We start from the raw sequence: 57,671 nt of genomic DNA on the forward strand, positions 1-57,671 counted from the left end.
CCTACATAGGCAGTGGTGGACCCTTCAATCAGACGCTGGAAGCTGCCCTGCGGCGTTCGTTTCTGCTCCCGCACATTCATCCGGTTCAGAAGCTGCATCGTCTGACTGCCACTTGCGACATCCAGATAGTTGTTCTGCACCGTAAGCCCCGCAGGCTCAACCTCTGAGACAGAGGTCTGAATACCAGAGGATAACGAGGTGGAGGCCGAGATATCCTGTATAACATTTGTCGCTGACTGATCACGGGTAAACGTAAAACCTGCGATCGGTGTCAGATCCCACACCCGGTTGTTGGATAATTTTAATACGTCCAGGCTGGAAAGCTGCCGTAAAGGTTCCAGATCATAGATCTGATTGGACTCTGCATTCAGCTCCGTCAGCCCAGTCAGTCCCTCAAGCCCCTTGAGGTGCTGTACTTGGTTACCAGAGATATCAAGTGTCCGAAGACGTGTCATGTGCTCCAGTGGTGTCAGATCCGTGATTTGGTTGCCTGCCACATTCAGATTCCGCAGTGTATTAGGCAATTCAGCCAGTACGTCCAGCGTCTGAATCTGGTTGTTTGCTACATTGAGTTGTTGGAGCCGTGTTTTACCCATGAGCGGTGTCAGATCGTTAATCGTATTGTTCGAGATCTCAAGCCACTTCAGTGCATCCGCATCTGAGAGGGCCGCAAGACTGGCAATCTGGTTACCGCTGGCGTGGAACGTATGTAATCGGTTGAACCCACGTACAACCTCTATGGAAGAAATGGAATTGTTGCTGATGTACAGCCGTCCCAAGTCTTTTAATTCAGTAAGTTCGTCTATGGATGTAATGTAATTGTTGCGAACATCGATCTCGCGAAGCTGGGTTAGGTGCTCCAGCGGTGTGAGATCCTCAATCTCATTCCCATATAATCGGAGGTGTGTCAGGTTGGTTGCATATTCGAGACCGGTCAGGCTGTGAATACCTGCATTGCTTAGATCTACCACCTCAAGCTGCTCCAGATCCGTTGAAGTTAATGGTACATCCAGAGGTTTGTTCAGGATTAGCTTCAGTCCGTCCTCCAAAGCGGGATCTTCAATGATTCCCTCGCCCAAGTCTTTGTTGGTGTAAGCCATGGCTTGCCCCGATGCCCCGAGACTCAGGATGAATACTAGAAATAGTAGCGTCATTCTTCTCATTGCATGCATTCCCTCCGATTCCGATGATATTAAAATATAAAATACTCCGAACAGTAGTAATCGTAGGGTTGTTCTGTCAATCGGAGTGCTATGTGTAAATCAATCTGTTTAATTTTTGCAGGTTCGGCTAAAAGCACATCTATAGTTATTAACCCGTCAACCGGAAAAAGGAACAAGAAATTTCGTAAGGGGTATTCCTATACTTCTATTCTATATGAAACAAACCCTGATCTGCACTCTTCAGAGACATGTTTATCAAAAAAAATAAAACATCTCCCGCCGACCCTATTCAATCCACCCTTGAAACGGGTAAAGATGAAGTAAAGATGCCATTTTGGAGGGGAAGATGTGAGTATGCGCCAAGCCATGATCATTAGTAATCCATCGTCAGGTAAGGAAGAGGCCGAGCAGTATGTGTCCCAAGTCAGAGAAATTCTGGAGTCACAGCAGTATGAGGTGGTTGTTAATGAGACGGCCGGGGAAGGTGATGCCACCAACTACTGCCTTAGCGCCTGCAAAGACGGCTGTGATCTGGTCATCTCCATCGGAGGCGACGGTACACTACATGAGACGATTAACGGCATGATGGATCAGGATCATCGTCCCCGATTAGGCGTTATACCGCTAGGTACGGTGAATGATTTTGCACGTGCGCTGAATATTTCGCTTGACCCGGAAGAAGCCATTCGGCAGTTACGTTCGAATCAGACCCATATCGTGGATTTGGGGAAAATCAATGATCGCCTGTTTGCCAACGTTGTGGCTGCAGGTTCTTTGGCAGAATCTCTGTTCTCCGTATCCTCGGAAGAGAAGTCGAAGTTGGGTTCATTCGCATATCTCAAAGAAGGCTTGAAAGACCTGGTGAATACACCAGCCAATCATCTAACCATCGAATATGACGGACAGATCTGGGAGGGGGAATCGCCACTTTTTTTGGCGGCGCTGACCAACTCCGTCGGAGGATTTGAGAAGTTGTCCCCGGATGCTGAGGTGGACGATGGTCTGATACATTGTTTTGTTATTCGCAACATCAGTGTGTTCAACAGCCTCACACTAGGTACTTCCCTGTTTTTTGGCAATCTGAAAGACCATAAGGACGTGGACTATTTTACAGCGAAAGAAGTTTATGTTCGCTCAGACGAAGCCATTCGCACCAATGTAGATGGGGAAGAAGGTCCTGCCCTGCCGATTCATATCCGTGTCCTGCCAAGGCACATTGAGGTTATCATACCGGAAGAAGTATAGTATATTCTTTTGGATCTATAGGCTGGAATGAAGAACCTATCATTTCTCCATATGAAAGTAGGATAAATCTATTGAAACCGATTGCAGATATATGTCACAATCAAAGGTAAGATACACGATAATATTCGAATATGGAGGGAAAACATCTTGAGAACCATTAAATTGGGCAGCAGTGCACTAGAAGTACCTGTAGTCGCGGTGGGCTGCATGCGGATTAATTCACTAGACGGTAAGGAAGCCGAACATTTTGTTCGTTCTGCAATGGAGGTTGGCGCAAATTTCTTTGACCATGCCGACATTTATGGTACAGGAACATGTGAGGAGATCTTCGCCGAAGCGGTACAGATGAATCCCCAAGTTCGTGAAAATATGATTCTTCAATCCAAATGCGGTATTCGCAAAGGCATGTTTGATTTCTCCAAAGAACACATCCTGAACTCAGTCGATGGCATCCTGCAACGTCTGAAAACGGAATATCTTGACGTTCTGCTGTTGCACCGTCCTGATGCATTGGTTGAGCCGGAGGAAGTGGCTGAAGCCTTTGATCAACTGGAGCGCGAAGGTAAAGTGCGTCACTTCGGGGTATCGAACCAGAATCCGAACCAGATCGAATTATTGAAAAAATACGTGAAACAGCCACTGGTAGCCAACCAGTTGCAGATGAGTATTACCAATACGACGATGATTGACAGTGGCATCAACGTGAACATGGAGAACGATGCCGCGGTTAATCGTGACGGTAGCATTCTTGATTACTGTCGTCTGCATGATATCACCATTCAGCCGTGGTCCCCGTTCCAGTACGGATTCTTTGAAGGTGTATTCCTGGGTAGTGACAAGTTCCCGGAATTGAATGCAAAGATTGACGAGATTGCTGCGAAGTATGACGTGAGCAATACAACGATTGCAATCGCATGGTTGCTTCGTCACCCTGCGCAGATGCAACCTGTGACAGGCACGATGAATATCGAACGTCTGCAAGACTGTGTAAAAGCAGGAGATGTTCATCTTACGCGTCCAGAGTGGTATGAAATTTACCGTGCGGCAGGCAATATACTGCCTTAAATCCAAGTTATAGTGAGCATGATGACTGCTGAGTCAGTTGAGAACACGAGCCCGTAGATGGCTCGTGTTTTTTGTCTATTTTCAGGTTTGATGTCAGGCGCGTTTCCGATATAAAATAAGGATAGAGATTTGTGGCTTAATTAAAGGATTAAAATGTAATTAATACAAATTAGTTGAAATTATTATATTGACCGATACTTTTTAATTACATATAATTACTTTTGCATACCGATAATCCCGTTTATGTTTTTTATTTTGGAGGGTGGTGTTCGTTTGGAGTCGACAACCACGATACGCGATCACTTGGAAAGTTATCTGAAGCGTGAACAGATGTCCATTAGTCATTTTTCGGAAACGTCAGGGATTAATTCGGGTACGCTCAGCAATATTTTGAATAAAAATCGGCCTATTGCCATGCAGCAGTTGGATCGCATCACTTCCGCCATGAGACTGGAAGAAGGTTACTTCTATGAGTTATACATAGACGAGTGTTTTGTACACGCGACCCCGGACTGGCGAAGACTGGGACCCTTCCTTCATCGCTGTGCCGAGTTGGACAAGTTGGACTGTATTGAAGAGGTTATTCGTCTGATGATGGATAATCTATCCTATATTCCTTTGTTATTTGATGTGGCTGAAGAATTCTACCAAGCAGGTAAATTCAAACCGGCCATTCTTCTATATGAAAACATTGCTGAAAGCGAGAAAATGCAACATTCCGAGCGGCTGGCACTCTGTCAGTATCGACTGTTCCGGTTGGGACTGACCAATGATCAGCAGCGGAATCTGATTATCGCAGCCCGGTTCGAATATTATGTGGATCGGCTGGATGAGCGCTATCAATTGGATGCGCTTAACGAACTAATTAATGCATTTGCATCACTTCACAGATGGAGCAAAGTTCAGGAACTATCTGAAAAGTTGAAGGTGAAAGCAGCCATCCATTATGAGATGAATGGCCGAAGGAAACAAGAAGAGACCAAACGACCTATCGTTTTTTATATTATGTATGCGTATTTAGCCTGCGGAAGTGCCCACTTCCACTTGAATAACTATGAAATGGCATTGAAGTATGTTGCATTATACTCCGATTACAGTTGGGTGAAAGAGCCTGAACCTGAAGAAAAAGTGGTTATTCATCAGTTTCAGGAATGGGCTGAGGGTAATCGTTATATATATCAATTAATGGCTGGGCAGTTTGAAGTATTACCTGACTACCTCGCGTATATCTCAACGAAGGAAAATGAGATATTTCCAGCGCTTTGTGATATTGTAACGGCTGCTAACCGTTATGATATGAACATAGATCATGTACTCAATCAATATGAGCCATACTTCACTTATCATGAACAGAGAAATCGGATAGGGAAAGTAAGCAAGCAGGTAACCGATGATCGCTACGTTCGTCTTTTAGCTGGATTAGGCACGTATTGTCTTAAAAAAGACAGGTTTGCGGAGGGATTAGATTTTGTACTGAACAGCTTGAGATTTTCTATTGAAATTAGCGATGGACGAGGTATGCTTAGAGGTGTCGGACTGTTTGAGCAATACAGGGAATATGCGTCTGACACAGCTATACAGCAGTACAAAATCTTGATTGGTGAGGTGCAGAAACTCAATGAAGAGAAAGCTGGCTTTGCTGATAGTTACATGTAGTATAGTGGTGAGCATTGTAGCTCCTGTTACTGGACCTGTCCCGACTGTGGAGAATCCAGACCCTTCAATTTACCGAACAAATGATCACGGTTTAGGGACATAAGCCTGAACCAATGGACGCTTCTGAATTCATTTCAGGAGCGTTCTTTTTTTTGTGTATCAAAGTGGAAGAATAAGTATGTCGTATCTCACATGCGCTTATGATTGGCATAATACACTAAAATATGACAAAAAGGAGGGATACTATGGATCGCCTGGATTTGATATCACGGATCGAAGATGCCAGACAGTTGTTATATCGCATGCATATGGAATACGGCAGTCTGCTTCATCCGGAAGTGATCCAGCAATCCGTAGTCCTGGACGGTCTTATTAATCAATACAACAGAGCCAAGGTAGGAAAGGCAATGAGTTAAGTTCGCCTATTTACATTTGCGTTTTTGTATACTATAGTTAGTTACATGAGTAACTAACCGACTAACTGACTAATGAATACGTATGAAAGTTGGAAGCACATGAAATCGACTTTGGATGAATCTCAGCCTATTTTTCATCAGATTGCCACGATGATTATGGACGATATTGTGGAGGGCAGATTGAAGGTGGAAGAACAGGTTCCCTCAACCAATGAACTGTCACGCTTCTACAATATCAATCCGGCTACAGCCCGCAAAGGACTGCAGGAACTCGTGGACAAGGGGATTATATACAAACAGCGAGGTGTTGGAATGTTTGTTGCAAAGGGAGCAAGAGAAGCATTGCTCGTTGAACGGAAGCAAGATTTTTATGAAGAATACATCAAGCCTTTACTTGAAGAAGCCAGACGGATTCACATGAATGAAGACATGATCATTGATCTGATTCGCGGCAAGAAGGATAAGGAGAGTGAGTTATGATTCATATGGAGCAGGTCAACTACAGCTACCAGAAGACGCCCGTTCTGAACCAGGTTACGCTACATGAGAGTGAGCCAATCATTAGTGCAATCTGGGGAAGAAATGGAGCGGGTAAAACAACCATGATGAGTTTACTGGCAGGGCATAACCGCCCCGACAGTGGAACCGTTCAGATCATGGGTCAAGACCCCTATAATAATCTGGCTGCCCAAGAGCATCTGTGCTACATCCAGGAGAATCATCCCCTGGGGAAAAACTGGACGGTTAGTGACATGGTTCAAATGGGGCAATATTTTCATCCGCAGTGGAATCAGGATTTGGCGGAGCGTTTAATGGATGTGTTCGAACTACCGGCGAAGAAAAAGATCATTAAATTTTCGAAAGGCATGAAGACTGCCACCCAGATTATATTGGGTCTTGCCAGTAATGCAAAGATAACCATTCTGGATGAACCCACCAATGGGCTCGATGCTGAGAAGCGTAAATTCTTCTATAATGCGTTACTGGAAAGTTATGAAGATAACCCGCGTCTGATTCTGATATCCAGCCATCATATTGAGGAGATTCAGCCTTTATGTGAGTCCCTTATCGTTTTGCAAGCCGGAGAGGTGTTGTTAAATCAACCGATGGAAGAGATGCGCGAAAAAGGAGTTCTTCTAACAGGGAGAATTGATGATATCAACCAAGTCACAGCAGATGTTAAAGTTATCGAATCTTCCCAGATGGGATCGACTGTAAAAGTGATGATTGATGAGCCCTACTCGAAAATGTGGAAGGATATCGCTCATTCGCAGGGTCTTTCCATTGAGAAAGCGACATTACAAGATTATTTGGTTAACAGGACCCGTAATCAAGAGGGGGTTAAACCATGAACGCAGTAAAAGGTACGAATCGACTGATTCGCGATGATATGCGTTTGTATCTGGGTATATTTTCATCCATCGCTCTAATGCTCACCGTTGTATATCTGGCCATTGGCTTCATATTTGATGTCTCGTATGCCACGCAACTGTTTGGTCCCATGTACGGAGGGATATGTACGTTTGCAATCGGGGGAATTATTACACTGTTTCCTGTTGCGATTGGTATGGGTAGTACACGAATTCAATTCATGAAATCCTTCTATATGAACTCGGTATGGATGGTTGCAGGCACCATGGTCATTCTGCATGTGGCGTATTTCCTCATACACCTGCTTCAGGAAAAAGGAATTGTTGACGTAACCCTTTATCAACCAGGCATGTTGTATTCAAGCGAATATCATTTCTTATCCTACCTGTGGATCGATCTGATGTGCGGTTTTCTCGTACTGGGAATCTCTGTCTTCCCAACGGTTTGTTGGATGCGATTGGGGATGCGCGACTTTTTCATTATGTTCTTTGGGGTTGGCTTGGTCATTACGCTGATCATTACATTGGGCAATCTTGGTGAGTTTATGTTGTGGATTGCTAGGATTGATCGCATGACATTGTTCACCGTTCTGGGGTGTATTGGTGGTGCGCTACTTCTATCTACGTACCCGATGATGAAGAATGCGCCGCTTACCATGAAATCCAAAAAAGACTGACAGGAAACAGTTATAAAGGAATCTATATAAGTTGAACTAATCATTTACACGATAACGGAGAGGACAGAAAAAACCTGAAAAAGCGAAGCGTGCGCCTTTATCACCGGATTTTCCCATGAGAAAGGGGATCGAAAAAATCTGGGGATAACAGCGATTGGAAGGTTGTTCTGTCATCGTAGTGTCAGTGTAAATAATCTTTAGTTCAACTTATATAGGCAAGGAATCTAAGCGAAACTTCCTGTAATCTGAAAAACACGAGTGCGAACACGCCTCGTGTTTTTTGTATCATCCTAAATCACTGAATATACCTATTCGGCAATCTTTGTACGCAATTCAAAATGAAGGTGTATCCCTTAAGCCTGAGCTTGCGGTTTGAATCCTTCGTCCTTGAGGTACTCGCCGGCTTCACTACGCGTTTCAAAAGCCATATCCAGATTAACACCGGAATACACATACCACATGTCATCTTCGTATTTTAAAGTCAGCGTATGTCCATCTTCATCAACCCATGTTCCGCCACCCGTAGAGGTTGTAGACAAGGCAGGAGCAACAGCTTTTACTTGTTCTGGCTCTTCGAATTCAACTGCGTTGGGATTGTGAGACATCGCTTGGATCGTTTCATCTAACAATGTGCGCAGATCTGCTTCGGAGTAATCACGAATATTGACGAATCCTTTAGCATCGGTCTCATAGTCAGGCAGCAGCCCTGCATAGATATAACCGTTACCGTTAGGGTGAATATGGAGAGCAACAATTTTTTTATCATACGCACTATCCTCGTAGTGGAAATTAACACGACCGAGAGAAACATCTTTGCGTTGCAGTTGGGGATACGATTGTAGCACTTCAAGCTTTTGTTCCACGTTAAGCATAATTGCCTCCTAGTTAGTGTTCAATAGGGGTGATTATAACATAGGTAATCACTTATGACGATTCGGAACTATTCATCAAAATGCTTCGTCCTAGTTCTTTCAGGTGTTCCATAACTTGCAGATAGGGATATGGCCCATAGCTTACACGTGCTACACCCAGTGCGGCAAGCTGTTTTGGTGAAGGCTCAGGAGACGTAACCATAATGTTAATTGGCAGCGATGAACGCTCACACAATTCCTGAATCAGTTGGTGATCCTGCAAACCGGGTACAAACAGACCACTGGCTCCTGCATCTGCATATTGGCTCGAACGTATAAGTGCTTCCTCTAGGAGGGAGTGGTTATGGTGTTCAGGTGCATGTTGCAGAAAAATATCTGTGCGGGCGTTAATGAACAACGGGATGCCTGCCTGCTCCGCAGCTTCCCGGGCGGCGGACAGTCTCGTGCACTGCTCCTCCACAGAGTACAATCCCAAGCCAGTGGGAAGTTGGTCTTCAATGTTGACTCCTACAGCACCATGATCGATGACTTGCAGGATATTTTGCTTCACTTCTGACACCAACCTCCCATACCCTCCCTCTATATCGATCGTTACAGGTAGATCCACGCTCGCTGTAATCCGTGCCAGATTGGCAAGTACCAGATGGAATGGCATGGCTTCCCCATCTTGCTCACCATGGGCCGCAGCAACGGACCAGCTTCCGGTTGCGATGGCCGTTGCTCCAGCGGATTGAATGGCTTGCGCACTTCCGGCATCCCACACATTAACGAGAACAAGTGGTTTTCCTTTCACATGGTATTGTTGGAACAACGCTGCTTTTTCTTCTAAGGTACTCATATTATGTTGACTCTCCTTTGTTATATCATGCATTCCTTTGGACATTTGATGCGTACTTCATTACTTTATTCTGTTTTTCAGCTACCCTGTTTTTGTTTCTCGTGAGTCAAAAGCCAGTTTTTGCGAGTTAATCCCCCGCCATATCCACCCAGTTCGCCACTGGCATTAATTACACGGTGACATGGAATCACAATCGCAAGCTGATTGGCCCCATTCGCCTGTGCCACAGCTCGGCAAGCAGTCGGTTTTCCCAGTGCATTTGCAATCTCCTGATATGACCTCGTTTCACCAGCCGGAATGGCCAGCAACTCGTCCCACACACGCTTTTGGAATGGTGTTCCTAAACAGAACAACGGTGTGTCGAATGCTGTCCGAATACCTTGAAAGTACTCGTTTAGTTCACGCTCAATGGACTGGATGGGAGCTGTAGTGCCGGGTACAATCGCTGATTTGGTTCGTTTGCGCAGACGCTCAACTTCGCGTTCCAGACCTCTGCGGTCCACAAATTCCAGTAAATATAGCGACTCCTCATCTGCAATGGCCATCATCGGGCCGAGGCGGGTGTCAATCCAGGACGCTTTTAGGATATGTCCTTCATCGACTTGTGTAGGGGCAGCACCCATGATCCGTGAAAAGGCATCGCGGAAGCCGCTGCTTGATTCATATCCGGTAGATAATTGGCTATCAATCACGGTGCGGCCGGAGCGAATATTTTTCAGGGCAAGTCCCATGCGGCGAGCGCGAGCATATTCGACAAAGGTCATGCCGAACCGCTTCTTGAACTGTCGGCGAGCAGTAGATTCGTCGATGGAGAGGGCCTTGAAATCCTGTCCTTTCCAGCGTTTCTCCGGATTTTTCTCCACAGCTTCCACTAATATGCGAACGACATCGGATACTTGGTTAGGGTGAGAAAGTGGACGACAGCGCTGGCAAGGGCGATAAGAGGCCAGAAGTGCTTGCTGTGCCGTCTCATAGAATTCGCAGTTTTCGAATTTTGGCTTTCGCGCAGGGCATGTGGGACGACAGAACACACCTGTGGTTCGGACTCCAACATAGAATAAACCCTCGTATTCCGAATCCTTGGCCACAAGCGCCTCGTAATATTGTTCCTTCAGATCAGCAGAAATCATGGGGGCACGTCCTTACTCATTAGAATCTTTATCTATACCTATTATAGAAAAACGTTGCAACAAGCATCGCCGAAAATCAGGCATGAATATTGGATAGATTAAATCGGATATCACATTGAAATTCGGTTGTTCAGAATTTGTTTAGAGTGAACTGGTAGTATAGACCTATCAGTGTAGGGTTACTTAGGCAAAGATACCTATATAGTGAAAAATATAATTATTGATCATTCATTGTTATAGGAAAAATACATAGGTAAACATGAAATTAAAGATTAGCGGAATGAAAGTCTGGAGGTCGACTAGAATGAGATATTCTACGTACAAAAGTATTTATGAATCCGTTTATACCAAAACTTCCGAGTCTCGCACCATGTATGTTAAAGATCAATTCATACGGCGTGTGAAGACGCCAACCTGGCTAATGAAAATCGTCACTATAACTCTAATTATAATCATAGGGTGTAGTGCTGTATTCACTGCATTTGCCGGGGATGAGCAATTGTTGTCGGGGGACCAGATCGTTGTATCTCAGGGAGATACACTGTGGGGCATTTCATTGGTACATAAACCTCAGCAGATGGACACTCGTGTGTATGTAGAAGCTATCAAGAAAGTGAACAAAATTGAGCATAACGCCATTCAGGTTGGACAAGTGTTGGTCTTGCCTGGGTTTGATCGATAAAATAATACGTGTATGAAGTCATGAACAGAGCTCTTTCTTTATTCATTGAGATGCAGTCACATACTGAATTTATTAATCATTTACATATAATGGAGCTTCATGAGGGACGATATGGTGTAGTGATTAATAAGTGGTGTGCTATATAAGTTGAACTAAAGAATATTTACACTGACACTACGATGACAGAATAACCTTCCAATCGCTGTTATCCCCTGATTTTTTGATTCCCTTTTCTTAAAGGGAAAATCCGGGGATAAAGGCGAAGCGTATGCTTCCGATGCAGCTTTCTTCCAGAAAGCTTTTAGCTTCGCTTTTTCAGGTTTTTTCTGTCCTCTCCGTTATCGTGTAAATGATTAGTTCAACTGATATAGATATATGTGCTGTAAATGGATGAAGGGAGAACTAGATGATGAAAATAAATATAAAGAAATCTGCACTTTGCATGTCTGTGCTCTGTATTTCGCTATTAGTTAGTGCCTGTGGCGCCAAGAATAATAATGAATCGGTTCAGGAGCACGCCTATCCGCAATCGAAGCAACCCGTAGAGGAAGCTGGAGAAAACTCTGTTCCGAATGCGGATGCGAAGAATAACAATGACAAAGGCATTGCCAGTGGTGATGAGGGTAATCCTACGGCTCAATCGGAATCCACTGAACCGTCTGAGCAGATTGATATCGTCATTGACCAGTCGGAGAAACCGAGTGAGGGTAACAGTTTTGATTTTGGAATTAAACAGGTTCCGAAGGGGTATACATTAACGGAGATGCGATGGACGTCTAACACGGTGACGATTGTGAATTCACTACAGGAAGCCATTGAACATGGTGGAAATGGAGAAGATGGCTTTTACTTTAGCGGCAATGGACAATTCTCCGGCTTTATCTATTCGGATGAGATGAAGGGCGAGCGGGGCAAAGCGACATTTGTCTTCACGAATGATGAGGGGAACGAAATCATGTCCGAAAAAGAAATTACGTTGAAGTAGCAGGCACATCATGAAGGCTCAGTCTGGAGCCTGTTGAACAGGAAAAGCAGCCACTTGGGCTGCTTTTTTTGACATACATGATCTAAAGATCGCTAATCTATCTGTTCTGTTGCTACATAAAGTCAAAGAAATAACGGACCACGTGGAACATAACCGGCGAGGTATAGGTCAGGCTGTCGACCCGGCTCAGGTAGCTTTTTTTGAGCGAATCGAACTTGTTGTCATCTCCAATTAACAGATCGCGCTTCAGTACAGACACCGTCAGACTGCCGAAGAATCCGGCCAGACTGATCAACACCCCGATGAACAGCGAGAATTTCCAATCAAATGGCGTCAGGTAGGGATGGATGAAATAAGACGTTGCTGTCGTCACAATGAACGCACACGCGAACCCTTCCCAGGTGACAAAAGGATTGGCGGTAGGCACCACTTTTCGTTTGCCCAGATAAAGAGAGACCAGATAATGCACCACATCATTAAGCTGTGTTAACACGACCAAGAACAGCACCAGCTTGGAGCCGTACTCCGGTGTGGCGAAAGGGAAATAGGCCAGGTGGCTCAGTCCAAACACCATCAGCATTAGTCCCCATTGTGTGGAGCTGACACTGCGCAGGAACCCGACCGTACCTTTGTTAATTAGGCGTGGCAAGGGCAGCACCAGGAACACATATAGTGGAATAAACACGATAAACATGCCATACCATCCAATGTAGATCCAGTAGAACTGAACCGGAATCGCCAGATACGCCCACAGGAACAGCCTGCGGTCGGCTTTGCGTGTACTGCGAATCATGGAGAAGTATTCTTTGAGTGAGAAGAATGCAAGCACCATGAGGGAGATCAGGGACACGATGGGGTTAAAAAGGGTAGCGAGGCAGAATATCACAAACATACCCCACCAGGTTTTGATTTTTTGGCCGATGCCTGAATAGTCTTTGCTTGGCTGAAGCTTCGCAATAATTTTGTACACGATATGTATCACAAGTAAAGCTGTGAAGATTAACGTTAGTGTAAAGAGTGAACTGCTCACGTACCGATCACCTGCTTATTCAAAGTAAGATTCCATTATAGGGTACCTATGTTATTATGAAGGAATAGTGCCAACTTGATAAGGGGAAATTTTGTTATGACAGATGAACGCTCCATCTATATCCTGCTTACGAATACAGGAACGCTGTTTACCAAGGTTATTCAGAGTTATACCCGAGCGCCATATAATCACGCATCGATCTCATTTGACCGGGAGTTAACCGAGCTATACAGCTTCGGCCGCAAGCATCCGAGCAATCCGCTGAATGGCGGGTTTGTGAAGGAAGATATACAGACAGGTACATACAGCAAGTATCCCAATACCACATGTGTCATATACAAGCTTCAGGTGACCGATCGTGAAGTGGAAAAGATGAAACGTGTGCTGCACATCTTCATCCGCAGCCGTCAGAAATATATGTACAATCTGCTCGGCGTGATTGGCATTACGCTCAAGGAACCGGTGGAGTTCAGCAACTCCTACTTTTGCTCCCAATTTGTAGCCGAGATTCTACAGCGTTCGGGAATCAAATTGTGGAATAAGCTGCCGGCGCTGGTGACACCGGATGATTTTCGCCAGAGTGAACGATTGCAACTGGTTTATGAAGGAAAGCTACGCGAGTATACGCTGGGGAATGCAGAGCAAGAGTAGGGTAGTGCGTATGCTGATGCTTGCCAAGCAAATCCAATCATGAAATAGCCTGCTGCCACGGATGACGAGGCAACAGGCTGTTTGTGTACTTCATATAGATGATGCAGAGGATCGGTCAAAATCAACCTCTTCCAGGAATTCAATCACTTCACCATTGGGGCTGTGGACAAGCGCATTTCTAACCCGAAGTGCAGGTTCGCCAAGCGATATCCAATCCGGTTCAACGTAGGCCTTGGCTCCATGGGCGAGCGCTCGCTCATAGATATCTTCTACATCATGCACGTAAAAGGCGAAATGTAACAGTGCGCCGTGCCGGACATCTTCAGGCGAGGTGGCAGGTTCACCCTCGGCGGGAATGACGGCTTTTGGGTCAAATACCTCAATACAGGTGCGCTGATCCGGAGAGATCAGCATACATGCCTCGGTAATGTGGAAGGAAGGCAAACTCCAGGAGTGACCGACCTTGAATCCCAATACTTTTGTATAAAACGCCAGAGTATCTTTATAATTTCGGGCCTGAATTGCCACATGTGCAAGTCCAATAACACTCACATTACATCGCTCCTTCTTCAGATTGTAGTTTAAATTATAGGGCTGATATCGCATTGGAACCATACAATATCAAAGGATATAATGAGATGAAATCTAACTATTTTTAGCTAATTTATCAGGATAACCTTATTAAATAAGGTCATGACTCGGAGGTCTTACAAATGGAACACATGATAGATGAGATCGATCAGCAGATTATGCGTTTGCTGCAACATCATGCACGTATCCCCGTTGCACAGATAAGCAAAGAAATTAACATGTCCCAACCTTCGGTTAAGGAAAGAATCCTGAAACTGGAGGAAAGAGGTGTGATAACGGGATATTCAACCATCTATAATCTGGCCCGGTTAAACCGTGGAACCACGACGTTTATTTTGCTCAAAACAGAGCATTGCGACGAGTTGGTCCAGTTCTGTGAACAGGCCATCGAAGTCACGGACGTTTATCGGATTAGCGGTGAGTATAACTATCTGATCAAGGTACAGACGGCGTCCATTGAAGAACTTGCCGAATTTCAGGATTCACTGGTGAAGCTGGGACCATCTAAATCCCATATCAGCATGAAAAATATTATGGAAAACCGTGTTCTCCTTTACTAAGGAACACAGGACGTCTTATTTGGCCTCTTGGCCCTCTTTTGAAAATGTAAGGAACATTAGACACGTTATTTCCCGCAATCCCTTGATAAAAACGCTGCAAACGGCTATTTATTCAGATATAACGTGTCTCAGGTTCCTTACATTTCTGAGGACGCTTCTAACCGCTCAATAAGACGTCTCAGATTCTTTAGCGCTCGGTTTCACCCTTTGCTCCAATAGTGAGTGAGAGGAAGGATTTGAATCCCGTTCGCTTGGGTTTCAGCTTTGAAAACGTACTCTAGGGTGATGATAAGGATAGTCTGTCCTTCGTGTTGTGCAAATGCACAATGAATTTCGTCCTTTCATCAATATTTATTCTCGCCTCCAGCAACTATAATGAAAGCGTGTTCAACAAGTGCATGGGGGGCAATTGACAATGGAACCATTAACAATTAGCTGGATTGGCGCGCTGGCAGGACTGGCTATTGCCATCATTTTAATTTTGAGGAAGCTGAATCCGGTCTATTCTTTATTTCTGGGTGCAATTGTAGGCGCTTTAATTGGCGGCGCTAACCTGGAAGAGACCGTAAATATACTGGTAGATGGCACACAAAGTGTCATGGGAACCGTACTCCGTGTACTGGCAGCCGGGGTGCTTGCGGGTGTGATGATGGAATCGGGAGCAGCAGAGACGATAGCGCAGGCGATTGTACGGAAATTTGGCGGCAGCAAAGCCATTCTCGCCTTGGCGCTGGCTACGATGATCATTACCGCAGTTGGTGTATTTATCCCCGTAGCCGTGCTGATTGTTGCACCGATTGCATTGTCTGTAGGTAATAAAATGGGTATATCCAAATTGGCATTGCTGCTGGCCTTATCCGGTGGAGGCAAGGCGGGAAACATTATCTCCCCGAATCCCAATACCATTGCAGCAGCGCGAGGATTCGATCTGGATCTGAGCAACGTTATGCTGGCAGGCGTAATTCCAGCCATCTGCGGTTTGATTGTAACTGTTCTTGTAGCTTCAATGCTCAAGAACAAAGGGGTTATGGTTTCTGATCAGGAAGCCGAACAGGGCAATGTAGATACATCGAAGTATCCACCACTTGGCAAAGCCATTGTTGCCCCTTTGGTTGCGATCATCCTATTGATGATTAATCCCATCGGTTCTATTGCGGGCATTGAAGCATTGTCTACTTTTAAAGTGGATGCGATGTACATTCTGCCGATTGCAGGCATCATCGGTATGCTGGCGATGGGGCAAGGCAGAAATATTGTGAAGTATACAACCGCGGGATTAAACAAAATGACCGCAACTGTGCTCATTCTGGTAGGTGCAGGCGGAATAGCAGGGCTCATCTCTGCTTCAGATCTGTCAGGTCAGGTGGTGGGTCTGATTGAAGCCTCTGGAATATCCGGTACCTTCCTCGCACCAATCGCGGGTATTTTGATGGCGGCAGCGACGGCCTCGACGTCAACAGGTGTTATTCTAGCAACGGGCTCCTTCGGTGATGCCATCCTGAACATGGGTACGGCACCGCTTGCAGCGGCAGTTATGGTGCACACGGGTGCGACTGTCATTGATTCCCTGCCACAGGGCAATTACTTCCACGTGTCGGCTGATAGCATGAAGATGACGATTCGTCAGCGGATGGGCGTGATTCCATATGAGGCAATTGTGGGTGGCACGATGGCTATCGTAGCGACGTTACTGTACGGATTTATCCTTTAATCTAACGGATGGAGTGAGAGAGATGAGAGAAACTGTAGGGACTAGAGAGAAGACATTTGTTCTGGCACCGGATTCGTTTAAAGAAAGCATGACAGCGAAAGAAGTATGTATCGCGATGGAAAAAGGATTGCGTAAAATATATCCGACCGCAGGATATATTCATGTACCCATGGCGGATGGTGGGGAAGGCACGGTGCAGTCCCTTGTGGATGCTTCCGGCGGTTCCCTTCACCAGCAAGAGGTAAGCGGACCATTGGGTCAGACAGTGACTGCCCAGTATGGCATTTTGGGTGACGGATCAACGGCGGCCATCGAGATGGCATCGGCCAGTGGCATACATCTCGTAACCAAAGAAACCCGAGATCCGCTACAGACGACAACCTATGGAACGGGAGAGTTGATTCGAGCTTGTCTGGACCTTGGCATACGCAAAATCATCATCGGCATTGGTGGCAGTGCAACTAACGATGGTGGTGCCGGCATGGCTGAAGCGCTTGGCGCGAAATTTCTGGATGAACAGGGTCAGCCGCTTGCGCGGGGTGGCGGGGCTTTGGATCAACTGACTCAGATTGATGTATCCGGTCTGGATGTGCGTTTGCAGGAAGTGGAGTTCATTGTCGCCTGTGATGTGACCAATCCGCTCTGTGGAGAGCATGGCGCATCAAGGGTGTTTGGGCCACAAAAAGGGGCTACCCCAGAGATGGTTGAGCAACTGGATGCGAACCTGTCCCATTATGCAGATGTGGTGAAACAGCAGTTGCACAAAGATATCCGTGATATGCCAGGTGCCGGAGCGGCTGGCGGGCTGGGTGCGGGACTCTTGATTTTTACACAGGCAGTGTTGCGTAAAGGCATTGAAATTGTCATTGAATACACTGAGTTGCGTGAAAAATTAATTGCTGCGGATGTCGTATTTACGGGCGAAGGCGGTATCGACTTTCAAACGAAATTTGGCAAGACCCCCTATGGCGTTGCTCGGGCAGCCAAGGAAGCGGGTAAACCTGTAATTGCCATTGCAGGTTGTGTGGGCGAAGGAATCGACACCCTGTACGGGGAAGGCATTGATGCCATATTTGGTATTGTGCCCGGGGCAGCAGATCTGGAGCGGTTATTGCAAGAAGGCCCTGAGAATGTGGAGCGTACAACTGAGAATATTGCCAGGGTGCTGAAACTGGGTCTACTATCTTAGATCAGTGACGATCGGGATCGTACGGGGAGTTACGTGATCGTATTGGAATGCAATGTAAAAAAGACGGGATACGGATATGCCTGAAATCAGGTGATCTGTGTCTCGTCTTTTGCTATTCTCGAAGCTGTTCTGACGCTATTGGTAGAACGCGAGTAGTCCATGTGTAAGTTCAATGAGTTCCAGCAAATTACGGGGATCTTTGCCCGTAAGGGTCTGTATGCGTTTGAGCCGATATTGAAGGGTATTGCGGTGAATATTGAGATGGTCTGCTGTCGTGGTCATACTGCCGTTATGTTGGATAAAACTGCGGAGTGTATCCAGCAGGTCAACTGTATCCTCAAGTTTGCTGATGATATTGGCATGAGGTGTTAGATCAGCCGCGCTGAATCGTACCAGAAAGGGTACATCCTCATACCGAATGATCGGCGAGTCTGGTTGAAGTGCCACCATAATGTTCATCACGGACCGGGCCTGTTCGTAACTGGTGGCGATATTCGCTTCTTTTTGGCTGACGGCGATGAATGCTGTGGGTGTGATCTGTCTCAAACGCTGGATTATCCGATCAACGTCTGCTTCATTCTGGATCAGAATAATCTGATCATCACCATCACCTTCAATAGAGAATGAAGGGACTTGGAGCAATATGCGGTTAACCTCCGTCTCAGCGGCCAAGGAGTTTTTGGGGAGACGGACATATAGAAGAATGGTTGGCAATTGCAGATCAATACGGTATTGCAGGGCTTCCTTTTTGACCTTTTGTGAGTATGAACCCGGCTGATTGAGCAGTCGTTCGATAAAGGCTTTTTTACGTGAAGCTTCATGAGCCATACTTTCCATTTGATTACGCTGTTCGATTAAGAGAGATACGGTAGTACGCACGATGTTGCAGAAAGGCCGAACTTCATCCGGATGACCGGATATGCCAATGACTCCGACATGCTGCTGATTGATTAGAATCGGTTCGTTGGTGCCCATCTTCTCAAGTATGCCATCCTGCCAAACCTCGATCATGCTTCCTGTTGTTAATGCGCGGACAGCGCCCTGATGAACTGTGCCCACACGTTCCTTCTGACCACTTCCAATAATAATGCCATGCTCATTCATGATGTTGATGTTGTATGGAATGTCTTGCATCATTTTATCTACGATATCCTGTGCCTGTTTTTCCGAAAGCTGCAACAACGAAGCTCCTCCCCTTCCATCTCATCGTGCTAAATGCGCATCTTCTCTGATGATGATTCCGCCCGATACCATATTGTGCATCTGTACGAAATTATAGAGGAATGGTAAGGCTTACACAAACACGACAGTTCGAATTGAAGGTGTTCATGTATCCATAGTGGTACCTTGTGTACTGTTCAAATAGTTCAGATGTGCTTTGCCCCAACCACACATGCCGTCCAATAACGCACCAATGGTCTGGCCGTGTTCGGACAAGCTGTATTCCACCTTCGGTGGAACATCCCCATAGAGCGTACGCACAATAATTCGATCCTGCTCCAGCTCGCGTAGTTGTTTCGTTAACGTGCCTTGGGCTACATCAGGAATCATGCGTCGTAGTTCACCAAATCGTTTCGTACCTTCCTTTAATAAAATAAACAAGATAAGGGGTTTCCACTTCCCATTAATGGTCTCCAGCGTTGTTAATACTCCCTGTAACCTGGGTTCTTGTAAATCCATAGTAATCACCTCGTTTTATACGACAATATGTATCTCCATCATATCGGATTTTCACGATCTCTGCTTGATTGACTCTGTGAAAAGAGGGGGGAACCGTCGTAATCTTGTACCAATAGTACGAATATTCATACTAGGTACGATGTAAATGCGTACTATTCAACGTCCTTCATTTCATGAATAATGAACACAACGTGAGCGCACATGCACATACATAACCGGAGATGAGAGGATGATCATAGATGAATCAATTTACATTGGCGAATAAACGGGTCGTTATTATCGGGGGAAGCTCGGGCATCGGACTGGCTACGGCAATTCAGGCAGCTGCCGCAGGTGCGAATGTGATAATTGCGGGGAGATCGGCGTCCAGATTGGAGGAAGCAAGGGAACAGATTACGAAGGCTGTGGGCAAGGGCGTTGCTGGAGAAACGGTGGTGGAAGTTCATGTATTGGACAATCAGGATGAACGGCAGCTCGAAGCATTTTTTGCCCGAATCGGCAGGTTCGATCATCTCTTCACGCCAGGAGCAGCCTACACTAGAGGCCCACTGACTTCGGATCGAGAGACGGCAGAGAGCTGTTTCAAAGGAAAATTCTGGCCTCAATACTTTGCGGCTAAATACGCTGCACCGTCTCTTTCGACTTCCGGCTCGATCACGTTAATGTCTGGTGGATTCAGCCAGCGACCACTGGATGGGGGTGCTTCCTACGCTGCATGTAACGGCGCAATTGAGAGTCTGGGTAAGGCACTTGCAGTGGAATTGACACCGGTTCGTGTGAATGTTGTATCCCCTGGAACCATCTGGCGGGAGGGTCAAGAAGGGACGCCGCGTGGTGATCATTTTAAAGATTATGAGAAGCTGTCTCTGCTCAAGCGGGTTGGCTACAATGAGGAAATTGCACATACCGTTACGTATCTGATGACCAATACGTTTATGACCGGCAGCACATTGTATGTGGATGGCGGGTACACCTTGATTTAAGAGTCAGAGTTATGTAGGTCCAAAAGAATACTTTTTTAAAAATAAAATGATGAAATATGACGAAAAAAGTTGAGATCTATCCTGTTTTTTTTACTACAGGGTGGATCTTTTTCCTTTTATTTACTCTTTTTGTTTAGATTCTGTTTATTGCATTGCAATACAATAGGCCTTACGTATCAGAGGGATTGAATTTATATGTAAAAAACATGAGACAGGGAGGATCAAGTAAATGAATTACAGAAAAATAATTAGTTTGATGCTCATCTTGGTGCTGGTAGCTCCATGGTTGGCACCAGCAGGGAAGGTTAGTGCAGGTGGCTCAAGCCCTGTGCCAGGCAAAAATGGATTAATTACAGTCAAGCTTACTGATGATAATAACATAGAGGTGCGTTGGGGCGCTGGTTTCTCTGACACCACTGAAACTCGTAACCTAAAATATCAGGTCTTTGTTTCTAATACTTCTAATCTGAACAACATGACAGAGATCAGGGACAATCTAGAGTATGGAGATGAGGATTGGGTGTTGGGTTCAACATCTAATGACGATACGTTCTCCAAAATATTTCAAGGTTTAGATACCAGCGAAACGCTCTATTATAATGTGATGGTTGTAGATCAAGATGATATGGAAGCCTCCTATCAGATGAAATCATTCAATCCGAATACACAGCTGAGTCCGTTGGAGCAATTCAACGATGTTAAAGAGAGAAAAGTTTTGGATAATTACACCGATTTTATACCAGAAGTAATGGAGCTGTTTAGTAACAAAGACTTCTTAGCTGATCCCGATTTTGAATCGTTGTCTGAGGATGAGCAATATGAGATTGCAGAGTACATGTTAAAGGAGTCAAGCCCACCAGCATCTAGTAGATATGAGAGTAAGGAACAAGTCCAATATGTAGTGCAATTAGCCTTGCAAGCTCGGAATCTTCCTCGAGAAATTGGTGGACTTGACTCCAGAGAAGTCCTTGATGCATTTTTTAATAAACAAGCAGAGCGACTACAGCTACAATTTCATAACCAGGAAGAAGATAATGAGTACTATGAACGTATCCACTATTATCTTGATTCCTCTGAAATTGAAAGACGTATGGCAGCTTTCAGATATGAGGGTAAACTCACCAGAAATCTTGATATTTCACAAATACTCGATTATACAAAATCTGCATTGGAAGACACCCCTTTTATTAACAAGGTAACAACAGTAGAAGAGATGGTGAACAAGTTAATAAATATGTTAGAAATTCAAGAAGATATTGAATCGTATAATTCCAAAGAAGAAAACCAAGAAAAACCACTTGGAAAATTCCCTTTGGATGTTAGCAAATTGAATGATCTTACTTCCGAAGAACAAGAAGAATTAGCAGAACATATGCTTAGTGAAAGACCGGTTAATGGGTATGCAAGTTTTGAAGAAATCCAGACTGCATATAATAAATTTTTCCCTGATGATAACGAAAGCGATCCATTGACTGTCTTAAATACTGCAAAAACTAATGGTAATATAGCGGCTATGCGTTTAGCTATGGAAGATCCTGATCTGGGTATTACTTTACCCAATGGATACGGTGCCTTGTCTTTGCAGGTTAGAGATTTCCTTGCAGGATTCCTGATTGAATATGTAAATAAAGATTACAAAAATAAAGAACAGGTCCAATATATGATTGAACTTGGTGTATTGGCACAATCTGTTTGGGAGCAGAGGGAACTCAGTGTTCTTAGGAATAAGCTGGATCTGCTCGCTCAGCAATTAGTAAATGGACCTAATCACTTTAATGACCAACAGACATATGTGTTACGCAGCCTTGGACAACAACATTTGGAACGTAGCAAAGTAGATAAAGGTGTACTGGCATTCAATTACTTGCATCAAGTAGCCTTTGAAAGGTTAGAAGGAGAGTCTAAGGGGGATATTGTTAATCCTGATATTGTGCTGGACCTCTTATCTATGCCTATCGATTCATTTGAGCAAGCTACCTCTATACCGCGAATGGATCAATGGCTTGATAAAGCAATGAAAGATCAGATTAAAGGTGAAGCATTCTTCAGCAAATACAAATTTAATCTTAGAGGCGCTCTTGATTTATCCAAAAGAGCAGAACTCAGTCCTGAAGGCCAGAAGGAATTGGCTGAATGGGTCCTAAATGAACAAGAAAGCTATGAGGATGTTGGGAATCTACAAAATGGATTTAACCGATTCTTTACCGCTCCTAATGTGAAGGGGAATGACATCAATAACACCCTAACGGGCTTGGACAACACGATGGAGATTTCCTTCGACGATAAGTTGCACTGGATTGATGTTGCCTTCATTCAAAAAATGGACCTTAGCGGCAACAAAACGGTATGGGTTCGTTACAAAGCAATCAGCGATGAACTGCCAGGCCGCGCTGTGAAGTTTGTCTTTACACAGAATGGTGATAGCAGCACAGATAATGGCAATACGCCAACACCTAACCCGGGTGGAAACACAGGCGGTGGATCGTCCACGACTACACCAGTAACGTCTACACCTGCACCAACAACGAAACAAGAGCAGATCGTGGTTGACGTTAATGGAGCTAACGGCACCAACCTGACCAAAACACCGATTACCCGTACAACTGAAACCAGCGGCATGATTAAAGATCTGGTGAAGATGACCGAAGCGATTGCCAAGGAATCGGTGGAAAAAGCGAAGCAATTGAACATGAATACCGCACGCATTGTCATCCCAGATACCAAAGATTCCGTGTCCGAGACACGTATTGAACTGCCTAGGGCAGCGGTAAAAGAATTGAATGATGGTTCGCTGAAACTTGAAATCTCCACTGAAAATGTAGTGATTTCCGTTCCGACGAATTCCATCGCTGGATTCGATCAAGACTTGTACTTCCGCGTTGTACCTTTGAAAAAGGAATCCGAGCGTAAGGAAGTCGAAGAGCGTGCGAAGAAAGAGCAATTGATTCAACAGATTGCTCCAAACACGAATGTGCGTGTACTGGCTCGCCCAGTAGAGATCGAAACGAATATGCAGAGCCGCGAAGTGACGTTGACTTTGCCACTGCGTGATAGTCTGCCAACCGATCCGGCTGCTCGTCAGCAAGCATTGGACAACCTGGCGATCTATATCGAACACAGTGACGGCACAAAAGAATTGATTCAAGGCAAATTGGTGAAACTCGCGGATAACAGCGAAGGCATCGAATTTACCGTAACCAGATTCAGTACGTTCACCCTCGTTGTTGTGGATGGACTGAAAGCTTCGCAAGGTACACACCAACCGTATATCCAAGGTTTTGGTGCAGATTTCCGTCCAGATGCATTCGTAACACGTGCACAGATGGCAGCTATGCTGGCTCGCAATCTTCCAACTGAAGCGGCAGCAGGTTCCGCGAATAGCGTGAGTTACAAGGATGTATCTGCGACACACTGGGCAACAAGTGAGATTCAAAAAGCACAATCCGCTGGCGTCATGAACGGCATGAGCAACACTCAATTTGCACCGGAAGGTTCGATCACCCGTGCGCAGATGGCAACGATTGCGTATCGGTGGATGCAGCAACAAGCGAGTGCAACAACCGTGAATGGTCCAGCAGTTTCCTTCACAGATGTATCCGCAGACCTGTGGGCAGCAGATGCGATTGCATACGTGCAATCCGCTGGCCTGATGGTTGGTTACAACGATGGTACATTCAAACCGAATGCCGAGTTGACACGTGCTGAAGCGGTGAAAGTGTTGAACGTATTGTTCAACCGGACACCACTCACTGGCGCAGCTACGCCAACGTTCAGTGATGTACCAGCAACACACTGGGCATATGCAGATATTGAAGCTGCAGCGCAGTAATAATATCAAAGTAGATAAAGAAGGCCATCCTTGGGGGTGGCCTTTTGCAGTTTAACGAACTTGAATACAATCCAATGAATGTATTAGACAGAAACTTTGCTGTAACGAGTCCTAAAGATTAACATACTCACTCACTTTCGTTTTTGCATTCCTCGTAAAATTCTACATGCTGAGAAGAAATGCATGGGTCTATAGATTAAAATAATTACAGAAAAATGCAAGAAAAGATGAATTTCATAGGGGGATTGTTGAAAAATCACGAAAAAAATACGGAATTTTAATGTTTTTTCGCGATTTTACGCCAATTGTTCAGAATCCGTTCAGACCAAAGTACTAGAATGAAAAGTATAAATGATTCGAGCTGGGAGGCTCAAGGAGGAAATAATGAAAACATATGCGAGGAAAATAATCAGTGCGGTACTGGTGTTGCTGATGTTAATCCAAGTTGTCGCTGTAGTACCTGTTCAAGCGAATCCGATGACACCTTTGGAGAAGTTAAATTATGCAATCAGCGAGGGATCTGTTAGCGAAATACAGGAGGTACTGGAAGGGAACCTGATTGTGACTTTGCCACTTGGTTACTCTGGGTTGTCTATACAAGAGAAAGAAGCGATAGCGAGATTGGTGGCTACTTTGCCAAAAGGGGAAGCGTATTCTAGTGAGGAACAATTAGAATATACTTTTAACTTGGCATATCAAGGCATGATTTTAATCAGTAATACGGACTTGTTTGCTATACAATTGCAAATGGATCTGGTCTACAGTCTGTTGAGCCAGTCTAAAAACTACTTCACCAATGACACCACAGAAATGATGTATAAATCGGGTGTGAAGTATGAAGAAATGAGCGGTGTTGATCGACAAATAATTTCTCATTTTATCCAAATGACCTTAATTGCATTTCATGGTAGTGAGGGATCAACTGAGTTAGACAACGCATTTTTCCAAGTAATATTTGGGATAACCGGGTATCCTGAAATCAATAAAGCAAAAGTCGAGGAATTGATGTTAGAGACGTTGAACTTTAACCAGTTCTTTAAAGGGTCCATTGATGAGTTTATTGATGATAACCCTGAATCTGGTGCAGTAGCCTATCCATTGGATTTTGATAAATTGAAATCTATTCAGGAAGACTCGGAACAAATGACAGAACTGGCTAATTGGATGATTGAAAAGATGCCGCAAGGTGGCTTTGCTTCAATAGAAGATATCCAAAAAAGTTTCGATCAGTTCTTTAATTCGGCAGCACCGTTAGTAACCGTAGATGATGATGTCAATGTCATTGTTGGTGCGGATGATACTATGGAATACACTCAGAATAATGGCGAGAATTGGTTTGATTACAGCACCACTAACCCACCCGAATTCAAAGGGAATAAAACGGTATGGGTTCGTGTTAAAGCAAACGAAAGTAATGCCGCAAGTCTCTATGAGATTTTAATCTTTACAGAGAATAAAGAAACAGACCCGCTTGAATCATTGAATCTAGCTAAGAGTAATGAAGATGTAGAAGGTGTCCTTAGCGAAATTCAAGATTCCGCGTTAGGACTCGAACTGCCTGTAGATTTCAGTGATTGGAGCAACGATGAGAAAGAATCTGTAGCTGTATTTGTCACTTTAATGAATGGGGCAAAAGGATATGTGAGTAAAGGACAAGTGCAATATGTACTTGATATGGCTGTAGAACCACGAAACCTCTTTAATAAACCTGCACTGACTGATGTTGAGGAGAATATCAATGCTTATTTTTCCAAATTATTAAATTTACCTGAAGTTTTTAGCATAAACCTCGACCCAAGTATTCAATCACTATATAAAGTAGGGAAAACGTATGAAAATTTGTCTGTTGTAGATAAACAAATTTTTGCATACCGCATGAAATTTTACTCAATGCGTGATGAAATTCCTTCATATCAGAACAGAGATCAACTTTCTACGTCGTTATCTACTTACAATGCAATCAATGATGTAACTAATCAAACCAAGATGTATAATGCTTTGGTACGTCTACGTTTAGTACAGAAGGAATCAACACAGTATAACAATCTCCCTAGTACTATCAAATATATGGTAGAGTTTCCGCTTAACATGGACAAAGTGGATAGCATAGATTATGCGACATATAGAAAACTTGCCCAATGGATGATTGATAAGCGTCCAGTTGGTGGTTATGAAAACTATAAAAACATCCAAAAAACTTTTGATCAGTTCTTTAATCCAGCAGATCCTTTGAGAGTTATCAACGAAGCGAGAGCTACGAAGAATACTGATGCTATACTCGGGGCAATTACTCAACCGGAATGGTTGGATCTTCCGGCTGGCTTTGACATTCTCCAACCTGAGGAGAAGAAAGCCATAGCTAATGTGGTAATGACCTTTTTACCGATTGACTATGCCTACGATCTTAAGAAACAAGTGCAATATGCTGTAGAAATTGGGTATAAAGGCATCCAGACGATCAAACAAACAGACAAGATTCTTTTCCAACAGCATTTGAATGAGTTCTATTCCCTTTTTGTTGAGTCAACAGAGTACTTTGAATATCCAGGGATGGAAATGTTTAAAGAGTTAGGTCAAAAATATTTAAATGCATCCAATGTGGATAAAGAGTTGCTTGCTTATACTGCAAAACGTCTGTTTCAGGGTTCGGATCTTTCAATTGAACAGGTATACGGTGCTTCATTAATGTTAGTCATGAATTATTCCTACATTAATGATGCTATAGACGTTAGCGAGATGAAGAAAGCCATGCTGATGCTATACAGCTTCCAGCAATCTACTGAGATGATGGAGCCTTTCGAACCATTCCTACTTAAGTTGAATGCTATGAAGGATCTAGTAGAAGATGATACTCGAATGGGAAAACTGGCTCAATGGATGCTTGATCGCAAGTCTGCTAACGGATATAGCAGTATTAGCGAAGTGCAGACAGCATTCGATCGTTTCTTCGACCAAATCATTATTATTACGCCTACACCTACACCATCAAATGGCGGTGGAGGTACAGGATCTACACCAGTAACGTCTACACCTGGACCAACAACGAAACAAGAGCAGATCGTGGTTGACGTTAATGGAGCGAACGGCACGAACCTAACCAAGACACCGATTACCCGTACCACGGAAACGAATGGCATCATTAAAGATTTGGTGAAAATGACCGAAGCAATTGCCAAGGAATCGGTGGAAAAAGCGAAGCAATTGAACATGAACACTGCACGCATTGTTATTCCAGACACCAAAGATTCTGTGTCCGAGACACGTATTGAACTGCCTAAGGCAGCCGTGAAAGAATTGAATGATGGTTCGCTGAAACTCGAAATTTCCACTGAAAATGCAGTGATTTCCGTTCCGACGAATTCCATCGCTGGATTTGATCAAGATTTGTACTTCCGCGTAGTTCCACTGAAAAAAGAATCGGAGCGCAAAGAAGTCGAAGAGCGTGCGAAGAAAGAGCAGTTGATTCAACAGATTGCTCCGAATGCGAATGTGCGCGTACTGGCTCGTCCGGTAGAGATCGAGACAAATATGCAGAGCCGCGAAGTGACGTTGACATTGCCACTGCGTGATAGTCTGCCGACCGATCCGGTTGCTCGTCAGCAGGCTTTGGATAACCTGGCGATCTACATCGAGCACAGTGACGGCACAAAAGAATTGATTCAAGGCAAACTGGTGCAACTCGTGGATAACAGCGAAGGCATTGAGTTCACCGTAACAAAATTCAGTACATTCACCCTCGTTGTGGTGGACGGGCTGAAAGTTTCACAAAGTAAACATCAGCCGTACATCCAAGGTTTCGGTGCAGATTTCCGTCCGGATGCATTCGTAACACGTGCACAGATGGCAGCTATGCTGGCTCGCAATCTTCCAACTGAAGCGGCAGCAGGTTCCGCGAATAGCGTGAGTTACAAGGATGTATCTGCGACACACTGGGCAACAAGTGAGATTCAAAAAGCACAATCCGCTGGTATCATGAACGGCATGAGCAACACTCAATTTGCACCGGAAGGTTCGATTACTCGTGCCCAGATGGCGGCAATTGCGTATCGCTGGATGCAGCAACAAGCGAGTGCAACAACCGTGAATGGTCCAGCAGTTTCCTTCACAGACGTATCCACAGACCTGTGGGCAGCAGATGCGATTGCATACGTGCAATCCGCTGGCCTGATGGTTGGTTACAACGATGGTACATTCAAACCGAATGCCGAGTTGACACGTGCTGAAGCGGTGAAAGTGTTGAACGTATTGTTCAACCGCACACCACTAACTGGCGCGGCTACGCCAACGTTCAGTGATGTACCAGCAACGCACTGGGCATATGCTGATATCGAAGCTGCAGCGCAAAAGTAATATTTTTAAAAGAAAAAAGGGGCCATTAACGCAGTTGCATATGGAAAAGAGAACCCCTAATGATGGATAGGATATGACAATACAATAGATAGAATAAAAAAAGAGCTGTTCCAAAAGCCATACATTGGCTAGGAACAGCTCCTTTTTGCGCTTTAGTGTGACTCAACAATGGTACGTCAGATCGTCTAGGTTCGTTAGCGCTTGGGTCACCCATTAGTGATTCTGTTTACGCAGTTGTACTACTCTTTATCGGGCGTGTGTGCAGCATTCTCGTAAAACTTACCGTCCCGCAACTGATTCACGAACCCTTGTAACCAGACGTAATATTGCTCTGCGTGTTGGAGTTTGTGCAGATCACGCAGTGCATCATCTCGATCTTCAGAAGAGGTATGCTCCGAAAGAATCATTGCGGACAGGTCGGGAATGACCTCACGAATGCCTTCTAACATGACATCTACTTCCCGTTGGAGCTTGGCCCCAAAGAAATTCTGGAATGTACGATAAAAGTCGGTCTCTGCCAGATACTGATCCTGGCGGTCCTTCTTCTCCTCCAGTTTGTAGATCATCTGTGACTCTGTAAGTGAACGAACCGCATAGCTCATGTTGCTTTTGCTCATATTCATCAAGGTCTTCATCTCTTCAAGTGTCATCGGTCGATCTTCAAAATACATGATGCCATATAATTTGCCAAATGTATGATTCACCCCATACAGATCCATCGTATTGGCGATGGCCTCAATGACTCTCTCCCTTAGCGCATGCCGATCAGGTAACGAAGAATGATTCGGGTTCCCGGCGGTTTCTTTTCCCACAATGTCACCTCTGGTTTATGATAGCGTTCCCACTAGCTGCCTCATATTTTACATGACTTGCTCCAATTTTAACATAAGCCGGAATTAGAATTTTCAATACGAGTGTACAATTAATTTTGTACAGAAGAAATATAAAGTCGATTATACTCAAAAATTCCCAATAATTAAAGAAAAATTGGACAGTAAGGAGTGGGGGATTTGCGTTTAAAACTATGGAGGGAGTCTGAGGCGGTCCTATTCACGCTGCCAGCTCTAATCCCATTGCTGATCTTCTGGCTGGGACCTCTGGGATATATCGTTTATCTCAGTTTCACCGACTGGGACTTCATGAGCCCGGACAAGTTGTTTGTTGGGTTGGACAATTACAGTTATCTGCTGACAAACTCTGAATTCTATCGATCACTGAAAGTCACCTTGTTATTCGGACTTGGAAGTGTAATCCCAACCATTGTGGGCGGATTGGCGCTTGCGATGCTCATGAATAGCAAAATCAAATCATCCGGCATCTTCCGGACATTACTCTTCTCACCTTGGGTCACCCCGACAGTTGCGGTGTCCATTGCGTGGTCCTGGATCTTCGAGCCCGAAGTGGGACTCGCTAATCTTATGCTGGGCTGGGTTGGCGTATCTCCGATCGGCTGGTTGCGTGACGCGGACTGGGCGTTGGTTGCCGTTCTGATCGTCACGCTCTGGAAGTCGATAGGATGGGCGATGGTATTTTATCTCGTTGCGTTACGAAATCTGCCTTCCGATCTGCTCGAAGCAGCTTCAATCGATGGGGCAAACGGTTGGGACAAGTTCAGAAGTATTACATTGCCACTGATCTCACCAACGACATTTTTTCTCTCGATTATTCTTACCATCCAGTCCTTGCAAGCCTATGACCAGATCAATGTCATGACACAGGGTGGACCGGCGGGATCAACGAGAACGTTGCTGTATATGTATTACCAGTCTGCATTCGAATCCTTTAATGTAGGTGAAGCTTCGTCCATCGCCGTTGTGATCATTCTGATCTGCGTGTTGCTGTCGGGAGTATCCTTCCTGCTTGGCAGACGTCTGGTGCACTACTAATGACAATGACATTGCCCAACAAAAAGTCTAAACGGATGAAGCGCAAGGAGTTGCAGAACGTGTCACAACCGAATTTTAAAATAAGTAAATTGATCCGCTACCTTCTGTTAGCCATTATCGCGCTGGGTACAGCCTTTCCCTTCTATTGGATGGTCATTAGCGGGTTCAAAACCAATGATGAGATCTGGCAGTTCCCGCCGACCTTCTGGCCGGAGACGTTCCTGTGGAGCAACTATGTGGATGCCTGGAATGCGGCACCATTTGCCCGTTACATCCTGAACAGTACCGGGGTGGCCTTAGCCATCTGTCTATTTCAGATCGTCAACTCCAGTATGATGGCGTACGCCCTGACACATATGAAATTCCGTCTCAAAGGTGTGCTGACATCCCTGATTCTGGTGGGTTATATGATACCGAGTACAGCCGTATATCTGCCTAGTTACCTGGTGCTTAGCGAACTTAATCTGCTAGATTCCTACACAGGCTTGATTGTATCCAACTGTGTCAGCGTGTTCTCGATCTTCCTGATCCGGCAGGCGTTCATGCAGGTATCGCATGAATTGGTGGAAGCCGGACAGCTGGACGGTGCATCCCACTTCCGGATTCTCTGGACGATTATCACGCCGCTTGTTCGCTCAAGCTTCGCCGTGATGGTTCTGATTACGTTTATTGAACAGTACAACAACTATTTCTGGCCTATGCTCATCACCAAAGACCCTGATTTACAGCTGGTATCGGCGGGTCTGCGCAGCTTCTTTGTAGAAGGCGGGGCATATGGACTGGCTTGGCCACAGATTATGGCTGCGAGTGCCTTCACCATCGCACCCCTACTTATTCTCTTCCTGTTCACCCAGAAGACGATCATGCAGAGCGTGAATATCACGGCTGGTGTGAACAAGAACTGATATGCACTACCATTCACCTAAAACGGGAGGAACGACAATGAACTGGAGTCAAGCAAGCATGACATGGAAAAAGAGATTGAGGTTGAACTGGAAGGGTGGCATGTCGCTGGTACTCGCGACCAGCTTTGCTCTACTGACTGCTTGTGGAACACAAGCACCCGCAGAATCAAGCACTACGGCTGCTGCCAGTGGAACCGAAGCTCAGGCAAAAGATCCGGTGGAGATTGAATTCTGGTATGGTCTGGGTGGTAATCTGGGCGATAACATGAAAAAGACGATTGACGCGTTCAACGCCTCCCAGAACGAAGTCGTTGTAAAAGGAATTGTACAAGCAGATTACACGGAAACGGAACAGAAGCTGCAAGCAGCGATTGCTTCCAAGAAGGTTCCAGCCGCTGTACTCAGCTCCAATATAGACTGGGCACGTAAAGGATATTATGCACCCATGGATGAGATGATTGCCGCTGATCCGAATTTTAAGAAAGACGACTTCATTCAGACATTCCTGAACCAGGGACAGGTGGATGGAAAGCAATACTTTTTGCCAATGTACGGTACAACTCAAATCATGTATTACCGTATGGATACGTTCAAGGAGAACGGAATTGACCCAGCAACTCTGACGACATGGGAGAAGCTGGCTGAGGCGGCTGCGAAGATGAGCAAACAAGAAAATGGCAAGACCACCTTCTACGGTTGGGAACCGATGTGGGGTAGAGACAATATGATTGATGCCGTGCTGGGTAAGGGCGGACAGATTCTTAGCGACGATGGCAAAACCGTTATGATCGACTCTCCGGAATGGATCGAGACATGGGACTTGTTCCGTAAATGGATTAACGAAGACAAGATTATGGGCATTCATTATGGAGGTCAGGGCTGGGAGTACTGGTACAAAACGATTGATGATGTGATGAAAAATAAAGCAGCAGGTTACACCGGATCTAGTGGTGACCAAGGTGACTTGGACTTTAGCGTAGTCGCTGCAATGCAACAACCAGGCTGGGAAGGTATTGGTGAAGGAAAACCGGTAGCAAGTGCCATATCGGCAGGTATTCCGTCAGCAGCAAGTCCAGAGCAACAGCAGGCAGCATACAAATGGCTTACGTATTTCTCTGAAACTTCAAACACAGCTTCATGGTCCATGAACACCGGATATATCGCAGTACGTCAATCTGCTCAACAAGATCCAGAGTTCATGAAGTTCAGTGAGGAAAATCCACAGATCACGGTACCATTGCAACAAGCAGCTCACGCCTCGGCTCCATTCCAGGATCCAACGGGTGGCAAGATCAATGATGCATTGAAGGATGCAGCTGATCAGGTGCAGATTAATAATATGCCAGCGGAACAAGCACTGAAGGAAGCAAAAGAGAAAGCGCAGAAGGAACTGGATCGTGTAACGAAATAACGATATCGACAAGAACTGTTTCCAAGAGACTCGGTCGTGAGCCTGACCAGATTGTAAACATAACGTATCAATAATCACTATAAGTAACTCAAGCGGAAAGGGCGGTACATGCTGTACCGTCCTTTCCGTTCATAAAGATTGCAGACAAGGAGTTTGACCAATGCAAGATGAAACGTATGTGGATGGATTATCAAATCCGATTAAAGCCGTTTTGTTCGATAAGGACGGAACATTACTTGATTTTACGGGCATGTGGGGGTTCTGGACTGATTGTGTGTTGAACGACTTCAGAAAACAGTTAGCGACTAGAGGACTCCGTATCGACACAGATGAATTCCCACAGATCTGGGGTACATTCCACGATGATCAAGGCCGAATGAATGGGTATGACGTGCGGGGGCCACTTGCGATGGGCACGATGGATGAAGTGTATGCCGTGCTGACGTGGCATGGATATCGTGCGGGTCTCAGCTGGGCGGAAGCCAAGATCATGGTTCGGGAGTGTTTGGCGCGAGCGGAGGAAGAGATGGAACAGCATCGTCCGGCACGTCCGTTACCGGGCGTTCAAGAATTCCTTGAACAGTGCCGTACCGAAGGCGTGGTTATGGGTGTTGTGACGGCAGATGATACACCTAGTGCAGTCAAACACTTACAGTGGATGGGGTTGGATTCCTTTTTTGACGTGGTAATTGGTACGGACCTGGTGGAGCGAGGCAAACCATTTCCCGATATGCTTCTGCTTGCCTGTGAACGGTTGGGAGTACCTGTACAGCATACTGTGGTTATTGGAGATACGGACGGAGACATGGAGATGGCACGAACCGCTGGTGCGGGGTACAGGATTGGGATTGGAGAACCGGGAAGAATCCGCTTGGCGGACAGAACAATTCAATCCTTTCATGAATTGCTGAATGGTGGGCTGAATCGATGACGAACAGTCACGCCTACTTGGGCTGGGTACTGTTGGCACTGGCTATCGGGCTGGAGCTTAGTGCTACCATTTTGCTAAAAGTATCGGATGGGTTCTCGCGGTTATGGCCTTCGGTGTTGATGTTTGCCTGTTATGGCGCAAGTTTTACCTTTCTTAATTTTGCAGTGAAGTATATGCCGCTGGCTGTGGCCTATGCGATCTGGTCTGGGGTGGGCATTACGCTCATTGGCGTTGTAGGGCATTACTTTTTTGGTGAACGTCTGCGGCTCACGTCGATGATATGGATCGGTTTTATTCTGATTGGCATTATTGGACTGAAATGGAGTGATTCTTGATGAAAAATGAACATACACCGGAGCAACCTATTGCCAGCTTCCAGGTCATTACAGACACACATGTGCGAGATGAGGCAGACCATATTCATAACAGGCATCTGGACCAAGCATTAGCCGACATAGCTACATTCAGTCAGGGGAGCAGCGGGATTATGCATGTGGGTGATGTGACGGATCGGGGGCTGCCGAGCGAATATCGTGAGTTGCAGCGCATATGGAAGCAACATGCGGAGAGCTTGCCCGACATCAGATACACGGTAGGTAATCATGATATTGGAGCCGTGGTATGGCAAGATCCACCGATCGTTTTGCTTGAGATGAAAGAGGACGAAGTAGCTGAGTTATTGGAGCAGGAAGCAGAAATGGAGCTGGTAACAAAACAAACCGCTGCTGAATCAGCTGCACTGATTGAGCAACTATCCGGCGGGACATATACGTTGTCGGCTACACCTCCGGAGCAGGAGGGTCAGGATGAGGGACCGATCTCTTCAGGAGTCGACCCCATTACAGCCGCCGGGTTATGGCAACGTCGATTGAGTGATTTTGAAGCGATAACCGGCATGAAGGGCTCTTACCACGATCACTGGATTGATGGTTATCATTATATTTTCCTGGGCACCGAGCAACCTCACCCGAAGGATTGTGATATGTCGGCTGAACAATTGGAGTGGCTGGATGCGAGATTGTCTGAGCATGCAACGCCAGATCATCCCATCTTCCTGTTCTTGCACCAGCCACTCATGGATACGGTAGCAGGATCGCTGAAGGAACAAGGCTGGTATGGTGTGAATCAGGATGCGGAACTTAAAGAGGTTCTGGCCAAATACCCGCAAACGATCCTCTTCTCGGGTCACACCCATTGGCAACTGGAGGCACAGCATACGATGTACGATGGTGCAGGCCAGATGCCAACCATGTTTAATGCGTCCTCTGTAGGTTATCTCTGGACAGATGAGGATGAGCATCTGGAGGGCAGTGAAGGACTTCATGTAGAGATTTATAAGGATCGAGTGGTTGTGAAGGGACGGGACTTTGTCGCGGGCGAATGGATTGAGGGTGTTGAGTTTACGGTGCGTTATCCTGTAAAAGGGTAGTTATTTGGATAGTCAACGGAAAAGGGTCATACTAAGGGTCAATGTCATTAAGAAAGTTAGACTTGATGATATTACTCAATGGGTGGCCTTTTTGGTGTCCATCATTCGATGTGTTTCAGATAAAATAAAACCTCCACCCCATAAAGTTCCACGTGAAACGTAGCAGGGGAGGCTAGAGTTGGGTAAAGTTGTAAATGGGTATGATTACAAACTATACTCAAATAAGTACACATGATATGCACATACTCGTTAATTTAACCTATTTACGGAGAGGAAGTAGAACCGGCATGAGAGAACTTCAGGTTCAAACGACATATGGTACCGTTCAAGGCGAACTTTTGCACGATGCAAGCGTATGGAAAGGCATTCCCTATGCGAAACCTCCGGTAGGTGAGCTGCGTTTCAAGGCTCCGGTACAGCCCGAGTCATGGGATGGAATCAGACAGGCCACTCAATTTGGACCTGAGAATATACAACCTCGAAATCATCAACCAGAAGGCCTGACAGAAATTCCGAGTGAGTCAGAAGATAGTCTATATCTGAACATCTGGGCACCTAAGGAAAAAGAAGCAACACCATTGCCGGTCATGGTATGGATTCACGGTGGCTCCTTTGTATCAGGTTCAGGTAGCCAGCCGATGTATGATGGTACACAGTTAGCGGTTCGGGGGGACGTCATCGTTGTGACGATCAACTACCGATTAGGACCTTTGGGTTTCCTGCATATGGCTCCATTAGGTGATTCATATGTATCCAATGCAGGTCTGCTGGATCAGGTTGCGGCATTACAGTGGGTGAAGGATAATATCTCTGCTTTTGGTGGTAACCCGGATCAAGTTACGGTGTTCGGCGAATCAGCGGGCAGTATGAGTATTGCAGCACTGATGGCGATGCCAGCGGCCAAAGGACTGTTCCAACGTGCCATTATGGAGAGCGGTGCATCCCAGTTCATGCCGGCAGAGCAAGCTTCAGCGTTGCGGGAAGGGATGTTAAAGATTCTTGGGGTGGAGCGGGACAACCTGCAGAGGTTAAATACAATTCCTGTAGAGCAGATTATTGCAGCGGGTGAAACGGTCAAACAGCAGAGCGGGGCAGGTATGGCATTATTGTTCCAACCTGTATTGGATGGGCATACATTACCACAGGTGCCACTTCAGGCGGTGAGCGAAGGTTCAGCGCAGGATATTCCGGTGCTGATTGGTACGACATTGCACGAGGGTGCACTGTTCATCCAGCCGCATGTGCCTTTTTCAAAAGAAATCGATATGGTTCAGGGCGTAGACTTTATGACACCAGATCTGGAGAACCGGGTAGCCATCGCGGATAGTTATCCAAAAACGGCAGATGGACAAGCCCAAGTCATGACCGATATGTTCTTCTGGCGGTCAGCGCTGCAATATGCTGCGGCACAGCAGAAGTATGCCCCAGTGTGGATGTATCGTTTTGATTGGGTGATGCCGGAACATCCCTTGTTAAAAAGAGCGATTCACAGCATCGAGATGTTCTTTGTGTTTAATACACTGCATGTCCTCAAATTCATGAATGCGGAGCCGGATGAAGCTGCGGCGGCACTTGCCCTCAAGGTACAGGATGCCTGGATTTCCTTTGCCAAGAATGGCCAACCTGAAGTTGCAGGTGTGAACTGGCCTGAATATGAGCAGGATCGTGCGACACTAATCTTCAACCATGAGATTGAGGTCTTACATGATCCGGATGCAGCCAAGCGAGAGCTGTTAGGGTTATAATCCAAGCCGATTATTTGAATGGATACTCTGAATAACTGCTATACGCTTAATCAAAAGAGGAGGTTCATTCTCAGAATGAACCTCCTCTTTTTGTAATCCGGCTGGAGAGTAAGCAGAACGTAAGTACCAATTAGGGGGATACATTATGCATTGCATTGCATTGTTATACTCCAAACATTATTTACGAGAGGCACGCGTGCGTGACACCTCATCGAAGTAGAAGGAACGTTTTCCACGGGAGAACAGCACAATTAAGACATGAATGAAGAGCACGGCATAGACCAACATATAGACACCGACTGTTCCCAGGGAAAGCAATATTTGATAAGGCTGGAGCATAGCATCCTGTTTACCTGAAAAAGCATAATCGTTGACCAGGCGAATGATCGTAACTAGCAGCCAGGGAACATAGAGTGCGGCAAATCTTTTGAATAACGATTCACTGGTGGGTGTGCCGGTCTGATGATCTACATAGCGGAATCGCAAGATAATTGAGCCTGGAGTTACCCCATTTCTTACCCAAGGGATGAAGAACAGCACAATGACCATAGCAATGGATGTACTTAGCGCATCACTGATCACATCAGATGCTGTGAAGATCGAAATCAGATTCGAGAGGAAGACAACAACAACTCCATCGATAATTAACGCGAGCAATTGAGGCATAACATACACTTGGTTTTGCTCCACGATCTGTTCGCTCTTCGCCTGAATGCTTGCACGTGATGGGAATAAAGCAAGCAGGATGGGCGCTGTGAAGAATCCAATGACCGCTCCTGAAGTATTCAATAACAGATCATCTACATCAAAGAGACGGTAAGGACAATTATAATACCCGTAGAATCCGGTGATCTGGGTGATCTCGAAGAATAAGGAGAGCCCGAATCCACCTAGCAGGGCGTACTTCCAGAAGACTCTTTTTTGAAAAAAATAACGGATATATACACCCAGCGGCATAAGAAGCAGGACGTTAAATAGAACTTGCAAGAAGGCTCTGCCCTGAATCATTCCGATATAACTAGATGGCTGAGACCATACAATGGGTGTTTCTTTCATAATGTCTTTGACAAAAGTGAATGGAACCAGATTGTAGTAGATCGTGTCAGCGGCTTGCTGCGCACAGGTATCTCGCGTAGTCGGAAACGGAAGAATAACGAGGCAATAGGCAGCTAGAATATAAAAGATAAAAGAAAAGCTCACGCCAAACCGTGACCAACTGAAGAAGCCGTCTTTGCGATAACCATAGATCAACCACGGCACCAGCAAAAACATGGCCGCAACAACAAAGATCAAAAAAGCCGTTTGCACAGGGAAAACATATGAGGACATGAGTAGGAACTCCTTTGGTATTAAATATAATAACATTCATAGAAACAGAAAAATTCATGTATGTGTAGTGCGTATCTATTAGTTACATCATAAGTAGTTACCCTTAAAGTGAGGGATGCAAGAACCTTAAATTTGGTTTAAATCCATCCTTGCAGTGAGCAATCGTATGGAATATACCGCCGAAATCCCGTATACTTGCGGGAATGCCAATCGTAGAATGGAGAGTTTAATACATATGTCTAATTTGCCTAACTGCCCCAAATGTAATTCGGAGTACACGTACGAGGATGGTAACCTGCTGGTTTGCCCGGAGTGTGCGCATGAATGGTCTTTGGAAGCAGACAATGATAACGCAGAGGATGCAAAAGTAATCCGTGATGCCAACGGAAATGTGCTAAGTGATGGCGATACCGTTACCGTCATTAAAGATCTGAAGGTAAAAGGTAGCTCGCTTGTAGTTAAACAGGGCACGAAGGTGAAGAATATTCGCCTAATTGATGGGGATCATGATATTGATTGCAAGATCGACAGCTTGGGTGCAATGAAGTTGAAATCTGAGTTTGTGAAAAAGATATAAGATCGAAAAACGTTCAGTTCCGCATTCAATGGAAATTGAACGTTTTTTTGTTGACAGGAAATATTTAGTAGATATATACTGGTTGGAATTTAATTTTGAACATGGTTAGGTGGTCTACATATAAGAAAAGGCAGGTGTCAGAGCGATGAAGAGAGATCATATTATTAAATATTATTCCGGGTTTGATGAGTGGGGCAGACTGGAGCGGGAACCAATTGAATTCATCATTAACATGCATTACATCAGGGAACATCTCCCCCCTACTGGTTGTATTCTGGATAATGGCGCAGGACCAGGAAAGTATGCCATGGAGCTTGCAAAGCTGGGGTACCAAGTCACTTTATCGGATCTGACACCTTCCTCCGTGGATACTGCGAGGCAAAAGGCTCAGGAGTTTGGTTTGACACAGCAATTCGATGGGTTCCATGTTCTCGATGCCACTTCGCTCTCCGGTATGGCTGACGAGACGTACGATGCGTCCCTCATGCTGGGGCCGTTATATCATCTGCAGACAGACGAAGAGCGGATGGCTGCTGTACGGGAGTTGTACCGTGTGACCAAGCGAGAAGGCGTGGTGTTTGTAGCGATGCAAAGCCGAATGCGCATGAGTATCAATTCGCTGCAATCTCCGCAGCACTGGAAACCGAATGATAACATGGCAGCAATCCATTCTTTTGTGGAAAAGGGTATATTCGATCATCAGGATCAAGGACGATTTACGGGAGCATACTATTTTAATATTCAGGACGTTGCACCCTTCATGGAGCAACATGGATTTGAAACCGTTGACTTGATTGGTTCATCCAGCCTTAGAGCGATGCTTACGGACGAGCAGCAGCAATACTGGAAAGAGCGTGGCGAGTACGATGAACTCATGCAATATATGATTGAAGCCGCCAAAGACCCTTCCATATTGGGAATCTCGTCTCATCTGCTGTACATTGGGAGAAAGAAATAATAGACTTACAGGCAATGTTCTAAAAATCTATGTATTTTAGAATGTCAGCCCGTGGAATACTGTTTCCACATGATATAATATTTCTATCTAATGGTCTGGAGGTGTCACTATGCAATGGAAGGAAGTTCAGGAGCGATTCCCTAATGAATGGGTCGTTTTTGAGGCAACCAAGGCGTACTCTAGAGAAGGCCAGCGTTACATTGAAGAGATGGCAGTGATTGATTCATTTGATGATTCTACAAAGGCACTAAAACGTTATGGTGAATTGCATCAGGAAGATCCCAGACGGGAATACTGCTTTTTTCACACTTCACGTCCAGAAGTTGTGGCAAGAGAACGATATGTTGGCATGAGAGGTCCTCGATGAAAATTTCAGAGATTTATGGTCTACCCTTCATAAGCATAAAACTTGAATTTAGAGGAGAAGTACTACAATTAGAAAAAGTCCTTTTGGATACCGGATCAGCTAGTACATTATTGAATGCAGATGCAGTTCGGGAAGTAGGAATGGTTCCTGAAGAGGATGATCTCGTTGATATTATAAGAGGTGTAGGCGGTATAGAGTATGTTTATACCAAGTCGCTCGATTCTATAACTGTAGATGGAACAACGATTAATGATTTTCAAGTTGAAATAGGAAATATGGATTATGGTTTGGAGATTGACGGAATTCTGGGATTTAATTTTATGAAACAGACCGGTGTTGTAATTAATGCCAACCTGATGGAACTAAGTATAGATAAGCTGTAATCTATAGAAAATAAACATAAATGTGCCCTCTGGAAACAGAGGGTACTTGTGTTTTTTATCAAAATAGTTCAATATTAAGATACATAACAAAAGGTGATCTACTTACAATAGGTTAGATGAACAACGGATCGCTTCATACCAGGGAGGAACAGACAATGGAAATCGGAATTAGTACATTTGTGGAGACGAACCCGGATGTAAAAACAGGAGAACTTATCAGTCATGCGCAGCGCATTCGCGATGTTGTTGAAGAGATTGTTTTGGCAGATCAGGTGGGTCTGGATGTATATGGCGTGGGAGAACATCATCGTGCCGACTACGCCGCTTCATCACCAGCTGTCATTCTGGCGGCCGCAGCTTCACAGACCAAGAATATTCGCTTGACGAGTGCGGTAACCGTGCTGTCATCGCATGACCCGGTACGGGTATATCAAGATTTTGCGACATTAGATGGCATTTCGAACGGACGTGCAGAGATTATGGCAGGGCGGGGATCATTTATCGAATCGTTCCCACTGTTCGGCTATGATCTGAACGACTACGATGAGTTATTCGACGAGAAACTGGATTTGCTGCTCAAGCTGCGTGATTCGGAAAAAGTAACCTGGGAAGGCAAACACCGCCCTTCCTTTAACAATCTGGGCATCTACCCGCGCCCGGTACAGGAAAAACTTCCGGTATGGATTGGCAGTGGCGGTAATCAGGAATCGGTAGTTCGTGCAGGACTGCTCGGTTTGCCACTGGTGCTTGCCATTATCGGTGGTCGTCCGGTGCAATTCGCACCACTGGTGGAACTGTACAAGAAAGCAGCTGCACATGCAGGACATGATGCTTCCAAGCTGACCGTTGCTTCTCACTCTCACGGCTTCATTGCCGATACAACAGACGAAGCCGTGGAGAAATTCTTCCCGCCAGCGCAAGCGGTCATGAACATACTGGGTCGTGAACGTGGATGGGGACACTACAGCCGTGCGACATTTGATGCGGCGCGCAGCCTGGAAGGTGCATTGTATGTAGGTGATGTGGAGACCGTAGCTCAGAAAATTATTTACCTGCGTAAAGAAGTCGGGATCACACGCTTCATGTTGCACACCCCCCTCGGCACAATGCCGCACAACGATGTTATGAGAGCAATCGAGCTGCTTGGTAAAGAAGTTGCTCCAATTGTGCGCAAAGAAATTGCACGTTGGGAAGCTGAGAACCAAGAGGCACGTTAATCGACTGAAACCGTTACGGAACTAGATAGAGTCAACCAAATAAAGGAGCATGCCCTAGGCGTATTACGCCAATGGGTCTGCTCCTTTTTCGTTTATCTTCTAAAAGTATCTAAAACAGCATTTAATGCCTATCCATTCGCAGATGTACTCACAAGGGAGTGTATAACCATGGATAACGTATGATCATAGAGGGTTTTGGCAGCTTCTTCGCTCTCAATATGGCCTCCCAAATACAGATGAATAACACCGTGTAAGGGAGCCCAGATCATCCGAACCGCAAGCATGGGATCTTGTACCTGAAGCATTCCCTGTTCAATGGCAATCTCCACCAAAGCAGACACTTGCTTCAGTGCAGTCGCTGTTCCCTGTAAGGTCTCTCCATCTGGTTTGAATTCGGAAAAAGATCCTCCAAACATCAGCTGATAGAAGCTGGATTGAGAAATGCCGAAGTCCCAGTAGACGTAGGCCAGATCACGGAAATACTGTTCGAACGATGCCTGCCGGGGTATAGTTTCAAATCGCTGGGCCATGAGGGAGCATCCCTCTAAATACAGATGTTTGGCTAACCCTTCTTTTTTGCCAAAAAGGTTATATATGATTTTGGTGGAGCACTCCATGCGTTCAGCTACACGGCGTACCGTGACGGCTTCTGGTCCATGCTCTTGCAGTAAAGCAGCAGCAGCGTGCACAATATTTTGCCGCAGATTATCCGAGTGCTGGAGTCTGGCTTCCTGAAAGGTTGTTACCGTATGTGCAGATTCTGTGGAACCCGAATTAAGATCCTTCATTGATTTCATCCTCGTAACCGTATTGTTGTTGAACAGAAACTACGTTTCCTTTTCTTAAGATTATAGAATTTATACGTTTTCAGCGGAGCTGAAGGATTCGATGATGGCAAGAAAAACTTCAGCTTAAATGCGGTCTGTCTTCTATGAAAGTACGTCGATATATTTTTTTCTTATGGTCATTCTACTGTTTTACGCCGGATGACGTCAATTTAATCCGAATTTAATAAGTAAGCACCACGTTCTAGATTTAAATTTAACAAATGTATTTGACAGCGTCATGGATTTTGGTTACGATGATTCTATACAGAAACAGTGTTTCCTAGTAAAAACAAGTGTTCAAATTATGCATAGAGGATGGATGAGAGATGATAAAAGAACAGCATCAATGGGTACTTATTACAGGTGCTTCTTCAGGTATTGGGGAAGTTTTTGCACTCGAAATGGCTTCCAAGGGTAAAAATATTGTGCTGGTGGCCAGAACAGAATCCAAACTGAATCAATTGGCAGAACGTATAGAACGTACATATCAAGTAAGGGCTGAGGTGATCGTATCGGATTTGTCTCAAGTCGATGCACCTCAGAGGGTATATGAGGAATGTCAGAATCGGGGAATACACATCGATATGCTGATCAACAATGCGGGATTTGCTACCCATGGATGTTTTGAACAGGTGGATGGTTCCCGCCAGCAGGAGGAGATTATGTTGAATGTGCTCGCCTTGACAAACATGACGCATCTTTTCTTGCCAGGCATGTTACAGAAGCGAAATGGTGCTGTCATTAATGTGTCTTCGACGGCTGCCTTCCAACCTGATCCGTATATGGCTGTGTATGGAGCAACGAAGGCATTTGTACTTTCTTTTACCGAGGCATTATATGAAGAAAACAGGAAGCGTGGCGTTCAGTTTTTGGCACTATGCCCAGGCTCAACCGATACTTCGTTCTTTGATGTAGTGGGTGCTGATGAAGCCTCGGTGGGTAAACGTGATACCCCTGAGCATGTCGTGGCGGTGGCCATGAGAGCACTCGAGTCAGGCAAACCTTATGCTGTGCCGGGGGCCGGTAATTACTGGACAGCGCAGTTCACCCGCCTCGTGCCACGCAAGTTGATGTTGCGAATTGTAGGAAGTATGCTCCGTCCACGTTCCAAGGATGGTAAAGCAGAAAAAGTACAAGCCTGATTAGTGGTATAGGGATAAAGCTTTAGGCCAAAATGCCTTTGGCCCGAGCTTCCTTTATCCAACCTGGAAATTCAGTGAGGAGACGATCGTACAATTCTTCATCGCTGATCTTGGAGATGTCGTCGAGAGCAAAAAAGTCAGCATTATCGATGAAACGTCCAGTCATATCATCAAGATTCTCCAGAATACCGTAATTGGCTTGTCCCAGGCCAACGAATTGCCAGAACAGATTTTTGGTTGAACTTTCGGTAATAAGCCGCATGATTTTCCCTTTTTGACTGACTCCACCATCGCTAAAAAAGATAATATACGTTGGAATGTTCACATCGGGTTCCTCGATCGTATATTTGCGAATGACATCCTGCATCACAGGAGGTTCGTTATTGGTACCACCTTTGCTTCCCAGCGTATATGTGCGTTCAATATAATTCTCGAAATCCCTGGCGGTGACGCTAGGTGCACGCAAGAAGTCTTTGGCGAAGAACCAGACGTCCAACTCCCCGTTATCGTCAAATGCTGATGCAATCGCCAGGATACGTTCGAAGGCTTCTTGCACGATGCCTTTGCGATACAGATGGTACATGGAGCCTGATGCGTCAAATACGACGGCAACACGTGCCTGTATAGGTTCAATCTTTTTCTTTTGGAGAGACAGGGTTACTTTATGTTTGAGGAGATCGATCTTGGTCAGGTTTAGCGGCGCATGATTCGTGTTCGGTGGAGCAACAGGTGCCAGGGCTTCTAGAGAGGCGGCTGCAACTTCAGCTCGTGCCGTGTTAAGAACCTGTTCGGCTTCTGAAGTATCGTTACTCTCGATCTCAACACCAAATGATTCTGCCAGCGGCTGCAATCCACCAAAGAAACCTCGTCCAATCGCACGAACTTTGAATCCGTCACGATACTTGTAGATTTCAATGAAAATAAGCGCTGTTTCCGCAGTGACCTGCGTGACCTCATAGGTAATCTGCTGGGAACCAGCTCGTACAATCGCCTGACATGCCTGAACATTGGCGAATGTGCCTCCCGCATCCAGAGTTGCCGTAAACACACATTTTTCCACAGGGGCCTGCCGTAATTGATTTGTATCCAGTACAAAAGAGGATTTCAGTTCCTCTGTCTGTTGCAAAAGCACACTTTGATGGGGATCAGCCTTCTGATTATAGAAAACAAAATAGTCGTCGGATGGGACTTTTCCCTCTTCGTTCACCATAAAGCAGCTAACATCCAAGGGAGAAGGAGATGATGTACATTGAATGGTTACCTGAAGTTGGGTGGATTCGTTGATACTGATATTCTGGCCTGTGTTTAAGTGGATGAACGAATCTGTCATAATCGAATGCGCCTCTCTTCTCCAATATAATGGTTGAAAATGAACAGTAACAAGATCGATTCTGAGACAAATGTTTCCATAAGTCAATCTTTTCACCGTTGATCCTACGCCTCATCAGACTCGTACTTTTCCCGATGCTCCTTCTTCATCTTCACATAGTCTGGATCCGTCTTCGCAATCTCCCATTGTGCTTTAAATATAGCCGCGGCTTCTGCCTTCACCTTGTCATTCTGATAGGGCAAGATCGAGCCATCCTCCTTCGAGTATTTGCGTCCTCCTTTGTGATTTGTATACCGTCTGGCCCGTGTATAACCCATCTGGAGAAATTTACGAGCCATATCCATACCAACGAAATCTCCCTTTTTCTTATACTCCAAAAATAGCTCATAGATCTTCTCCGATGACTCTGTCGCAATCTCGGGTGTTTTGAATCGCCAGTGTGGCAGAATCTCGCCTTTGTACGGCTCTACCATCAGCACACCCTGCTCGCCCCGGCCTACGGTGTACAGCTCAGGATGTTTGCGCAGATCCAACTCATCATAATTGAGACTGTAATCAAATTTTTTCATGTATACACCCTCCTTGAGATGATATGTTTTCCCGTCAACAATTGTAATCTGTACTATCGTTTACCCGGTCTTATTGAGGATGAAAATAAGTGAATAAGCGTTGTTGACATATAATATGTCTCCTGTATAATGACATATTATATGTCGAGTTAATAAAATACATTTGTGAAGGACGTGTTGTGCATGAATCAAGTTTCATTGCCCTCAATGACGGTATTGCAGTACTTGGCTCATATTCACCAGTTATCTTACACTCAGGTGTGCAAAGAGGTAGGACTCACTCCACAGCAATTTAATGACTGGGTCAAGAAACGTCGACCAATTCCTAAGGATAGACTGCAACAACTGGCCGATTATTTTCATGTCGAACATGAAGTGCTGATTGATGGACAACATTATTTGCGTGATCTCACACCTGAGAATACAGTGGATATACAGATCCTTTTTATTCAACAGAAGTTAGAGAGGGAAGGGGAAGAAGAGGAGAAAAAAGCCTACGAGATGAAGCTTGTCCAGTTGCTGCAGGAGAAACACAAGCAGGCTTTAATTGCGAGGTTTGCAGCGATCATTGAACTGGGAGGTGAGAAAACGATCAAACATTCTGAAGAATGGCTTAGTAAAGCGGAGTCCATGGCAAATATATCTGCACCCTTCTCACATCAGGAGGGGGAGAAATGAGCACAGCATTCGCAGTGAAATCTCAAGAGAACTTTTGGGTCTGCAAAAATCAGGATGTGATCTACGATGGAGTATATCTCTTCACAAACCAACGTGGACTGCAGAAAACTGCCTTGATCATGCCTCCATCTCTTCCTGCATCATGGACTTCAGTCTATGGGAGTCTAACCGTTTCTCAAGTAGGGAAGGAGAATCCCAATGGAGGCATAAATGAAGCAGGGCTTGTGATTGAACAGACCACGTTATGGTCGACCCACTATCCAGCTGAAGACGGCCTTCCAGTTGTAAGTGAGATTCAGTGGATACAGTATCTTTTGGATACATGCAGTACTGTAGATGAAGCATTGGAGGCAGCGGGGAGAATCCGAATAGATCAGAGCACTTCCCAGTTGCATTATTTAATCGCAGATCGCACCGGAAATTATGCAATTGTGGAGTTTCTCCAGGGTCATATGTGTGTGCATTCCGCGCCTTTGGAGGCGCCTGTAATTACAAATACCGCGTATAGTGATGCAATACGTGAACTGGAGTCAGGGCAGAATGTATGGTCACAATGGGACGATTATGAGAAGAATTCAATGGATCGGTTTTCATGTGTTGCCGACATTTATACTAATTCTGGGACATTTCTTGATAATCCAGACGCACTCTTCAAGGTACTGGCTTCTGCCAAACGCGAAGATACAGTATTTTCCTTAATCTATGATCTGCAGCGAATGGAAGTACACATAATAACGTCAAAGTATGTAAAACCTGTTGTTATTCGTATGATTGACTTCATCTTTGAACAATCTTCGCTTGCACAGGTGGCAAATCTGCAGTGTCGATCAGGGGAGCGAGAAGAGCTCCTATTTGAAGATTATTCAGCGGACATAAATATGGAAGCGGTTCGATCCTTTTTTCGTAATCCTCTACTGACTAGTGTGTTCAAGTGGGCTATACCTGATGAGTTGATTCACTATATGTCACAATACCCCGATTCTTTTACATCAAGCACGGTTAATGGGGAACAACAGAACCAATTACACAGGAGGGATAACGGTATGGGAATGTCCGGCAGATATCTTGTGGTAACGAAGGAGCTAGTTGAATCCATTAAGTCAGGTGAAATCAGTGTGCATGATTGTGCAGTTGATCTGGATATTGATAAAACGTGGCAGATGCTTCAATTCACACTAAACGGTAACCTGATAGAAGGAGAGCCGCCCCTGGGCTATGTGGTGCCTCTTGCAGGTGAGCAATACTTGGGGAACTATTCGGACATGGATCTGTTCTTGCTCAGTAATGAGCAGGTGCTGGAGGCCTACATGGCATTGGAGCAGCTTACAACGGAAGAATTAAAGCAGCGGTATAGTCTGGACCAGATGATCACTGAAGGCGTCTATCCTGTCATGGAAGATTGGGATGCGGAAGAGACATTTCAGGAGATCGTTCAGACTGTGGATGATATCCAGGCCTTGTTTCAGGCAACGGCTGCGAGTGGAAACGGGATTGTTTTTTATGTTTTCTAAGAAGTGTAATGATGGTTTGGTAGGTTTGAACTGCTCCTATTCGGGTTATTGATAGACACAAGGCTCAGGCCTTGATGACATGACTATCCGGTAGAAGAGAGGGAATGCGATATGACACAGGATCAGAACGAAGAGAACAAAGCCATTCAAGAGGACGAGCCGGATCAATTCGAGACTCCCGCAACTGCGGAAGATGAAGAAACGGATGAGAAACTCGCAGAAGATCAGGAGCAAGAATAACTCCCGGCATTGCATAATGAAGCAGGATGTTTTATCGAAACATACGATATGCTGAAATATAGATAGACCAGAGGTCGGACATGTTCCGGCCTTTTGGTTTATTTTTTTGCGTATCCGTTTACAAGAATTACCTATACCTTCATAATGGAAATGAACCATATTTTTCTAAGGAGGAGTTCATATTACGAATCGGAAGTTAGTCCAATGGATGGCAGTGCCACTAGTACTTTTAATGGTTGTTCTTACAGGATGTCAGGCTGTGGGTGGAGTAGACGTTGGCAAAGCAATGGCCAATGGCGCGAGTATCAAGTCCGGTGAATCCAGACAATCCATGAATATAAACATAGAACCGGCTAAGGAATTTGCTACAGATAAAGACCTTGAAATGATCGAACTCATTAATTCCATATCCCTGGATATTGATCAAGCCAAAATGAAAGATGCGAAGACTGCATCGATCAAAGGTACACTGAGCATGGAGGGAACGAAATTACCTTTCCACCTGTCCATGAATGAGTCCCAATTGGTCATTGATCTGGACGGAGCCCAGAAACCGCTGTACATATCTCTGGATACGCTCCAAGATGCACAAGCGCTTCCGATGGTAGATACGAAGGCTCTGGAGAAACAACTCGAGGAAATTTCCCCGAAACTGTTCTCTTTTGTCCTGAAGCATCTGTCCAATCCGAAGAACATCTCCGTAACACCGGTACAGGAATCCGTGAATGGCGAAGCGCTTAGCCTCTCCAAGCTGCATCTGGAAGTTAGTGGTGAAGAGATGCTTGCTATGGTTAAACCGTTCCTGACGAGTATTTCGAAAGATGAGCAGGGACTGAAAGACCTGATTGGTGATCTGTATGATGTGTTCTACCCTGTACTTGAAGCTGTGAATGAGGTTGAGGGCGGGGGAGATGAAACGCTGAATTCGATCGTTCCTGAATCGAAAGATGAAGCCGTTGCGTCACTATATGCCATCATCAAAGTAGGACTGGACAGTATGCTGGTCAATTATGATCAGGAGCTGAACAACCTGTTGAATGAGACCCCTGAATTCAAAACGGTTTTTGGCACAGATACCAAACTGAAATTGGATTTCTATCTCGACAGCAAGCTGGATATTCGCAAGCAAAACTTTGAACTGAAAGTAGCGCTGCCTGCTTCTGAGGATCTGCCGGTGAACTCTGTAACCGTAAGTGGAGACAGTGAACAGTGGAATATCGGTGGAACGGTTGCAGTTGATGAAGTGGATGTTTCGGGTGGCGTCATGGATCTGATGAAGGATGATATTACGCCTGGACAGATGCTGCGCAATTTTGATTCCAATTCACTGGCATACCAATTGTTGAAAGATGAAGCTGGGATCACGAGTAAAAGTGTAGTGCTCTTCCCGGATGATGAATACGCTGGGGCGATCACGGTTAAGAATACAACATTTGTTCCACTTCGTTACGTGTCTGAAGAATTGGATGCTGAAGTGAAATGGACCAAAGGCTCGAACCAAATCGTTGTCATTGACGACATCACTGGTGATGAGATTGTCCTGACCGTAGGTTCCAAGAAGGCAACCGTTGCTGGTAAAGAAGTAACTATGGTGGAATCCGCTTATGTAGGCAAGGACGGCAAGACGTATGTGCCGCTGCGCTTTGTGGCTGAATCCCTTGGAGCTACTGTAGATAAGGAACAAGAAACAGGCTGGATTTACATTGACCGTCCTTAAGTGAGACGTTATAAGTAATCCTTAGTAAGAGAGGGGATTTCAGAGTATGCCAGATTTCTCGTAATGATCGTGAAAAGAACACCGCAAAAATTCCGTTAGAACATTAACGGGATACGTGTGTCCTTTTGACCCATTACGAGGAGCTTCGGCGTTTCTGAAATGATGAAACAGATCGAGGAGTGCCTCTATTAGAGGTGCTCCTCTTTGTTGTGTCATCCTAAATAAATCCCCAGAGGTGTTGTATATGAAAAGTCAATTATTCATCCATTCAAACTCGATTACGTTGCGTCCATTTACGCTGGAAGATCAGGCTGTCGTGTATGCATTAACCCAACAACCTGAAATCACAGATATCCTGCCAGATTGGAAGATGACTGAGGAGCAATTGCGCGAATTTTTACAATTCGTTGTTGGCAGTTACGAACAGTTCAACCCGGAAGATGTACGCATCCTGCTTGCCGTTGTACACAATGAAGACCAGCATATCATCGGTTGGTGTGGTGTGTTTCCGAATGACATGCTGGACTGTGCTGACCGCGAGGTGGCTTACGCCATCTCCCGGGATTACCGGGATAAAGGATACATCACAGAGGCTGTGCAGGCGCTAACAGCATATGTATTTGAGCATACCTTGCTGGATCGAATCGTGGGCATTGTGAAGCCGTACAACCAGCCGTCACGCAAAGTTCTGGAGTATACGGGTTTTTGTTATATCTCTCGCAAAAAGCTAGTGGACCAGGAGAACTACGATTATTTTGAACTGCTCAAAGTAAAGTCCGAACCAGTGCAACCGAAGCAGTTACATTCTGAAATTCGCTTACGACGAGCGCAGCAAGAAGATGCTGTTGTACTTACAGAGATTTGTACTCGTGCTTTTGATCATGCCATAGAAGTCTGGGCGGATAGTGCGAAGGATATCGATAACAATTTATGTCCACCTGATTATTCGTCAGTTCGAATGCATCGTTACGTGATCCGTGAATGGGATTATTATGTTGTAGAATCAGATGGATGTGTTATTGGCGGGGTGAGTGTTAACGTGCTCGGACGAAAACATGCCAGGATTGATAAGATCTATATTGATCCCGTATGCCAGGGACGTGGCGTGGGAACTCAAGTCATGAGGCTTATTGAGACTGAATTTCCGCAGATTGAAATCTGGAAGCTGGAGACCTCAGGTCGGCAGCAGGATAATCATCATTTTTACGAAAAAATGGGATATGTTTGTATCTATGCATCTGAGGATGAGTTTGGATATGAGAAGAACATGTCAATTGATCCTTTTGATCCAACATGTGACGTGGCATTATCCATGGACTCGGGTGAGTCAGTGGTTGAATATGTTCAAGCTAATCTGGACTCAGTCCGTTACAGCACCAGTAATCTGACCAATAGTCGGATTACCGACTGCAACCTGAGTGGAAGCAAATTTACCAATCTAAATATGACCAATATATTGCTAGCTGATTTACGCCTAACCGATAGCAAGGTTGAATTCTGTGCTTTGGATGGCGTTCAATTCCAGGATACACATCTTGGATCTGACCGTGTACCCATGCATTGGGCGCATTGTGATCTTGGGGGAAGTCGCTTTATCGATTGCGATCTATCTGGAGTGCAGTTGGAACAGTGTCAAGTGAACGGGATGAAGATCAATGGAATAGAAGTAGAGGAATTACTTGCAGCCTATGAGGCTATGAAGTCCTGAGGACGAATGGCAGGGCGAATACGGAAGCATACTAATCCGGTTGAGATGCTGGTTGTAACAGATCCCCGTTAGATTAGAGCAAATGAAGAAATGGGTATTTACGTATGGAGGATGTCAAAAACGCAAAGGGAGGTCTATGAATTATGACTGAACGATTTGCGGGTAAAGTGGTCCTGATTACAGGTGGTGGCTCCGGTCTTGGACGATCAGCTGCTGTGGAAGTTGCACGTGAAGGGGCTAAGCTTACCCTAGTGGATGTGAACATGAAGGCGCTGGAAGAGACCAAGCGTGTGATCTCGGAAAAGGTACAGCATGCCGAATTTCTGCTAATTGAAGGTGACGTATCGGACGAAGAAGCTGTGAAGAAGTATGTTAGCGATACTGTCAATGAGTTTGGACGTATCGATGCATTTTTCAACAATGCAGGCATTGAAGGCAAGCAAAACCTGATCGAGAACTACGAGACGGAGATGTTCAATAAAGTTATCGATATCAATCTGAAGGGTGTATTTTACGGGTTGAAGCACGTCTTGCCTGTGATGAAGAAACAGGGCGAAGGCTACATCGTCAACACGTCCTCTGTCGGTGGCATTCGCGCCGTGCCAAACCAGATTGCCTATGGAGCGAGTAAACATGCCGTAGCCGGCATGACCAAAGATGCGGCGATTGAATACGCCGAGCACGGGATCAGCATTAATGCAATTGCACCTGGAGCCATTCTGACAGATATGGTCATCGGTTCGTTCAAACAGATCAATCCAGATGACTGGGAGTCAGCATCCAAAGAGTTCGTGAAGGACAACCCAGCGAAGCGCTTGGGTGAACCGAAGGAAGTAGGGCGCCTCGTTGCCTTCCTGCTGTCTGGCGAAGCACCGTTTATCAATGGAGCTATTATTCCAATTGATGGTGCGCAGTCAGCCAAATATTGATCCCATAATCATCAACAGCACATCAATGCGACATAGATATATACTGAAGAACGCCCGTTTCCGCCAATGTGCGGAGTAGGGCGTTCTTTTTGGTGTGAAATTTGAAATAGCACATCATCCTCAGGTTAAGTGTGCTGTAGAATCTGTAGCTTTTTGCTAAATCCGGTACTCCCGGCTGTAAAGCCCATCTGGCGATAGAATTCATGTGCAGCTTCACGTTCTGGGCGATTGCCACTGTTCAGAGACAAGGAATCCACGTTATGCGTGGCTGCCCATTGCTCAGCTTCAAGAATGAGCTGACGACCGATGCCTGAGCCCCTGAACTGGTCGTGTACAACCAATGCCAAGATACGGCAGTGTCTTCCGTTCTTTTCATATAGATAAGACGTCTGTAATCCGATCAGTCCAACTACGCGGCCTCGTGCTTCAGCAACCAGTGTAGTAAAGTTTGCGTCCGCAGAGATATGGGTATAGCGCTCTTCCATCTCGGCGTACGTGGTGGGATAACCAAGTTGGTCCATCAGAATGACCATATCTTGCAGATCGGTAGGGGAGCTATGTCTAATCGTTACATCCAGGCTCATAATGTTGTATCCTCCTTGGGTCTTTCCTTCAATGAAAGTTCAATAATGGTATCCAGCAGCTCTGCAAAAGTAATGCCTGCAGCAGCTGCACTTTTGGGCAGCAGACTGTTACGGGTAAGACCCGGCAGCGTGTTCACTTCAAGCACATACGGCATGCCTTCCCGAATCATCATATCCACGCGAGCGTAGACGCTGCATTTGAGCACCTGATAGCAGGCCAACGCCGCGGCTTCAACGCGATTGTGAAGGTCCAAAGGCAATTGCACAACCTGCTCATCGGCCCCGTGGTCATCGTATTTGGAAGCATAGTCAAAAAACTCAGCGTTCGAACGAATGGAGATCACCGGCAACATCTTACCATCCAGAATGGCACAGGTAATCTCCTCACCTTCGATATACTGTTCAATCATGACCGTGTCATCCCAGGCGAGGGCAGCCTCTACAGCGGCGGGCAGAGTGGAAGCTTCCTTCACCACTTGGGTACCGATACTGGAACCGCCCGAATTGGGTTTGACCACCACGGGGTACGTTAATTGTTGAACAGCAATGGAGGACAGTTCCTCCATATGGTTCACCCGCAGCCATTCCCCGGTAAGCACACCTGCATGCTGCATGAGTTGTTTGGACATGTCTTTATCCATGCATACACTGCTTGCAAGCACACCACAGCCTGTGTAGGGAATACCCAGAGATTCCAGTGTGCCTTGGACCGTACCGTCTTCGCCGTATTTGCCATGCAGGGCAAGCAGTGCCACATCGATCCCCGCTGACTTGTCGATTAGATCGCGCTTGGTGTTCAGCTCAATGGGCACAACCTCGTATTTGTCTCTATTGAGATTCGCAATCATCTCCTGTCCGGTGAGCAGTGAAATATCCCGTTCTGAAGATGTACCGCCCATAATCACGCCAACTTTCATGTGAAATCCTCCTTATCTCATTTGAGCTGCTGTCTCGCCAATGATGCGAATGCCTTTACGTATATTCTCATCGCTGACTCTGGAGAAACCCAGACGCATCGTGTTTACACCCTGACCATGTTCCAGATAAAAGGTATCCCCTGGTGTGAACGTTACACCTTTCACTTTACAGGCCGCCAGCAGTTCACGGGTTCTGTATTCGGACGGGAACTGCACGAACAGATGCAGACCACCCGCACCGGAAATCCGGCACATTGGCAGATGCTGCTTCAGGCAACGCACAACCAACTCGTATTTTCGCTTATACTCCGTACGAGCTCGCTTCAAATATTTCTCGAAATTACCGTTGCTCAGATATTGATACAATAATGATTGGTCCAGCGTGGAGGTATGGATGCTGCGTGCCCGTTTCATACTCTCCAGATAATCAATCAGCGCCGCATCCCCAATAATCCAACCTACCCGCAGACCTGGGAACAGGACTTTGGAGAAGCTGCCCAGATACACCAGTCCATTGCCTTTGCCCATGCTGGCGATCAGGGGAGATACGTGGGAACCGGAATAGCGCAATTCTTCGTTGAATCCATCCTCAATGATGGGAACCTGATACTTGTTCATCAACCGGATGATCTCTACCCGTTTTGCAGGGGACGTCACAATCCCGGTTGGATTGTGATAGGAGGGCACAAGATACGCCAGATCATATGGACCTGCCTCAAGTTCATGTTCCAGTTGCTTCAAGTCCAAGCCATCTGGCTCCATATTCACACCGGTCAGGTGGAACTGGTGCAGCTTCAGATTTTTGATCGCCGTGTGGTGCGTTGGATTCTCGCAGAGCGCTTTTCCGCTTTTTTTGCGCAACGCTCCAAGCACCAGATCGAAACCTTCCGTGAATCCGTTGGTGATCAGGATGTCCTTGCCACGGAGGTCAACACCTTTGTTCTCCATATAACGTAGTAAATAGTTCATCAGCGGTCTGTATCCCTGCGCATATCCGTAATTCAGCAGTACTTCGCCTTCAAGTGACATGCGATCCAGAAAAGCCCGTTTCACGTTGTGCAGATCAAACAGCTTTTCATCCGGTGCTATGCTGGTAAACGATATCTCACCGCGCTCTGCTCCGGAGCCATGTTTCATCAGATCGTACTGCTCTGCCTGAATGGCATACTCGCTTACCTCTGTCGTCCAGTCCAGTTCCCAGCTTGCTGCTGCCTCAGGTGTTTCGATGGAGGCACTGACGTAATTGCCCTTGCCTTTGATTGCATAGATCAGCCCTTCATCTTCAAGCTCGGCATAAGCGAGCAGGACCGTGCTGCGACTAACCTTCATGAGTGTACTGAGTTCACGGGTCGAGGGCAGCTTTTGTTTGGCTTGCAGGCCGCCTTTGAGCATCAATCGCTTCATATAATCTTTAACTTGTATATATACAGGGCGGTCCTCCGTCAATTTCAGATCGGAATACATCCCATCACTCCCTCTACTGGTATCTTGCCATATTATAAACCCAGCAGAAAGAACCACGATACCTCTGTTTCCCTGAGCGTGTGGTTGGTTGTTCGCACAAACGCAAAAAAGCCCTGGCAGTATGCCGGGGCCTGGTGGTGAAACTTGATCCATTTTCTATAGTACTGCTGCTATAATTTCTACAGTTGCATTGCATGACTAGTCTCTCTAGGATCGATAGCTATCTGACCTTCTACGTGTGTCTATTAACTTCAGTACGACTATAATTGCAGGCTTTCTAGGTGATACTTAAAATCTACAGCGAATCATGAATCTAGGTCTTTCTAGGTTTGCTTGCTGCAAGGGTCGATTAGATGATGAATCCACAATCTATAAGCTAGGGTTCTTGCTAACTGTACTCTTGTCGTGATCACATAACAGAATTCAGCATGAAAAAGATATTCAATCATAGGGTACAATAGACGGAGGTAGATATAAAGACGTATGTCTCAGTGCCCAATTTCTTCCTCATACCCCTATAGTACCACTTTGAATCAGGGAAGTTAACCTTTTTTTTGAAATATTTGTCGTAATAGCGAAAATTGCGTGAATTGTACTTCATATAGATTGAAATGGTGTCCCTTTATAATATGTGATAGGATGTAAACCTATAGATAATGAGGAAGTGAGCCTATTGATTAATATTACTGTGCCAACACCGGATGTAACCATCACAAAGCAGGTTGATCCACAGCTTAGCCACATTTATGGATTTACTGATTTTCACCTGATTACCCGGGAACTAGGCGGGATTTTCATGTTTTACAATGCCGCTGGAGAATTGTTATTTGTCGGGAAAGCACGTAAATTAAGACCACGTATCAAAAAGCATTTTGAAGACACGGTATCACCAATTAAGAATCACCGCGAGGAAGTAACAAAGATTGAAGTATGCCTGGTTGAAGATCCGGTAGATCGTGAAATTTACGAGACGTATATCATCAACACGATGCGTGCGAAATACAATGTAGATAAAGTCTTGTACAAATAAGACGCTTAAAAATCACATGAATATGCAATGTCTGGGACATATGTCCTAAGTGTTGCGCCTGGGGGTAAGGATGTAATCGAAGGATTACATCCGATCCCTTCTGGTGCCATCCCGATCTTTTCGAGGGAGTAGCTTGTAGAATTGAAACGTAGTAAGCCCAAGCTTAGTATCACAGATATACCAAATACATATGAAGAGGTGATTGTGTTGATCGGTCGTAGCGGTAACCCTACACTTAAAGACAGCACGTTTGAAAACAGAGGATATGGAGAAGATCGGTATCAGAATTACATGACGATCAACGGCACGGTGAACAAAGCGTTTATTACGCTGGTGATTCTGCTGGGCAGTGCGTTTGCAACATGGATGATGTTCTTTAACGGACAACAAGTGATGCCGCTCGCTTATGGCGGATTAATCGTTGGTTTCATTCTGGCACTTGTCATTTCATTCAAACCAGTAGCGGCACCGTATCTAGTACCCGTCTATGCCGTGGCAGAAGGGCTATTCCTAGGCGCACTCTCAGCAACCTATGAGTCACTGTATAACGGAATTACCTTGCAGGCGGCCCTGTTGACCATGGCTGTATTCATCGCCCTGCTGATGGCATACAAAACCAGATTGATCAAAGCTACGGAGAACTTCAAGCTTGGGGTCGTGGCTGCAACCGGTGGTATCATGATCATGTATCTGCTGAGCTTTGTACTGAGTTTCTTCGGAATTTCGATTCCTTATCTGCATGATAACAGCTTGATTGGCATCGGTATTTCAGTCGTTATCGTCATTGTGGCTGCCCTCAATCTGGTCCTTGATTTCGACTTCATCGAGGGTGGTGCTGAACGTGGTGCGCCCAAGTACATGGAGTGGTACGGTGCATTTGGATTGATGGTAACACTGGTATGGCTGTACATTGAGATTATCCGTTTGCTTGGCAAATTGCGGAGCCGGGATTAGTCTATTCAATACGTCAGGGACGTAAACGGAGTGTGGATTTAAAGTTAAAAAGCTAACGCGTGTTACTCACGTCGTTAGCTTTTTTGATTAACATTAGCAGGATTATCTTAATGGCGGCCTCTTACAAAACTCAACTGATTCCAACTCGTTGAGGCCCAGCACCACTCTATACTAACTCCGTATACAGATCCTCCAAGGTTACGATTTCCGGCTTACTCGGCAGTTCTCCCCCAGCCGAACATGCCGCAAGCATATGTCCA

54 protein-coding genes (2 of these 54 only partly in view) are annotated in these 57,671 nt (G+C 45.5%); 37 read left to right on the forward strand and 17 right to left on the reverse strand.

What is annotated here, in order from left to right:
* Positions 1-1,163 carry the 5' portion of a leucine-rich repeat domain-containing protein gene (locus MHI14_RS00750; protein WP_341129704.1) on the reverse strand. Its footprint begins 355 nt before the window's first position, so 1,163 of the gene's 1,518 nt are visible here — the first part of the coding sequence; it begins with the start codon at positions 1,161-1,163; its stop codon lies off the left edge, out of view.
* Between the two features lie 354 nt (positions 1,164-1,517).
* On the opposite strand from MHI14_RS00750, the gene MHI14_RS00755 reads away from it, so the two are divergent.
* The 7 genes from MHI14_RS00755 (at position 1,518) to MHI14_RS00785 (ending at position 7,592) form a co-directional block, all read left to right on the forward strand.
* Complete coding sequence (locus MHI14_RS00755; protein ID WP_133386441.1) at positions 1,518-2,408, forward strand: diacylglycerol/lipid kinase family protein; 891 nt, start codon at positions 1,518-1,520, stop codon at positions 2,406-2,408.
* A 147-nt stretch (positions 2,409-2,555) separates the two neighbouring features.
* Positions 2,556-3,473 carry an aldo/keto reductase gene (locus tag MHI14_RS00760; RefSeq protein ID WP_076213731.1) on the forward strand — a complete coding sequence of 306 codons (918 nt, stop codon included), beginning with the start codon at positions 2,556-2,558 and terminating at the stop codon, positions 3,471-3,473.
* 273 nt (positions 3,474-3,746) lie between these two features.
* Positions 3,747-5,129: a transcriptional regulator gene (locus tag MHI14_RS00765; RefSeq protein WP_133386332.1), complete on the forward strand. Its 1,383-nt coding sequence runs from the start codon at positions 3,747-3,749 to the stop codon at positions 5,127-5,129.
* A 245-nt stretch (positions 5,130-5,374) separates the two neighbouring features.
* On the forward strand, positions 5,375-5,545 hold the full coding sequence (locus MHI14_RS00770) for an aspartyl-phosphate phosphatase Spo0E family protein (RefSeq protein WP_091035488.1): 171 nt from the start codon (positions 5,375-5,377) through the stop codon (positions 5,543-5,545).
* 99 nt (positions 5,546-5,644) lie between these two features.
* The gene (locus MHI14_RS00775) at positions 5,645-6,025 is read left to right on the forward strand and encodes a GntR family transcriptional regulator (protein WP_036611682.1); all 381 of its coding nucleotides are present in this window, start codon (positions 5,645-5,647) and stop codon (positions 6,023-6,025) included.
* On the forward strand, positions 6,022-6,897 hold the full coding sequence (locus tag MHI14_RS00780) for an ATP-binding cassette domain-containing protein (protein ID WP_133386331.1): 876 nt from the start codon (positions 6,022-6,024) through the stop codon (positions 6,895-6,897). The genes MHI14_RS00775 and MHI14_RS00780 overlap by 4 nt, the downstream gene beginning before the upstream one ends.
* Positions 6,894-7,592, forward strand: a complete 699-nt coding sequence (locus MHI14_RS00785; protein ID WP_133386330.1) for a hypothetical protein — start codon at positions 6,894-6,896, stop codon at positions 7,590-7,592. Before MHI14_RS00780 ends, MHI14_RS00785 begins: the two co-directional genes overlap by 4 nt.
* A 353-nt stretch (positions 7,593-7,945) precedes the next feature.
* Here the strand turns inward: MHI14_RS00785 and MHI14_RS00790 are convergent, their stop codons facing one another.
* From MHI14_RS00790 to MHI14_RS00800, 3 genes are all read right to left on the reverse strand, one after another.
* A complete protein-coding gene (locus MHI14_RS00790) occupies positions 7,946-8,464 on the reverse strand; it encodes a hypothetical protein (RefSeq protein ID WP_133386329.1) in 519 nt (172 codons plus the stop codon).
* A gap of 52 nt (positions 8,465-8,516) precedes the next feature.
* Positions 8,517-9,302 (reverse strand): isocitrate lyase/PEP mutase family protein, encoded by a 786-nt coding sequence (locus MHI14_RS00795; protein WP_133386328.1) that lies wholly within the window; start codon positions 9,300-9,302, stop codon positions 8,517-8,519.
* Positions 9,303-9,379: 77 nt separating this feature from the next.
* On the reverse strand, positions 9,380-10,432 hold the full coding sequence (locus MHI14_RS00800; protein ID WP_133386327.1) for a bifunctional transcriptional activator/DNA repair enzyme AdaA: 1,053 nt from the start codon (positions 10,430-10,432) through the stop codon (positions 9,380-9,382).
* Positions 10,433-10,736: 304 nt separating this feature from the next.
* Here MHI14_RS00800 and MHI14_RS00805 point away from each other — a divergent pair, with 304 nt between their 5' ends.
* Entirely contained in the window at positions 10,737-11,114 is a 378-nt protein-coding gene (locus MHI14_RS00805; protein ID WP_165980323.1) for a LysM peptidoglycan-binding domain-containing protein, read from the forward strand.
* Positions 11,115-11,523: 409 nt separating this feature from the next.
* A complete protein-coding gene (locus MHI14_RS00810; protein WP_091035511.1) occupies positions 11,524-12,099 on the forward strand; it encodes a hypothetical protein in 576 nt (191 codons plus the stop codon).
* Positions 12,100-12,211: 112 nt separating this feature from the next.
* Here the strand turns inward: MHI14_RS00810 and MHI14_RS00815 are convergent, their stop codons facing one another.
* Positions 12,212-13,129 carry a phosphatidate cytidylyltransferase gene (locus MHI14_RS00815; protein WP_076213755.1) on the reverse strand — a complete coding sequence of 306 codons (918 nt, stop codon included), beginning with the start codon at positions 13,127-13,129 and terminating at the stop codon, positions 12,212-12,214.
* Between the two features lie 96 nt (positions 13,130-13,225).
* On the opposite strand from MHI14_RS00815, the gene MHI14_RS00820 reads away from it, so the two are divergent.
* Positions 13,226-13,780 carry a hypothetical protein gene (locus tag MHI14_RS00820; protein ID WP_133386325.1) on the forward strand — a complete coding sequence of 185 codons (555 nt, stop codon included), beginning with the start codon at positions 13,226-13,228 and terminating at the stop codon, positions 13,778-13,780.
* A gap of 90 nt (positions 13,781-13,870) precedes the next feature.
* Here the strand turns inward: MHI14_RS00820 and MHI14_RS00825 are convergent, their stop codons facing one another.
* Positions 13,871-14,332, reverse strand: coding sequence for a VOC family protein (locus MHI14_RS00825; RefSeq protein ID WP_091035516.1), 462 nt, complete (start codon positions 14,330-14,332; stop codon positions 13,871-13,873).
* A gap of 161 nt (positions 14,333-14,493) precedes the next feature.
* On the opposite strand from MHI14_RS00825, the gene MHI14_RS00830 reads away from it, so the two are divergent.
* The 3 genes from MHI14_RS00830 (at position 14,494) to MHI14_RS00840 (ending at position 17,831) form a co-directional block, all read left to right on the forward strand.
* Complete coding sequence (locus tag MHI14_RS00830) at positions 14,494-14,931, forward strand: Lrp/AsnC family transcriptional regulator (protein ID WP_133386324.1); 438 nt, start codon at positions 14,494-14,496, stop codon at positions 14,929-14,931.
* 415 nt (positions 14,932-15,346) lie between these two features.
* Positions 15,347-16,642 carry a GntP family permease gene (locus MHI14_RS00835; protein ID WP_133386323.1) on the forward strand — a complete coding sequence of 432 codons (1,296 nt, stop codon included), beginning with the start codon at positions 15,347-15,349 and terminating at the stop codon, positions 16,640-16,642.
* 22 nt (positions 16,643-16,664) lie between these two features.
* Positions 16,665-17,831 (forward strand): glycerate kinase, encoded by a 1,167-nt coding sequence (locus MHI14_RS00840; RefSeq protein WP_091035525.1) that lies wholly within the window; start codon positions 16,665-16,667, stop codon positions 17,829-17,831.
* A 135-nt stretch (positions 17,832-17,966) separates the two neighbouring features.
* On the opposite strand, the gene MHI14_RS00845 is transcribed toward MHI14_RS00840, so the two are convergent.
* Positions 17,967-19,013 (reverse strand): CdaR family transcriptional regulator, encoded by a 1,047-nt coding sequence (locus MHI14_RS00845; RefSeq protein WP_091035528.1) that lies wholly within the window; start codon positions 19,011-19,013, stop codon positions 17,967-17,969.
* A gap of 144 nt (positions 19,014-19,157) precedes the next feature.
* Positions 19,158-19,511: a winged helix-turn-helix transcriptional regulator gene (locus MHI14_RS00850; protein WP_133386322.1), complete on the reverse strand. Its 354-nt coding sequence runs from the start codon at positions 19,509-19,511 to the stop codon at positions 19,158-19,160.
* Between the two features lie 239 nt (positions 19,512-19,750).
* Between MHI14_RS00850 and MHI14_RS00855 the strand changes: the two genes are divergently transcribed.
* The 3 genes from MHI14_RS00855 to MHI14_RS00865 all read left to right on the forward strand — a co-directional run bounded on the left by MHI14_RS00855 (position 19,751) and on the right by MHI14_RS00865 (position 28,673).
* A complete protein-coding gene (locus MHI14_RS00855) occupies positions 19,751-20,494 on the forward strand; it encodes an SDR family oxidoreductase (protein WP_341129705.1) in 744 nt (247 codons plus the stop codon).
* Between the two features lie 229 nt (positions 20,495-20,723).
* Positions 20,724-24,323 (forward strand): S-layer homology domain-containing protein, encoded by a 3,600-nt coding sequence (locus tag MHI14_RS00860; protein WP_341129706.1) that lies wholly within the window; start codon positions 20,724-20,726, stop codon positions 24,321-24,323.
* 384 nt (positions 24,324-24,707) lie between these two features.
* Entirely contained in the window at positions 24,708-28,673 is a 3,966-nt protein-coding gene (locus MHI14_RS00865) for a DUF4073 domain-containing protein (protein WP_341129707.1), read from the forward strand.
* 239 nt (positions 28,674-28,912) lie between these two features.
* On the opposite strand, the gene MHI14_RS00870 is transcribed toward MHI14_RS00865, so the two are convergent.
* Positions 28,913-29,485 carry a GbsR/MarR family transcriptional regulator gene (locus tag MHI14_RS00870; RefSeq protein ID WP_341129708.1) on the reverse strand — a complete coding sequence of 191 codons (573 nt, stop codon included), beginning with the start codon at positions 29,483-29,485 and terminating at the stop codon, positions 28,913-28,915.
* A 198-nt stretch (positions 29,486-29,683) separates the two neighbouring features.
* Here MHI14_RS00870 and MHI14_RS00875 point away from each other — a divergent pair, with 198 nt between their 5' ends.
* From MHI14_RS00875 to MHI14_RS00905, 7 genes are all read left to right on the forward strand, one after another.
* Positions 29,684-30,559 carry a carbohydrate ABC transporter permease gene (locus MHI14_RS00875; RefSeq protein ID WP_036671737.1) on the forward strand — a complete coding sequence of 292 codons (876 nt, stop codon included), beginning with the start codon at positions 29,684-29,686 and terminating at the stop codon, positions 30,557-30,559.
* Between the two features lie 59 nt (positions 30,560-30,618).
* Positions 30,619-31,464 (forward strand): carbohydrate ABC transporter permease, encoded by an 846-nt coding sequence (locus MHI14_RS00880; RefSeq protein ID WP_223199815.1) that lies wholly within the window; start codon positions 30,619-30,621, stop codon positions 31,462-31,464.
* Between the two features lie 37 nt (positions 31,465-31,501).
* Positions 31,502-32,875, forward strand: a complete 1,374-nt coding sequence (locus tag MHI14_RS00885; RefSeq protein ID WP_341129709.1) for an ABC transporter substrate-binding protein — start codon at positions 31,502-31,504, stop codon at positions 32,873-32,875.
* Between the two features lie 160 nt (positions 32,876-33,035).
* Positions 33,036-33,806, forward strand: a complete 771-nt coding sequence (locus MHI14_RS00890) for an HAD family hydrolase (RefSeq protein WP_341129710.1) — start codon at positions 33,036-33,038, stop codon at positions 33,804-33,806.
* Positions 33,803-34,141 (forward strand): DMT family transporter, encoded by a 339-nt coding sequence (locus MHI14_RS00895; protein ID WP_249913078.1) that lies wholly within the window; start codon positions 33,803-33,805, stop codon positions 34,139-34,141. The genes MHI14_RS00890 and MHI14_RS00895 overlap by 4 nt, the downstream gene beginning before the upstream one ends.
* The gene (locus MHI14_RS00900; protein ID WP_341129711.1) at positions 34,141-35,235 is read left to right on the forward strand and encodes a metallophosphoesterase family protein; all 1,095 of its coding nucleotides are present in this window, start codon (positions 34,141-34,143) and stop codon (positions 35,233-35,235) included. The genes MHI14_RS00895 and MHI14_RS00900 overlap by 1 nt, the downstream gene beginning before the upstream one ends.
* Positions 35,236-35,522: 287 nt before the next feature.
* On the forward strand, positions 35,523-36,980 hold the full coding sequence (locus MHI14_RS00905; protein ID WP_091035556.1) for a carboxylesterase/lipase family protein: 1,458 nt from the start codon (positions 35,523-35,525) through the stop codon (positions 36,978-36,980).
* A gap of 177 nt (positions 36,981-37,157) precedes the next feature.
* On the opposite strand, the gene MHI14_RS00910 is transcribed toward MHI14_RS00905, so the two are convergent.
* Positions 37,158-38,309, reverse strand: coding sequence for a VanZ family protein (locus tag MHI14_RS00910; protein ID WP_133386315.1), 1,152 nt, complete (start codon positions 38,307-38,309; stop codon positions 37,158-37,160).
* A gap of 235 nt (positions 38,310-38,544) precedes the next feature.
* Between MHI14_RS00910 and MHI14_RS00915 the strand changes: the two genes are divergently transcribed.
* The 5 genes from MHI14_RS00915 (at position 38,545) to MHI14_RS00935 (ending at position 41,811) form a co-directional block, all read left to right on the forward strand.
* A complete protein-coding gene (locus MHI14_RS00915; RefSeq protein ID WP_017691576.1) occupies positions 38,545-38,886 on the forward strand; it encodes a zinc ribbon domain-containing protein YjdM in 342 nt (113 codons plus the stop codon).
* Positions 38,887-39,031: 145 nt separating this feature from the next.
* Positions 39,032-39,844: a class I SAM-dependent methyltransferase gene (locus tag MHI14_RS00920; RefSeq protein WP_133386314.1), complete on the forward strand. Its 813-nt coding sequence runs from the start codon at positions 39,032-39,034 to the stop codon at positions 39,842-39,844.
* Positions 39,845-39,953: 109 nt separating this feature from the next.
* Entirely contained in the window at positions 39,954-40,211 is a 258-nt protein-coding gene (locus MHI14_RS00925; RefSeq protein WP_074092774.1) for a hypothetical protein, read from the forward strand.
* Positions 40,208-40,594, forward strand: a complete 387-nt coding sequence (locus MHI14_RS00930; protein WP_341129712.1) for a retropepsin-like aspartic protease — start codon at positions 40,208-40,210, stop codon at positions 40,592-40,594. The genes MHI14_RS00925 and MHI14_RS00930 overlap by 4 nt, the downstream gene beginning before the upstream one ends.
* A gap of 155 nt (positions 40,595-40,749) precedes the next feature.
* Entirely contained in the window at positions 40,750-41,811 is a 1,062-nt protein-coding gene (locus MHI14_RS00935) for an LLM class flavin-dependent oxidoreductase (RefSeq protein WP_341129713.1), read from the forward strand.
* A gap of 128 nt (positions 41,812-41,939) precedes the next feature.
* Here MHI14_RS00935 and MHI14_RS00940 read toward each other — a convergent pair whose 3' ends face one another.
* Entirely contained in the window at positions 41,940-42,599 is a 660-nt protein-coding gene (locus MHI14_RS00940; protein WP_091035574.1) for a TetR/AcrR family transcriptional regulator, read from the reverse strand.
* Positions 42,600-42,964: 365 nt separating this feature from the next.
* On the opposite strand from MHI14_RS00940, the gene MHI14_RS00945 reads away from it, so the two are divergent.
* A complete protein-coding gene (locus tag MHI14_RS00945; protein ID WP_341129714.1) occupies positions 42,965-43,780 on the forward strand; it encodes an SDR family NAD(P)-dependent oxidoreductase in 816 nt (271 codons plus the stop codon).
* A gap of 22 nt (positions 43,781-43,802) precedes the next feature.
* On the opposite strand, the gene MHI14_RS00950 is transcribed toward MHI14_RS00945, so the two are convergent.
* Together MHI14_RS00950 and MHI14_RS00955 are read right to left on the reverse strand one after the other, a co-directional pair.
* A complete protein-coding gene (locus tag MHI14_RS00950; protein ID WP_341129715.1) occupies positions 43,803-45,110 on the reverse strand; it encodes a VWA domain-containing protein in 1,308 nt (435 codons plus the stop codon).
* 104 nt (positions 45,111-45,214) lie between these two features.
* A complete protein-coding gene (locus MHI14_RS00955) occupies positions 45,215-45,679 on the reverse strand; it encodes a DUF4385 domain-containing protein (protein ID WP_047840920.1) in 465 nt (154 codons plus the stop codon).
* A gap of 183 nt (positions 45,680-45,862) precedes the next feature.
* Between MHI14_RS00955 and MHI14_RS00960 the strand changes: the two genes are divergently transcribed.
* The 6 genes from MHI14_RS00960 (at position 45,863) to MHI14_RS00985 (ending at position 52,462) form a co-directional block, all read left to right on the forward strand.
* Complete coding sequence (locus MHI14_RS00960; RefSeq protein ID WP_133386310.1) at positions 45,863-46,357, forward strand: helix-turn-helix domain-containing protein; 495 nt, start codon at positions 45,863-45,865, stop codon at positions 46,355-46,357.
* Positions 46,354-47,868, forward strand: coding sequence for a DUF1877 family protein (locus tag MHI14_RS00965; protein WP_133386309.1), 1,515 nt, complete (start codon positions 46,354-46,356; stop codon positions 47,866-47,868). Before MHI14_RS00960 ends, MHI14_RS00965 begins: the two co-directional genes overlap by 4 nt.
* Before the next feature lie 111 nt (positions 47,869-47,979).
* A complete protein-coding gene (locus MHI14_RS00970; RefSeq protein ID WP_017691584.1) occupies positions 47,980-48,108 on the forward strand; it encodes a hypothetical protein in 129 nt (42 codons plus the stop codon).
* Between the two features lie 232 nt (positions 48,109-48,340).
* A complete protein-coding gene (locus tag MHI14_RS00975) occupies positions 48,341-49,825 on the forward strand; it encodes a copper amine oxidase N-terminal domain-containing protein (RefSeq protein WP_341129716.1) in 1,485 nt (494 codons plus the stop codon).
* A 244-nt stretch (positions 49,826-50,069) separates the two neighbouring features.
* Entirely contained in the window at positions 50,070-51,533 is a 1,464-nt protein-coding gene (locus tag MHI14_RS00980) for a GNAT family N-acetyltransferase (protein ID WP_341129717.1), read from the forward strand.
* A 143-nt stretch (positions 51,534-51,676) separates the two neighbouring features.
* Positions 51,677-52,462 carry a glucose 1-dehydrogenase gene (locus tag MHI14_RS00985; protein WP_341129718.1) on the forward strand — a complete coding sequence of 262 codons (786 nt, stop codon included), beginning with the start codon at positions 51,677-51,679 and terminating at the stop codon, positions 52,460-52,462.
* A gap of 125 nt (positions 52,463-52,587) precedes the next feature.
* Here MHI14_RS00985 and MHI14_RS00990 read toward each other — a convergent pair whose 3' ends face one another.
* From MHI14_RS00990 to pdxR, 3 genes are read right to left on the reverse strand one after another with little or no spacing between them, the layout of a single operon-like run.
* Complete coding sequence (locus tag MHI14_RS00990; protein ID WP_339311416.1) at positions 52,588-53,046, reverse strand: GNAT family N-acetyltransferase; 459 nt, start codon at positions 53,044-53,046, stop codon at positions 52,588-52,590.
* Complete coding sequence (locus MHI14_RS00995; protein ID WP_341129719.1) at positions 53,043-53,963, reverse strand: D-alanine--D-alanine ligase; 921 nt, start codon at positions 53,961-53,963, stop codon at positions 53,043-53,045. The genes MHI14_RS00990 and MHI14_RS00995 overlap by 4 nt, the downstream gene beginning before the upstream one ends.
* Positions 53,964-53,975: 12 nt before the next feature.
* The gene (pdxR, locus tag MHI14_RS01000; RefSeq protein ID WP_341129720.1) at positions 53,976-55,427 is read right to left on the reverse strand and encodes a MocR-like pyridoxine biosynthesis transcription factor PdxR; all 1,452 of its coding nucleotides are present in this window, start codon (positions 55,425-55,427) and stop codon (positions 53,976-53,978) included.
* Between the two features lie 673 nt (positions 55,428-56,100).
* Between pdxR and MHI14_RS01005 the strand changes: the two genes are divergently transcribed.
* Positions 56,101-56,457, forward strand: coding sequence for a nucleotide excision repair endonuclease (locus MHI14_RS01005; protein WP_076213814.1), 357 nt, complete (start codon positions 56,101-56,103; stop codon positions 56,455-56,457).
* 207 nt (positions 56,458-56,664) lie between these two features.
* Positions 56,665-57,411 (forward strand): Bax inhibitor-1/YccA family protein, encoded by a 747-nt coding sequence (locus MHI14_RS01010; RefSeq protein WP_091036514.1) that lies wholly within the window; start codon positions 56,665-56,667, stop codon positions 57,409-57,411.
* A 166-nt stretch (positions 57,412-57,577) separates the two neighbouring features.
* On the opposite strand, the gene MHI14_RS01015 is transcribed toward MHI14_RS01010, so the two are convergent.
* On the reverse strand, positions 57,578-57,671 hold the final stretch of the coding sequence (locus tag MHI14_RS01015; RefSeq protein ID WP_341129721.1) for a 4'-phosphopantetheinyl transferase family protein. The gene runs 590 nt beyond the window's last position; the window shows 94 of its 684 coding nt (coding positions 591-684); its start codon lies off the right edge, out of view; it ends in the stop codon at positions 57,578-57,580.

It is taken from the genome of Paenibacillus sp. FSL K6-2393 (assembly GCF_038002545.1).
Classification (GTDB): domain Bacteria; phylum Bacillota; class Bacilli; order Paenibacillales; family Paenibacillaceae; genus Paenibacillus.

Bases quoted from the DNA above. Each gene is read 5' to 3' on its own strand.
- MHI14_RS00755 (WP_133386441.1), top strand. From the start codon at position 1,518: ATGCGCCAAGCCATGATCATTAGTAATCCATCGTCAGGTAAGGAAGAG.
- MHI14_RS00770 (WP_091035488.1), top strand. From the start codon at position 5,375: ATGGATCGCCTGGATTTGATATCACGGATCGAAGATGCCAGACAGTTG.
- MHI14_RS00775 (WP_036611682.1), top strand. From the start codon at position 5,645: ATGAAATCGACTTTGGATGAATCTCAGCCTATTTTTCATCAGATTGCC.
- MHI14_RS00780 (WP_133386331.1), top strand. From the start codon at position 6,022: ATGATTCATATGGAGCAGGTCAACTACAGCTACCAGAAGACGCCCGTT.
- MHI14_RS00785 (WP_133386330.1), top strand. From the start codon at position 6,894: ATGAACGCAGTAAAAGGTACGAATCGACTGATTCGCGATGATATGCGT.
- MHI14_RS00790 (WP_133386329.1), bottom strand. From the start codon at position 8,464: ATGCTTAACGTGGAACAAAAGCTTGAAGTGCTACAATCGTATCCCCAA.
- MHI14_RS00795 (WP_133386328.1), bottom strand. From the start codon at position 9,302: ATGAGTACCTTAGAAGAAAAAGCAGCGTTGTTCCAACAATACCATGTG.
- MHI14_RS00800 (WP_133386327.1), bottom strand. From the start codon at position 10,432: ATGATTTCTGCTGATCTGAAGGAACAATATTACGAGGCGCTTGTGGCC.
- MHI14_RS00805 (WP_165980323.1), top strand. From the start codon at position 10,737: ATGAGATATTCTACGTACAAAAGTATTTATGAATCCGTTTATACCAAA.
- MHI14_RS00810 (WP_091035511.1), top strand. From the start codon at position 11,524: ATGAAAATAAATATAAAGAAATCTGCACTTTGCATGTCTGTGCTCTGT.
- MHI14_RS00820 (WP_133386325.1), top strand. From the start codon at position 13,226: ATGACAGATGAACGCTCCATCTATATCCTGCTTACGAATACAGGAACG.
- MHI14_RS00830 (WP_133386324.1), top strand. From the start codon at position 14,494: ATGGAACACATGATAGATGAGATCGATCAGCAGATTATGCGTTTGCTG.
- MHI14_RS00835 (WP_133386323.1), top strand. From the start codon at position 15,347: ATGGAACCATTAACAATTAGCTGGATTGGCGCGCTGGCAGGACTGGCT.
- MHI14_RS00840 (WP_091035525.1), top strand. From the start codon at position 16,665: ATGAGAGAAACTGTAGGGACTAGAGAGAAGACATTTGTTCTGGCACCG.
- MHI14_RS00850 (WP_133386322.1), bottom strand. From the start codon at position 19,511: ATGGATTTACAAGAACCCAGGTTACAGGGAGTATTAACAACGCTGGAG.
- MHI14_RS00855 (WP_341129705.1), top strand. From the start codon at position 19,751: ATGAATCAATTTACATTGGCGAATAAACGGGTCGTTATTATCGGGGGA.
- MHI14_RS00860 (WP_341129706.1), top strand. From the start codon at position 20,724: ATGAATTACAGAAAAATAATTAGTTTGATGCTCATCTTGGTGCTGGTA.
- MHI14_RS00865 (WP_341129707.1), top strand. From the start codon at position 24,708: ATGAAAACATATGCGAGGAAAATAATCAGTGCGGTACTGGTGTTGCTG.
- MHI14_RS00885 (WP_341129709.1), top strand. From the start codon at position 31,502: ATGAACTGGAGTCAAGCAAGCATGACATGGAAAAAGAGATTGAGGTTG.
- MHI14_RS00890 (WP_341129710.1), top strand. From the start codon at position 33,036: ATGCAAGATGAAACGTATGTGGATGGATTATCAAATCCGATTAAAGCC.
- MHI14_RS00895 (WP_249913078.1), top strand. From the start codon at position 33,803: ATGACGAACAGTCACGCCTACTTGGGCTGGGTACTGTTGGCACTGGCT.
- MHI14_RS00900 (WP_341129711.1), top strand. From the start codon at position 34,141: ATGAAAAATGAACATACACCGGAGCAACCTATTGCCAGCTTCCAGGTC.
- MHI14_RS00905 (WP_091035556.1), top strand. From the start codon at position 35,523: ATGAGAGAACTTCAGGTTCAAACGACATATGGTACCGTTCAAGGCGAA.
- MHI14_RS00910 (WP_133386315.1), bottom strand. From the start codon at position 38,309: ATGTCCTCATATGTTTTCCCTGTGCAAACGGCTTTTTTGATCTTTGTT.
- MHI14_RS00915 (WP_017691576.1), top strand. From the start codon at position 38,545: ATGTCTAATTTGCCTAACTGCCCCAAATGTAATTCGGAGTACACGTAC.
- MHI14_RS00920 (WP_133386314.1), top strand. From the start codon at position 39,032: ATGAAGAGAGATCATATTATTAAATATTATTCCGGGTTTGATGAGTGG.
- MHI14_RS00925 (WP_074092774.1), top strand. From the start codon at position 39,954: ATGCAATGGAAGGAAGTTCAGGAGCGATTCCCTAATGAATGGGTCGTT.
- MHI14_RS00930 (WP_341129712.1), top strand. From the start codon at position 40,208: ATGAAAATTTCAGAGATTTATGGTCTACCCTTCATAAGCATAAAACTT.
- MHI14_RS00935 (WP_341129713.1), top strand. From the start codon at position 40,750: ATGGAAATCGGAATTAGTACATTTGTGGAGACGAACCCGGATGTAAAA.
- MHI14_RS00940 (WP_091035574.1), bottom strand. From the start codon at position 42,599: ATGAAGGATCTTAATTCGGGTTCCACAGAATCTGCACATACGGTAACA.
- MHI14_RS00945 (WP_341129714.1), top strand. From the start codon at position 42,965: ATGATAAAAGAACAGCATCAATGGGTACTTATTACAGGTGCTTCTTCA.
- MHI14_RS00950 (WP_341129715.1), bottom strand. From the start codon at position 45,110: ATGACAGATTCGTTCATCCACTTAAACACAGGCCAGAATATCAGTATC.
- MHI14_RS00955 (WP_047840920.1), bottom strand. From the start codon at position 45,679: ATGAAAAAATTTGATTACAGTCTCAATTATGATGAGTTGGATCTGCGC.
- MHI14_RS00960 (WP_133386310.1), top strand. From the start codon at position 45,863: ATGAATCAAGTTTCATTGCCCTCAATGACGGTATTGCAGTACTTGGCT.
- MHI14_RS00965 (WP_133386309.1), top strand. From the start codon at position 46,354: ATGAGCACAGCATTCGCAGTGAAATCTCAAGAGAACTTTTGGGTCTGC.
- MHI14_RS00970 (WP_017691584.1), top strand. From the start codon at position 47,980: ATGACACAGGATCAGAACGAAGAGAACAAAGCCATTCAAGAGGACGAG.
- MHI14_RS00975 (WP_341129716.1), top strand. From the start codon at position 48,341: ATGGTTGTTCTTACAGGATGTCAGGCTGTGGGTGGAGTAGACGTTGGC.
- MHI14_RS00980 (WP_341129717.1), top strand. From the start codon at position 50,070: ATGAAAAGTCAATTATTCATCCATTCAAACTCGATTACGTTGCGTCCA.
- MHI14_RS00985 (WP_341129718.1), top strand. From the start codon at position 51,677: ATGACTGAACGATTTGCGGGTAAAGTGGTCCTGATTACAGGTGGTGGC.
- MHI14_RS00990 (WP_339311416.1), bottom strand. From the start codon at position 53,046: ATGAGCCTGGATGTAACGATTAGACATAGCTCCCCTACCGATCTGCAA.
- MHI14_RS00995 (WP_341129719.1), bottom strand. From the start codon at position 53,963: ATGAAAGTTGGCGTGATTATGGGCGGTACATCTTCAGAACGGGATATT.
- pdxR (WP_341129720.1), bottom strand. From the start codon at position 55,427: ATGTATTCCGATCTGAAATTGACGGAGGACCGCCCTGTATATATACAA.